The sequence below is a fragment of the Acidiphilium sp. PM genome, assembly GCF_000219295.1.
Taxonomy (GTDB): Bacteria; Pseudomonadota; Alphaproteobacteria; order Acetobacterales; family Acetobacteraceae; genus Acidiphilium; species Acidiphilium multivorum.
Map to the genome: position 1 here is coordinate 1 of NZ_AFPR01000075.1, position 55,604 is coordinate 55,604.

Consider the following 55,604-nt stretch of genomic DNA (forward strand, 5'->3'; position numbering starts at 1 on the left):
AATGCCTTCCGGGGGAATGGGCCGGGGTTGGGGGAAATTTGACATGACACTCTCCTTTGCCGTGGCGGCGAATTCACAGACGCTCAAGTCGCGCTGATGAGTGAATTATTTACGCTGCAACCGCGAATGTCATTGCCAAAAATGGCATTAAATGATGAAATGCGTCGCTGAATTGACCGTAAAATTTTACAATATGTAAAATCTGAAAAATCCACCTGCTCGACGAGGCTGCTCGCATGTCCAAGCCGTTAATCGGTCGTATCGTTCGCCGCCTGCGTCAGGAACACGGCCTGACGCAGCAGAAACTGGCGAGCCGGCTGGGCATCTCGACCTCGTATCTCAATCTGATCGAGCATGATCAGCGGGGCGTGACGGCTGCGCTGCTGATCAAGCTGACCGAGACGCTTAAGGTGGATCTTGCTGCGCTTTCCGGCTCCGACGAGCGGCAGGTGGAACAGGCGTTGCGGGAAGCGTTCGCCGACCCGCTGATCGGGACGGAGTCGGTGCCCGATTCCGAAGCGCAGATGATCGCCGCATCCGCCCCCGCGGCAGCCCAGGCGATGCTTGGTCTGTATCGCGCGTTCCAGGCGGTCAGGGAGGAGACCGGCGGGATCACGCTCCCGTCCGGCCGCAAGATCCTGTTGCCGAACGAGGAAGTGCGGGATGTCTTTCATGAGCATGCCAACCACTTTCCCGAGCTTGAGGAGGCCGCAGAGGCGCTCGGGGCGGAACTGCCGGCAGCGACGCTGGGGATGAATCACGCCTTGGCGGAGCGGCTGCGCCACAAGCATGGGCTTGTCGTTTCCGTGGCGCCCCTGCCGGGGGCACTGCGCGTGTTCGATCCCGCGCGGCGGCATCTTGTCCTGTCCGAGACCCTCCCGCGGGAGAGCCGCGGATTTCAGATGGCCTTCCAGCTTGGCCTGTTCGAGGCCCGTGATCTGATCGAACAGGTGGTCCGACGGGCGACCCTCACCACACGCGATGCGGGGGAGTTGCTGCGGATCGGACTGATTAATTATTTCGCCGGCGCCGTCCTGATGCCCTATGTGCCGTTCTTGGCTGCAGCCCAGGAATTGCGGCACGATGTTGAACATCTGGCGATGCGCTTCGGTGTCTCATTCGAGCAGGCCTGCCACCGCCTCTCCACGCTCCAGCGCCAGGGGGCGCGCGGCGTGCCGTTCTTTTTTCTGCGCGTTGACCCTGCGGGGAATGTCTCGAAGCGATTTTCCGCCGCAGGGTTTCCGTTCGCACGTTTTGGCGGCAACTGCCCGCGCTGGATCGTGCACTCGGCGTTTGCGACTCCCGGGACAGTCCGGGTGCAGGTGGCGCAACTGCCGGAGGGCGCAACATATCTATGTTTCGCGCGCACGATCATTGCCTCGCCCGCGCATTGGGGCGAACCGCCGGCCACGCGCGTTGTGGCGATGGGGTGCGACATCGGCCGTGCCGGCGAGGTCGTTTATGCTGACGGGCTCGATCTGGACCGCGCGGCGGTAGGGATTGGCCTGTCCTGCAGGCTTTGCGACCGGCCCGATTGCCGCTCCCGCGCCTTCCCGCCGCTGGCCCATCGCCTCGCGCTTGATGTTTCGACGACCAGTGCCAGCCCCTACCGGTTCAAGCCAGCAAGTGGAGGCGGTAGCCAATAGCGACCGGACCGGTTTCCATTTTGCCCGTGCCGCTGCCGGCACCATCTGTGACCAAACGCTCAGCGGAGAAAAAAAGGACCGCCGCCGCCCGGGAAGAGATACCGGCTTGCGAAAGTGGTTGCCTCTGCAGCAATCGGGACAGGCGGGAAATGTGCAAGGATTGAAAGGGTGCGCGGCGGAGGGAGGGTAAATTCCGCGCCTTTCGCGGCGGCAAGGGCTGCTGGCCGATTGCCATGACGCAAGGCGAGGCTGATCGTCACCATTGAATTGATGACGGTCTGCGATGGTGTGCCCGGCCTGATGCCGAGTATCGCCCGCACCGCGCGACGCGCCCGCAGCATCTGGAGCTTGGCAAGACTATTCATTGAGACCCAGCGGCCGCCGGTGGCAAATTGTCCGGCCATGGCGTCGAGCGAGGCGACGGCAAGCGCCATTTCGGCCGGTCGTCCCTGCATGGCTTTGGGGTGGGTGAATGACCAGCGCGCTTCGTTGGTTGCCGCGATCGCCGGATCTTCGCCGATGACCCGACCGTCGAAGGCATTTGCCGGGAGATAGCCGGTGGATGGAGGAGGCGTTTCGAGTGCGCAGCCGGAAAGGCCAAGACTGACCAGACCGATGAATAGACTGGAGCGGATCGCCTGGTGCATGGCATGTCTCCAATGCCGTGCCGATAAGATCAGGCCGGCTTGAGCCCGTTGCGGAAGCGCGCCGCAAGTTCGACGTAATGCGGTGCCGTCAGATCATATTGGGCACGTTCCTCATTCGTCATCACCCTGACCAGTCGGGCAGGTGATCCCATCCAGAGTTCGTTGCGGCCGATGCGCTTGCCTGGCGTCAGCAGGGAATGCGCAGCCAGCATTCCACCTTCCTCGATGACCGCTCCGTCGAGCACGACGGCACCCATGGCGACGAACGCGCGATTCTCCAGCGTGCATGCATGAATGATTGCGGCGTGACCAATGGTGACATCGGCGCCAATGCGTGCCGCGAACCGTTCGCCGGCGTTCACGTGGATAACCGTGCCATCCTGGACGTTGGTTCGTGGACCGATCTGGATCACGTTATTATCAGCACGTAACGTGCAATTGAACCAGACATTGGCTCCCGCCGCGACTTGAACGGCGCCAATCAAAACCGCGCCGGGTGCGACCCACGCATCCGGATCGATTTCCGGGCGGACGCCGTCCAGTTCGAACAGGGCAGGCGAGGTGTGATGCATCCCGCGATCCTCCGTGTCAGCCGTCGGCCGGTGGCACCCAGGGAATTTGAGCGAACTCGATTCCTTCTTCGGCAAGCGCTTCCGATTCGGCCTCGGTGGCTTCGCCGTAAATGCCGCGCGAGGGGGCATCGCCATTATGGATGCGCCGCGCTTCGGCCGCGAATTCTTGGCCGACATAGTCGCAATGCGTCTCGACCTCGCGCCGCAGCCCCGCCAGCAATGCCCGCAATTCGTCGGGCATGCGTCCGGCGACCGCGGCGGTTCTCGGCTTCCTGGCCGGAGGTTGTTGGCGCGGCTCTTCCGGATTGCCCTTGCCGATTCGAGGGGCCATCAAAGCGCGTGCCACGTCCGTGCCACCGCAGCGCGGGCAATTGAGAAGGCGGCGCTTCACCTGGCGTTCGAAGCTTGCACTATTGGCAAACCAGCCATCGAATTCATGAGTGCAGGCGCAGCGGAGTTGATAATGGATCATGCTGCAAGGAGTGGATCAAGCCGGCCGGTCCGTTCGAGTTCGAGCAACTCGTCGCAGCCGCCGATCGATTGGCCGTCGATGAAGATCTGCGGTACGGTCGTGCTGCCACCAGATCTTTCAATGGCCTCGCGGCGGGCTGCGGAGCCTCGGGGGGCATCAATTTCTGTGAACGGCACGCCCTTCTCGCGCATGAGGCGAACGGCGCGGCTGCAGTACGGGCAGAAAGCCTGGGTGTAAATTTCGACTGTCGGCATATGATCTCTCCAGCCCTTCACATACGCGAGCCGAAATTTATCGCAAGACTGTTGCGTAATTGTTAAATGTCTTCGGCCTCCGCGACACGTGCAATGGCCAGTACATCAACGGCAGCGGCCCCTGCGGCGTAGAGCGCATCAGCGCAGGCGGATGCCGTGGCGCCGGTTGTCAGGACATCGTCGACGAGCAGGATTGTGCGCCCTGCAATATGCGCTTCGCGGCCCTCGCGGATGCCGATTGCCCCTTTAAGGGCCAATTCTCGCCCTGTCTGGTCCAGTTCTGAAAGAGGCCGGGTTGCCCTCAGGCGGACGAGGGCATCGATCATGACCTTCTTGCCGGAAATGCGCCCCAGCGCACGGGCGAGCAGCCCGGCCTGGTTATACCCGCGATGAGCGAGGCGCGAGCGGTGTAGCGGCACGGGCACCAGGAGATCCGCGCGCGCCAGTAACTCCTTGCCAGGGCGGAGCAGCAGCCGTGCGAGGCCGATAGCGAGTTCCGGCCGATCGGCATACTTGAAAGGCAGGATCAGCCGCTTGGCGGCGGCATTGTATTGCAGTGCGGCGCGGGCGCTGCGGAATGTGGGGGGCGCCCAGTCACAACTCGTGCAGAGCGGGGCAGGCTCGGCAAGCGGAAGGCCGCATTGGCCGCAAACCGGGTCAGTGATGAAACTGGTCTCGACGAAACACGAGACGCAAAGCAGCCCGTCGGCCGGCACCTCCTCGCTGCAGGCCAGGCACTGGGGCGGGAGCAGGAGATCAAGCGCAGCACGGGCCAGCGACTTCAGCATGACAGGGGCTTTTCGCCAGCCGGCAGACGCGGCACAAGCACGCCGATGAGCCAGATGGAGATCTTCGATCGCAGGGCAGTCGCCGCCCATCGGACCCGGGCAGCACCACGGCTGGCCAAGGTTCGGCCAGTGCTCGACGAGCTCGCGTCTCGCGTGCTCGACCGGCTTGACGATACCGGACGGCGATTCCGTCTCGCGCTCGACATCGGCGGGCGGGGTGCGGTTGCACCGCTGTTGAACGCCCGCGGTATCGAGGTCGTCACCTGCGATATATCCCCCGCTCTCGCGCACGGAACGGCCAGCGTTGCAGGAGACCCCGAATTTCTGCCGTTCGGTCCGGCGCGGTTCGATCTCATCGTCGCCCATATGTCGCTGCACTGGGTGAACGACTTGCCCGGGGCCCTCATCCAGTTGCGCCAGGCGCTGACGCCAGAAGGGCTCTTCATCGGCAGCCTGCCGCTTCTCGGAACCTTGTCGGAACTGCGTTCCGCCCTCATCGAAGCGGAAGAGGTCCTGACCGGAGGAGCGGCGCCGCGTGTCTCGCCATTCCCCACGCTTGCGGACTGCGCCGGCCTGATGCAGCGCGCGGGATTTGCGCTGCCGATCGCCGAACGGGAGGAGGTTGACCTCGAATACGCGGAGCCGTTCGCCCTGCTGCGCGATCTTCGCGATGCGGGAGAGACCAACGCGCTTTCGGCCAGGTCGCGCCGGATTCCCCCGCGGGCTCTGTTTCCAATGGCGCTCGCCGCGATTGCCGGATCTGGGGGGCGCTTGCGTATCAACCTTCCCATCGCCGTTCTCAGTGGCTGGGGATCATAGCAGACCCAGCCGCTTGAGGCTGACCCACTTGCCATTACCGACGATCACGTGATCGTGCAGGACGATCGAAAGTGTTGATGCAGCCTGCTTGATCTCGCGCGTCATCGCCACGTCTTCCGGCGACGGGGTCGGGTCACCGCTGGGATGGTTATGGACCAGGATGATCGCGGTTGCATGGTGTTCGAGAGCGCGCCTGATCAACTCGCGCGGATATAGCGGGGTGTGGTTCACGGTTCCCACGGACTGGACCTCGTCGGCGATCAGCCGATTGCGCTGGTCGAGAAACAGCGCCCGCGCCTGCTCGACCCGTTCACGGGCCAGCACTGCCGTGAGGTATTCTATGAGCCTGTCCCAGTGGTTCAGCACGGGACGATAAGCGATTTCCGCCTTCGCGAGCCGGAGTGCAGCCGCCTGAACGATCTTCAAAGCGGCGGCGCCGGCTTCGCCCAGCCCTTCGACGCCCCGCAACTCGCCGATTGGCGCCGCAATGGCGCCCGCATAGGAGCCGAAACGCCGGACGAGCGCGCGTGCGATCGGCTTGGTGTCGCGCCGGGGAACGGCAAGAAACAACACCATCTCGAGGATTTCATGGTCGGCAAGCGCTTCAGGCCCAGCCTTGAGCAGGCGTGCACGCAAGCGCGCGCGATGCCCGGTTGCGCCATGGACATCGGAACCGTGCGGCTCATCGTCCGGCGATTGACCTTCCAGAAGAAGATCCGCCTGAATATTACTATCTTGGAGTGTGTTCCGGCCGCTCGTCACAGCCGGAGCTTGTCATAGCTGGCTGCGCTTGCAAAGTGCGCCGATCAGATCACTTCGCCGGCTGCCAGGGTAAAAACCTCGCAACCGGACTCCGTAATTCCGACCATGTGCTCGAATTGGGCCGACAGGCTGCGATCCCGCGTCACCGCTGTCCAGCCGTCGTCGAGCACCTTTACCTCCGGCCTTCCCGCGTTCACCATCGGTTCGATGGTGAAGAACATGCCTGGGCGTAGTTCGGGGCCATCTCCCTTGCGGCCGAAATGCAGCACGTTGGGCGCTTCGTGGAAGCGGCGGCCGATGCCATGGCCGCAGAAATCCCGCACGACGGAGAAACGCTGCGCCTCGACATAGGTTTGGATGGCGTGGCCGATATCACCGAAATGCGCACCCGGCCTGGCGGCGCGAATTCCTTCCAGCAGCGACTGATAGGTAACATCGATCAGTCGGCGAGCTTTGGTCGACGCTGTGCCCGCTATGTACATCCGGCTGGAATCGCCGTGCCAGCCATCGAGAATTACCGTGATGTCAATGTTCAGAATGTCGCCATCCATCAGCACGCGATCGCCTGGAATGCCATGGCAGACAACGTGGTTGATCGAGATGCAGGTCGATTTCGGGAACCCACGATAGTTGAGCGGCGCCGGAATTGCGCCGCGGGCGACGATATAGTCGTGGCAGATCCGGTCGATCTCTCCGGTCGAGATGCCTGGGCGGACATGCGCGCCGACCATGTCGAGCACCTCGGCCGCCAGTGCGCCCGCAGCTCGCATCGGCACGAAGTCTTCCGGCTTATGGATCGTAATCTGCCGCTGTTCGGCGCCGCCGTCCATCAGCCGCACTCCGCCAGTTTGACCGCTTCATGATTCATCTTCGCTACATGACCTCCGCGCGCCGGGATGGCAAGGTGGCCAGTCGCACTGCCAATGCAAGCCCGGCCAGCAACAGTAGCGCGATCATCGTCACCACGCCGCTCCAGCCCCACGAACTCCAGGCGAATCCGCCGAGCGAGCCCACAAGGCTCGACCCGAGATAATAGAGAAACAGGTAAAGTGCCGCAGCCTGTGCCCGCGCGCCGCGCGCGGCGGCCCCGACCCAGGCGCTTGCCGTCGTGTGGCTCGCGAAGAAGCCGAGCGTGACCAGCGCGATACCTGCGATGACAAGCCATAGAGTCCCCGAAAGGGTCAGAAGGGCGCCGGCAAGTTCCAAAGCGATTGCGATCGGCAGCATCCGCGCCCTTCCGATCCTGCCGGTGAGGTGGCCGCTCCAGGCCGAACTGCCGACGCCCACGAGATAGACCGTGAAAATCATGCCGACCGCAGCCTGCGACAGGCTGAATGGCGGGGCGATCAGGCGGAACGTGATATAATTATAAATAGTCACGAAGCCGCCCATGATCAGGAAACCCTCGGCATAGAGCAGTCGCAATGCCGGATCGGCGAGGTGAGCGGCATAGCTTCGCGCGAGATGCCTGATTGAAAGTGTCCGGCGGGTGAAGTTGCGCGATGCCGGCAGGCTGGAGGTGAAGATGATTCCGGAGGCGAGGCCGATCGCGCCAATGCCCGCAATCGCGATCCGCCACCCGGCAAGATCGGCCAGCACTCCCGTAATCAGTCGACCGCTCATGCCGCCGAAGCCGCTGCCGCCGACATAGAGTCCCATGGCGAGACTCATCGATTTGGGATCAATTTCCTCCGCGAGATAGGCCATGGCCACCGCGGGCAGGCCCGAAAGCACAAAGCCGATCAATGCCCGGACCGCGAGAAAGGCGCCCCAATGCGGAATCGCCGCCGAAGCAATGGTCAGGAAGGCGGCGCCGATGACCGAGCCCGCCATCATGTTCTTGCGGCCCCATGCTTCCGAGACCGCGCTGGCCACGAGCAGGGAACCGGCGAGGGTGAAAGTGGTGAGCGACAGAGCGAGGCTTGCCGACACCGGGCGCACGCGGAAATCGCTCGCAAACACCGGCAGCAGCGGCTGCACGCAATACATCAGCGCAAAAGTCGCGAAGCCGGCAGCGAACATTGCAAGTGTCGTGCGGCGGAATTCCGCGGAGCCGCGCTTTATATGGAACGAGGTCGCGGTTGTCGGTGTCGGATCGTTCATCCACCCTCAATGAGGGCAGGGAGGTGAGGTTTTCCAGACACGCATGCGCAGGGCTGCTTCCGCGCGCCGGTGGACCAACGCCTATTTCTGCACCCAGGGCAGACCATCATGCTTCCAGCCAGCCACATGGCCGCGATGGCCGCGCTGGTCGTGCGGGCCTTCGAATCCGTCCCTCACGTTGTAGACATGGGGAAAGCCATGCTCCTGCGCGATCCGTGCCGCAGCCATGCTGCGGCCGCCGCTACGGCAGATGAAATAGACGTGGTGATCCGCGTTTAGGCCCGCGCGCTTCATCTCGTCGAGAAAATGCGGATTGTGCTGCATGCTGGGGAAGACCTGCAACTCGATCGGGATGACCTGCTTTCCGGCCTGGGAGAGGTCAGGTAGCCCGACAAAGGTCCACTCGGCGCTGGTCCGCACATCGCAGAGCATGGCCTCGGGGTTGCTCATCAGCGCCTCCCACACCTGTTTCGGAGCCACATCGTCAACCATATCATCCTCCGGTTCATCGCCTTCCTGGCATCGAAGCATTGTTGTCCGACGCCAGGTTCTGATGCAAGACGGTTACACGGGAGAAAGAACAGCGTGACAGTGCAATCAGCGACCTCGATCGCCGGCGGATTCATCGGTGCGATCGGCCATACACCCTTGATCCGCCTGCGTCGTGCATCCGAGGCGACTGGCTGTGAAATCCTTGGCAAGGCCGAATTCATGAATCCGGGCGGCTCTGTGAAGGATCGTGCGGCGCTCGCGATTATCGAGGATGCCGAGGCGCGGGGCCTGCTCACGCCGGGCCGGTCAGGCACCATCGTCGAGGGAACGGCGGGCAACACCGGGATTGGCCTCACGCTGGTGGCCAATGCGCGCGGCTATCGCAGCATTATTGTGATGCCCGAGACGCAGAGCCAGGAAAAGAAGGATTTTCTCCGCATGATCGGCGCCGATCTGCGCCTCGTGCCGGCAAAACCCTATCGCGATCCCGGCAACTACGTTCACATTTCCCGTCGTATTGCCGAGGAATGCGGCGGCTACTGGGCGAACCAGTTCGACAACCTTGCCAACCGGGAGGGGCATCGCCGCACGACCGGGCCGGAGATATGGGCGCAGACGGGCGGCAAGATCGATGCCTTCACCTGCGCTTGCGGAACCGGCGGCACGCTCGCCGGCGTCGCCTTGGCGTTGAAGGAGCGCAATCCGGCCACCCGCATCGTGCTTGCCGACCCCGAAGGCAGCGCCTTGCATTCGTGGATCAAGACTGGTGAGATAACGTCCTCCGGATTATCGATTTCCGAGGGAATCGGCCAGGGACGGGTTACGGCCAATCTGGAAGGCGCGCCAATTGATGATGCGGTGCGCATTCCTGATACCGAAATGCTCGGGCAGGTCTACGACCTGATGATCCACGAGGGCCTCTCGGTCGGTGGTTCCGCGGGAATCAATGTCGCAGCGGCCATTCGCGTCGCACACGAAATGGGGCCGGGCCACACGATCGTGACGATCCTTTGCGATGGCGCGTCGCGTTACCAGTCGAAGCTGTTCAACCCGGAATTCCTGCGCGGCAAGGGGCTGCCGGTGCCGCCCTGGCTCGGGTAAGGGGGGAATCAGACGCGACGGTAGGTCAGGACCAGAACATCCCGGAAGGCGGGGCGCGCGGGGTCGATCGGGACCACCGGCGTAACGCCATGAAACACGCGCCGGTCATCCACAAGTGCCGAATCGCGAGGGCGGGTCAGCGTGAAGCTGCCGAGATCGTTTCCGGCAAGATCGTGGATCGTCGTCGTGCCTTGCTTGATGTTCTCTCGCCGCACCATCAGCACGAAGACAAAATCGACTCCATCACGATGCATGCCTTCCGGCGTTGGCAGGCCGGCGCCATCCGACGGCGCTTCGATCCGGAACTGATGGGCCTCGATATGCCAGGCGACGCTGCCGATCCGTTCCTCGAAAAGCGAGCGGGTAAAGCCGAGCAGGGCCTGGAAGGTGATGCCTGCCGCGACATCGTCACCGATCGGTTCGAACCAGCGCTCCACGCCACCGTTCAGCGCGTTGTAATCACGCGTCTGATAGTGAGCCTGATGCGGCGCGCGACGTATCGTCTGGTTGGATATCGCGCTGAACACGCCGAAGCGCCGACGCCGATAACGCCCTCCATCGGCCATGTATTCATCAAGCGGCATATTGTCCCAGCTCGCCGCGAAGCCGTCCCACGCCGCGGAGGCGACCGCTTCGGCGGGTAGCATGCAGTCGAACGCTTCACCGGAAAGGAAGGCAAATCCGTCTCCGGCGAGTTTAAGGCCAAGCTCGTTGCGGGCAGCGATGGGGTTCATGCGTCAGAAATAACACTTTCTCCGTCCGGGGAAACCGTGCGCCGTGTGAAACTCAGCCATTCTCCGGTGTGGTCTCGTGCGGCGGGCGTGCCTCACCTGAAGTGCCGGAGCCAAACGCGGCGCGGAATTCTTCCGGATCGATGGTCAGCCGCTGATAGGGGAAGGGTATCTCGATGCCCTCGGTGTCGAACCGGATTTTGAGGCGGCGGTTGAATTCGCGGCGTACCGCATGCTGCTGTCCGGCCGGGGTGCGCATGCGGCCCACGATATCGAGCGAGGAGGCACCGAACTGGTCGAGGCCCCAAAGTTCGATATCGCCGAGAATATTCGGCGCCCATTCCGGGTCCGCGCGCATTTTCGTGAACTCATCCCGGATCACGGCGAAGACGCGGTCGATATCCTCCTTGTAGGCAACGCCGACCGTGATCGGCGCAAATGAAAACTCCCGTGAGAAATTTGATACCGTGCTCACCGCGCTGAACGGGATCACGTTCAGCGAACCGTCGCCGGCGCGCAGCCGGATGGTGCGGATCGAGAGTTTCTCGACGCTGCCGGAAATTCCGGCGAGGGTTACCCAGTCTCCGACCTGCACGGCATCTTCCAGGAGCAGGAAAAGTCCGGTGATGATGTCCTGCACCAGCTTTTGCGAGCCGAAGCCGACGGCGAGCCCGAAGATCGACAGCCCGCCGAGCAGAAGCGTGATGTTGACGCCCACGGCGCCGAGCACCACCAGCGCGACCACAACCAGAATGGCTCCCATGAGGACCGATCGGAGCATCGGGAGAAGGGTGCGATAGCGGGCGGCGCGGCCGGGACGCCCCTGACGTATCAGACGCTCGGCGTGAGCTTCCAACGCGGCGTTTGCTGCCTCCCAGACGATGAGGGCGATGAGGATGGCTGCCGCAATGGTCACGACTGCCGAGGCGATCTGGCGCCCGAGCGTGGTTCCGGCGAACCAGGCAAACACGCTGACTCCCCAAAGCTGCAGCGTGACCAGAAGGCCGAGCGCGGCGATCACGCAGCCTGTCGAGAGTTTCAGGACCGGGAGATAGGTCCGCATCCGCGCGTGGAGGTCGGGATGCCGAGAACGTAGCGTGCCTCGCTCGTCGAACAGCGAATCGAGCCCCGACGCCAGGCTGGCCGCGACTCCGCGTCCGATAATGGCGACGAGGCCGAGGACCACGACGATCCGCAGCATGATGAAGAAGGCGTGCGGTACCCCGATCGCCCATGCGACCCATAGGGCGATCACGTAAAAGAGAGCGAGAATGTGCCAGGTATGCGCGAGTCCGACCCTGAGCGCGCCCGTGAAGCCGGCCGACGGCGTCTCCCCCCGGATGAACGCCGCCACCGGCCGCCGCGCCTGCAGGATCATGACCGCAAGCATCAGATGCACCGCCAGCGAAACGATCTTGACCAGCACGCGGCTGGCTGCCGGATAGAGGCCGAACAGGCCGCCCGTCGCAATTGCCGCGTATCCGAAGGCGACTGTGCCAACAATGGCTCGCAGCCAGGTGGTGAGCCAGCGTGCCCGGTCATCGCCAAGGCCTGCCAGCCGAATTTCCGGCGCCCTTGGGTTGAGCAGGAGACGGGCGCATTCCATCGCAAACCGCGAAACGACATAGGCTTCCAGCGCGGCGCCGATCACAAGACGTGAGACCCTGTCATCCGCGATGCCGCCCGATACCAAAGCGACACCTGCCAGTGCGAAGGCAATGACCGGCACGAGTTCGAGGGCGAAATGGCCCAGGGCCCACGGGACGCGGCGCAACCAGCGTCGCAGCGGCTGGCGGCGGCGTGAGCGCTCGGTCTCTCCTGCCTCGGCCGCCGCAATTCCCTCGGCCCCGTCGGCCTCTTGCCCCGGTCCATCTGCGGCTCGCCGTCGCGCCGCGTTTCGCAACAGGCTCGTACGAGGTCGACGCAATGCCCTGCGGACCACCCATTCGGCGCAGAGAGCCGCCGCCAGTACGACGGCCAGCCGCCAGGTCGCCTGCAATACCGTGTGCCGCAGCCACGCATCCGTCGCGACGAACTCAATCCAATGCCAGATCAGGGAAATGTCGGTCGCGTCGCTGAGGGCTCGCCCGATCCCCTGAAGCGTCTGTTCCGCCCATTCCTCGATCGTCTGCGCGATGCCGAGGCCAATACCTGGCGCGCCTTGTTGCGTCGTGGCCGCTGTCGCCCCTCCTTTCATGGCTTCGAGCGTGGCGATAAGGGTGGCGCGCTGCTTCGCGTCGCGCAGCGTCGCGATCGCAGTGTCGATCTGTGTGGCGGTGAGGGGCGGAGCGGCCTTTACGGCGGGCGATGTCGCGGCTGCGGTGGCCTTGGAGGCGGGCGCAGCCGCGCTCGCGGCCGGGATGGCTCCCAAGAGCAATGCCAGGATCGGCAGGGCGAGCGACAGGGCGCGGAACATCTCTCCTCTGAAAGGGGCATCGCGTTTCATGTCAACCGCCACCCCCTATCGACGGCCGGAGTCAGTCATTATATGGCAAGGTATGCGTGATATTCTTCTGATCCTCCTCGGCGTCGACATGGTTGCGGTGGTGGCCGTTCTGCTGGCCGGCGCCGTTGGCATGACGCAGGGCGCCGATCCGCGACGGCAGAACCGGTTGATGCGCTGGCGTGTGGGCCTTCAGGCGGTCGCGGTGGCGCTTGTGGTCATCCTGCTCGTGACCGCCTGACCGGCATGACGCAGCCCCGCGCCGTTCTGTTTGACGTGTTCGGCACGCTGGTGGACTGGCGTGGCAGCGTGATCGCCGGTCTGACGGCGTTTGGCTCGTCCCGCAGCCGTTCCGCCGACTGGGCCGAGGTTGCCGATGCCTGGCGCCGGACCTATCGGCCCTCGATGGACCGGGTGCGGCGCGGCCTGATACCTTGGACTCTTCTGGATGACCTGCATCGCGATGCGGTCGTCGAACTGGCCCGCCGGCACGGGTTCGGGCCGCTCAGCGATGCCGATTGCGATCACCTGGTGAAGCTGTGGCACCGCCTGGCACCTTGGCCGGACGTGGTTTCAGGCCTCGCGCGGCTTCGGCAGGCGGTCATCATCGGCCCGCTCTCGAACGGGCATCTTGCGTTGCAGGTTTCGCTCGCACGGCGCAATGGCTTCCCGTGGGACGTCACGTTCGGTTCGGATATTTTTCGGCACTACAAGCCGGATGCCGAGGTCTATCTCGGCGCCTGCGACTATCTCGGTCTTGCCCCGCACGAGGTCATGCTCGCTGCGGCGCATAACGACGATCTTGCCGCCGCTGCGAGTTTCGGCCTGCGCACTGCCTTCATCAGCCGTCCGCTCGAATTCGGCGCCGCGACCGGAGACCGCGCCAATCCTTCCGGACCGTGGGATGTGGTCGTCGATTCGGTCGAGGCACTGGCCGCCGAATTCGGCGTCTGAGTCTCGATTAGCGCTCGTCGCGCAAGGCCCGGCGTAGCAGCCGGTTCATGCTGGCCTCGAGCGTGATGCGGCCGGCGAGCAGATCGGTTACCGCCTCTGTGACCGGCATTTCACAACCAGTTGCCCGGGCGCGGGCAAGAAGCGCCGGCGCTGTGGCGATACCCTCGATCACGCCAGCTTCCGTGTCGGGTCTCTTGCCCTGGCCAAAGGCAAGGCCGGCGCGATAGTTCCGGCTCGCGCTGCCGGTCGCGGTCAGGATGAGATCGCCGAGCCCGGCAAGGCCGGAGATCGTCTCCGCCGCCCCGCCCAGCGCTTCGGTCAGGCGCGCGATTTCGGCAAGGCCGCGGGTGATCAGCGCCGCGCGCGCGTTCTCGCCGAGGCCGGCGCCGATCACCGCACCGGCGGCAATGGCGATCACGTTTTTCGCGGCCCCGCCCAGTGCGGCACCGATTGGATCCGCGCTGCCGTAAACGCGCAGGCGCGGTGTCGCAAGGTGTTGCACGAGGTCGCGCCGTGCCCCGTCATCGGTCATGGCCAGAACGGCGGCGGCCGGCAGGCCGATGGCGATCTCGTGGGCGAAATTGGGACCGGTGAGCACCGCGCATGGCCGCCGCGGCTCCATTTCCGCCGCGATTTCCGGTCCCAATGCGCCGCTTTCGCGTTCCACTCCCTTGGCACAGAGCACAAGCGTACCATTGCCTTGCGGCAGGCGACCGAGGGTCTCGCGCAGATGCTGGAACGGTACGGCGAGCAGCGTGACCGGCGCTTCGGGCGGACGCGCCGTCACGGCGAGGGAGTCAGGCAGGCGAAGCCCGGGCAGACGCGGCGTCGTGCGCGTGGTTGCCAGTGCCGCGGCTTTTGTAGAATCGCGGGCGACAAGCGCGACCCGCCGCCCCTGCGCCGCATAAAGAGAGGCGAGCGCGGTGCCCCAGGCCCCGGCGCCGATCACGGCGAATTCGGGATGTGCCGTCATACCCCATTCTCCCGGGCCAGCCGCGTGATTGCAACGCTGGCATCCGCCTCGCCCAGCACCGCACGAAGTGCTTCCAGCACCGGGGCCGCCGCGGCTTCGAAACCATAAGGCGGATTGATCACCAGCAGGCCGCATCCGTTCAGCCGCGCCGGGTCGAGTGCCGGGCGGAGCAGCATCTCGCAGACGATAATGTCGGGAATGCCTCTGGCCGTCATGTCGGCAGCGAAATCGCGAACCGGCGTCCGGTGCTTCACAGGATACCAGGCGGCAAAAATCCCCGAGGGGAATTTCCGCCGCCCGGCATCCAGCGATGTCGCCAACGCGGCGAACTCGTCGGGCCGTTCGAACGGTGGGTCGATCAGCACAAGGGCGCGGCGCTCGGGCGGCGGCAACAGCGCGGTCACGGCCTCGTAGCCGTCGCGGGCATGAACCTGCACCATCGGATCGCCGCGGAACCGGCGCTTCAGCACCGCCGCATCTTCGGGGTGAAGTTCGCAGAGCGCAAGGCGGTCGCCCGGCCGAAGCAGCGCGCGCGCGATGGCCGGCGATCCAGGATAGGCAAGGCCAGGCGGGATCAGCCCGAGATAATCTGCAAGAGCGGTGGGTGCGACCGTGCGGAGCTTGCCGATACCGCCTTCCCATTCGCGGGTGCGGCCCGCTTCCGGGCCGGCGAGATCGTAGATGCCGATTCCCGCATGGGTATCGAGCACGAACAGCGGCTTCTCCTTGCGTGTCAACGCGCGCAGCAGCACAACCAGCAGCGCGTGCTTCATGCAATCGACGGCATTGCCGGCGTGGTAGGCGTGGCGATAATTCATCTTGGATCGGCAGATAATCGCCTGCGGCGGGACGCGCCAGAGCCCGGCATTTGACGGGCGGCTTTTCCGGCCTATCTCTGGGACGTAAGGAGTGATTGATGACGTTGATTCGGCCACTGGCCCCGCCCGACGATCTGGCTGGCGTAACAGTACGGCCTGAATGCGACAGCGACGCCGCCTTCGCCCTGCCGTCCTGGAATCTCACCGATCTCTACCGTGGCACCGAGGATCCCGCGATCGCGACCGATATCGCAAGGCTCGGCGCCGATGCGCGCGCCTTTGCCGCCGCTTTTCGCGGACGGGTTGCCGGGTTGGACGGCTCTGGGCTCGCCGAGGCGATTGCCCGATACGAGGCGATCGAACAGGGGCTTGGGCGTTTGCACGCCTTCGCCCAGCTGAATTTCAGCGCCGACGCGACCGTTCCGACTGCGGGGCAGTTCTACCAGTCGATATCCGAACGGGCGACGGAAATCGGAGCGGACGTCGTTTTCTTCACGCTGGAGATCAACCAGATTGACGACGCCGCCTTCGAGGCGGCGCTCGCCGATCCGGCGCTGGCGCGCTTTGCGCCGTGGCTGGGCGACCTGCGCGCCTTGCGCCCGCATCAGCTTTCCGATGAGATCGAGCGGCTCCTGCACGAAAAGGAGGTGACAGGCCATGCCGCCTGGTCCCGCCTGTTCGACGAGACCATCGCTGCGCTACGGGTCCCGGTTGCAGGCGAGGAACTGACGCTCTCCGCGGCTCTCAACCGGCTTTCCGACCCGGATCGCGCGCAGCGCGAGGCAGCCGGCCATGCGATCGGTACGACCCTGCAGCGCAATGCACGGCTGTTCACCCAGATTCTGAACACGATCGCGAAGGACAAGGCGATCGAAGATGGCTGGCGGCGCTACGCGTCGCCCGAAGCAGCGCGCCACCTCGCCAACCGGGTGGAGCCCGCCGTGGTCGAGGCGCTAGTCTCTGCGGTGACCGATGCGTATCCCCGGCTTGCCCACCGGTATTACACGTTGAAGGCCGGTTGGCTTGGTCTTGACCGTCTGCAACACTGGGACCGGAACGCGCCGCTGCCCGGCGAGTCCGACCGGCGGATCGGCTGGCCGGAGGCGAGGGAGCGGGTACTCGCCGCCTATGGTGCCTTCAGCCCGGAGATGCGCGTGATCGCTGCCCGGTTCTTCGATGGCGGCTGGATCGATGCCGTGCCGCGCCCGGGCAAGTCCGGCGGCGCCTTCGCCCATCCCGCCGTTCCGGACGTGCATCCCTACATCCTCCTGAACTACCACGGGCGCGCGCGCGATGTGATGACGCTAGCCCACGAGCTGGGGCACGGCGTGCATCAGGTTCTCGCCGCACGCCAAGGGTATCTGATGGCCGCAACGCCGCTGACCCTGGCGGAGACCGCCAGCGTGTTCGGCGAGATGCTCACTTTCCGTGCCCTGCTCGACGCCGAAAGCGACCCGCAGCGTCGCCGGCTGATGCTGGCTCAGAAGGTGGAGGACATGCTGAACACGGTGGTGCGGCAGATCGCCTTTCACCAGTTCGAGCAGCGCCTGCACGCGGCGCGGCGGCGGGGCGAGTTGTTGCCTGACGAGATCAGCGCCATCTGGATTGGCGTGCAGCGGGAAAGTCTGGGCCCGGCGTTCGAATTTTCCGACGACTACCGCATGTTCTGGGCCTATGTGCCGCATTTCGTGCATTCGCCATTCTACGTCTATGCCTATGCCTTCGGTGATTGCCTGGTGAATGCGCTCTACGGCGTATATCGCGACCAGGCGGCGCGTGGCGCGGGGGCGGATTTCGTTGCGCGCTACCTCGATATGCTGGCCGCCGGCGGCACGAGGCGGCATCGCGAATTGCTGGCTCCGTTTGGCCTCGATGCGTCCGATCCGGCGTTCTGGCGCAGGGGGCTCGATGTGATTGCCGGCTTTATCGACGAACTGGAAAACTGAGGAAAATCGGGGATACATGGGCAACGAAGCGGATACCGGCGGCACGCTGTTCGGCGAAATCAGGCGCTTTGCCCGCACCTCGGGCGCGGTTTCCGGCATTGCGGCGCGGGTGGCGGGCGAGCGGGTTTTCGGTATCCGCACCGACCGCGGCCGCCATGCCGAAGACCTGAAGACCATTCTCGGTGGCCTCAAGGGGCCGATGATGAAGATCGCCCAGATCCTCAGCACCGTGCCCGACGCCCTGCCCGAGGAATATGCCCGGGAACTGGCGCAGTTGCAGTCGAACGCGCCACCGATGGGCTGGGCCTTTGTCCGCCGCCGGATGGCTGCCGAACTCGGCCCTGACTGGGAAGGGAAATTTCGCACCTTCGGGCGTGATGCCGCGGCTGCCGCCAGTCTGGGCCAGGTCCACAAGGCCGAACTGCCGGATGGCCGCATCGTCGCCTGCAAGCTGCAATATCCCGACATGCCGAGCACCGTGGAATCCGACCTCCGGCAACTCAAGCTCGCGATGGCCGTCTACAAGCGGATGGATAACGCGATCCACCAGGACGACATCTATGTCGAGCTCGCAACGCGGCTGCGCGAGGAACTCGATTATACGCGCGAGGCAGCGCAGGCCCGGCTCTATGCGATCATGCTCGAAGGGCAGCCCGATATCGTCATCCCCGAGCCGATCCCCGAATATTCCTCCCGTCGCCTGCTGACCATGACCTGGCTGGACGGCATCGGGATGCAGGCCTTTCTGGATACCGACCCCGATCAGGAAAGTCGCAATCGGGTGGCTCGCGCCCTGTTCCGGGCCTGGTATGTGCCGTTCTACCGATACGGCGTCATCCATGGCGATCCGCATCTCGGCAATTATCAGGTGAACAAGGCTGGTGGCATCAATCTGCTCGATTTCGGCGCCATTCGCGTGTTCGGCTCGCGCTTCGTCGCCGGTGTGATCGACCTTTTCCGCGCGATCCGTGACAATGACGATGCGCTCGCCCATCACGCCTATTCCTCATGGGGTTTTACCGATATCACCAAGGAAAAGCTCGACGTGCTGAACGAATGGGCCCGGTTCCTGTACGAGCCGCTGATGCAGGACCGGGTGCGGCCCATACAGGAGACCAACGACGTAACCTTCGGTCGCAGTGTTGCGGAGAAGGTTCATGAAGGGCTGAAGCGCACTGGCGGTGTTCGTCCGCCGCGCGAGTTCGTGCTGATGGACCGCTCCGCCATCGGGCTTGGCAGCGTGTTTCTCCGGTTGCGCGCGGAACTCAACTGGCACCAGCTTTTCCAGGAGACGGTCGCGGAATTCGATGCCGCCTCGCTCGATGCTCGTCAGGATGCCGCCTTGGCCAGTGCCGGCGTGCCGAAGCCGCTCTGACCATGGCGATTCTTCAGCGCGGGCTGCGCGGCGGGTTGCTGGCACGGGCCTACAGGAAAATCCTGCATTCGTGGTATCTCAATGATCTGGCGTTCGATATCCGCCTCGCCGCCAAGCGGGAGGCGGTGGACTACGTCATCGAGCATATGCAGGCAGCGATGATGCTGCGCGACCGGTTCGATTTGCTGCGTTTCGCCCTGTCGCGCGCGCCGGAACAGGGGCTCGTTCTTGAATTCGGGGTGGAGAAGGGGCTTTCGCTCAACTGCCTGGCGCGAGCGACCGCTCGCACGGTGCATGGATTCGACTCCTTCCAGGGTTTGCCGGAGGACTGGTCGGGCACCGCCTCGGCCCGCGGCGCGTTCGACCGGCATGGTGCCCTGCCAAAAGTGCCTGGAAATGTGCGTCTTCATGTCGGCTGGTTTGATGCAACCCTGCCCGCATTCCTCGCTGAAACCGCGGAGCCGGTCGCGCTGCTGCACATCGACTGCGACATCTATTCCTCGACGAGGACGGTGTTCGACATGCTGGGAGATCGAATCCGGCCCGGCACGATCATCGTGTTCGACGAGTATTTCAACTACCCGGGCTGGCGGCAGCACGAATACAAGGCGTTCCAGGAATTCTGTGCCGAGGGGGGGCGCAGATACCGCTATCTCGGCTATGCCGGCGAGAAGGGGCACGTCGCGGTGATCATGGCCTGACCGTGGTCAGGCCGTATGGCGCCAGATGACGAGTCGCGCCGCGCCATGTGCCCGCTCGGCGAGCGGAGACACACCGTCTGGCGTTGGGTCTGCCTTGCCGAATTCCGCAGCGATCAGTGCTCCCGGCGCCAGCCATCCGGCGGTGGCGAATGCCGACACCGCCCGGCCCACGAGTCCCTTGCCGTAGGGCGGATCCAGCAGGACCAGATCGTGCGGCGTGCCGCGGGAAGGGGCGAGTGCATCGGCCGCGACGATGCGGCTGCGATCCTCCGCCCGGCAGGCGGCCACGTTCCGGCGAAGAGCCGCCAGTGCCGCGCGGTCCTGTTCGATGAAGGTCGCTCCCGCCGCGCCGCGCGACAGCGCTTCCAACCCCAGTGCGCCGGAGCCAGCGAATGCGTCCAGCACCATGCGACCGCCAACAGCGCCCTCCGCCCAGGATGTGTGGAGGAGGATGTCGAACAACGCTTGCCGTACTCGTCCGGCGGTCGGCCGCGTGAGGGGGCCATCCGGCACGGCGAGGATCCGCCCTCGCCAGGCACCGGCGATAATTCGTGGCCCGGTCATCGGCCAACTTTCGGCAATTGTTCGCGGAGTACCTTGGGATTGACTTCCGCGACCGCCCCTCGCGGCAGGTTGCCGAGCTGGAACGGGCCATAGGCGATACGAATGAGTCGGGTTGTCTCAAGCCCGAGCGCGGCCATGACCTTTCGGATCTCGCGGTTCTTGCCCTCGTTAAGCCCGACTGCCAGCCAGGAATTCGATCCCTTCGTGGAATCGATTTCAGCCGAGATCGGACCATATCGAACACCGTCCACCACGATGCCGCCCTTCAGCGCCGCCAGGCGGGCGGGGTCGACCGTACCGTGCACCCGTACACGGTAGCGGCGCAGCCAGCCGGTTGTCGGCAGTTCCAGTTGCCGGGCGAGGGCGCCGTCATTGGTGAGCAGCAGCAGCCCCTCGCTGTTGAGATCGAGCCGGCCAACGCTGACAACACGGGGCAATTCGGGCGGCATCCGCTCGAAGATCGTGGGCCGGCCCTCGGGGTCGCGATGCGTGGTCAGCAGTCCAGCCCGCTTGTGGTAGCGCCAGAGCCGGGTACGCGATGGCTCACCGACCGGACTACCGTCGATAAGGATGATGTCGCCAGCGGCGACGAAGGTCGCCGGGTGCAGAACCTTCGTCCCGTTGAGAGCGACCCGTCCGGACTCGATCATGCGCTCGGCGTCCCGCCGGCTCGCCACGCCAGCCCGGGCCAGGTATTTCGCAATCCGCTCTCCGCGTTCGCCGCTTTCCGGGTTGGTCATCGCGCAGCCTCGACGAAGGCTTCGAGCAGGCGCCGGTCTCCCGGGTCGATCAGGAATTCCGGGTGCCACTGCACGCCAAGGCAGAACCGGTGCGCTGGTGATTCGATGCCCTCAATCACACCGTCAGGCGCCACCGCATTCACCACGAGGCGAGGTCCCGGGGCGCGTACGGCCTGGTGGTGTGCCGAATTGACCCGCATCGTGGCGGCGCCGACGATTGCGGCAAGGCGGGTGCCGGGCGTGAGGGTGATCTCGTGTCCCGGTTCATTACGCGGGTTCGGCTGCTCATGGGGCAGCGCATCGGGCACCGTGTCCGGGATATGCTGGATGAGGGTACCGCCAAGCGCGACCGCCAGCAACTGCTCACCACCGCAAATGCCGAGAATCGGCATGCCGCGCGCAAGCGCGCCGCCGATCAGCGCCGTCTCGGCCGCCGTCCTCCCCTCCTTCAACATGACGGTTTCGTGCCGTCCGACCTCACCGTAAAGCTTGGGGTCAACATCGAACGCGCCGCCGGTGACAACCAGGGCGTCGACGGCATCAAGCAGGTCGGTAGCCAGTTCCGCCCGGTGCGGTAGCGCGACAGGCACGCCGCAACAGTCGGCGATTGCATCCATATAATTGCAGCGGAGGGCATACCAGGGGAACTTCGAGTAGCCGCCGGGCTGCTCCGCATCCAGTGTCAGTCCGATCAGGGGCCGGTTTTTCATGGCGCGAGCTAGACCTCATCCGGCCGTCAAGGCAAGAGAGCAAGCGTGACCCCGATGCAGCAAGCCCTTGCGGAAGCCGAAGCCGCCGCGCGCCGTGGCGAGGTGCCGGTTGGCGCCGTTGTCGTCGATGCTGGCGGGACCGTGCTTGCCGCGGCCGGCAACGAGGTTGAGGCTCGCGCCGATCCGACCGCGCATGCCGAAATTCTCGCGTTGCGCGCGGCGGCGCAGCGGAGGGGTGGGAAATTTCTGCAGGGCTGCCGGCTGTTTGTAACCCTTGAACCCTGTCCTCTCTGTGCGGCAGCAATTTCCTTGTTCCGCATCGACCGTCTGGTGTTCGGCGCCTACGATCCGAAATCGGGCGGAGTCGAGCACGGGCCTAGGGTTTTCTCTCATCCGACGTGCCACTACCGGCCCGAGGTGGTCGGCGGGGTGGATCAGACGGCGGCGGCAGAGCTGCTTAGGCACTTTTTTTCTCAAAAACGCGACTCGGCAAATTCTGCCGGGCGTTAACCGAACGGTTACCCATATAGGCGATTCTTGTCCTGCGACAAAAGGTCGCAATCGCAGGATGGATTCATGCAGTTCTCCACACGGCTGCGTTGGGACTCAAAATTGGGGTCCCTCGGCTGATGAAGCAGTTGATCGCGAACCTGCGGGCGCTCGGCCCGGTGAAGCTTGGCGCAATGGGCGCCGTGGCTGTTGCCGTGCTCGGGCTGATGGCGGCACTGGTGTTGACGGGCGGTCCATCCCCGTCCGCCACGCTCTATTCCGGCCTTGGTCTCAAGGACGCCAGCCACATTACCGAGACGCTGAAAGCGGCACATATTCGTTATGCGATCGGCAACGGCGGTCATAGCGTTCTCGTCACCCCTGCCCAACTCGACGAGGCGCGGCTGTTGCTGGCCCAGCACAATCTTCCAGCCGGCTCGTCCAACGGCTTCGCGATATTCGATCACAAGAATCCCCTATTAGGATCCAGTTTTCTCAACCGGATCGATGAGACGCGCGCACTCGATTCCGAGCTTGAGCGGACGATTAATCTTATCCACGGGGTCGAAGCGTCGCGCGTTCAGGTTGTGCTGCCGCGACGCGACGAATTCAGTTTGAGTACTGCCCCGGCCCAGGCGAGCGTCATGTTGTCGCTCGCTGGCGTCGGCCCTCTCGACCACGAAAGCGTTGAGGCCATCCTCAACTTGGTCGCATCCGCAGTGCCGGGGCTCAAGCCGAACAACATTTCGATTGTCGACAATCGCGGCGATCTCCTTGCTCAGGCCGGTCGGACCGACAATTCTCTTCTCAGTTCACGTGATGCGGCGCTGAAGCAATCAACGGAGCGGCAACTGTCGGAAGCGGTGCGCTCCATGCTTGCTGCCGTGGTCGGTCCGAACCAGGTCAGGGTTGTTACGGCCGTTTCCATGGACTTCGACCGGAGCGAACAAACCTCGACAACCTATAACCCGAACGGACAGGTTGTACGTAGTCAGCAGCAGACAAGGTCCAAAAGTTCACGCAGCAGCGGGACGAACAAGACCGTATCCGTATCAAACAACCTCCCAGGTGCGACGTCCAGCAAAGCAGGGCCGAAACGGCTCGATACTCAGAGCAAGTCCACTCAGACGACCAATTACGAGATCAGCCAGGACGTCAAGCACATTGTTCATGCGACGCCACAGATCACGCGTATCAGCGTCGCGGTGATGCTGGACGACGTGAAGACGACAAACCCGAAAGGCAAGGTCATCTGGACGCCGCGCTCCCCGGCGCAGGTCGCGCAAATTCGTAAGCTGGTTGAAACGGCCATCGGGTATGACAAATCCCGCGGCGACGTCGTCGACGTTCAGTCACTCCAGTTCGCACCCAACGAACTACCGGTTAGCGCCAAGCGGTCTCTGATCGGACGCTTCCTGTCGAGTGGTCTGCTGATGCCGTTGCTACGCCTCCTCGTCACCGCAGCCATCGGGATTGCCGCGCTGCTTGTGGTCTTCCGGCCGATGGTTCGTCGTATCATTACGCCACCCGAAAATACGACCGCAGAACCTGCGCTCCTGGCCGAACAGAACGGTGCCATCGCCGGCCCGGCAACGACGGAGGAGACCAATCCTGTCAAAGTGATCGCTGATCTGATCGACCGTCATCCTGAAGCCAGCGTCGCGATCCTGCGCGACTGGCTAGGCCAAGAAGGCGCCCGATGAGCGATACGTCAGATCGCAATCTCAACGGGGCCTCGCGCGCGGCTGCCTTGCTCCTTGCTCTTGGTGAAGAGGCTGGGGGCAAACTGATGGCGATGCTCAACGATGACGAGTTGCGTGAGATTTCACGCGCCATGGTGGCGTTGCGCGCTGTTCCGTCAGAAACGGTTGAGGCCCTTTGCTTTGAATTCGCGGGGCGGATGGGAAAGGCCTCTGGCGTGTCCGGCTCTGCAGAGGTCGCGGAGAAATTGCTCCGAAAGATGATTCCTCCAGGCCGAGTCGAACAGATCCTCGAAGACATCCAAGGGCCAGCGGGAAAAAACATCTGGGATAAACTTGGCAAGGTCAACGAGTCCGTGCTCGCAGATTATCTCTGCCATGAACATCCTCAGACCGCAGCCATGGTGCTCTCCCGCGTCACTGCCGAGCACGCCGCCCGTGTCATCGCACTACTGCCCGAGCCTCTCTCGATCGATGTGATCGAGCGCATGCTGACGATTGAGAGTCTGCAACGAGAGGCCATAGATGACGTGGAACGCACGCTCAAGGTCGATTTCATGGTGAACCTGGCGTCGAGCGTGCAGCGAGATCCGCATGAGAAACTGGCGGAGATCTTCAACTCTTTCGATCGAGCCGTCGAGAGTCGGATGTTTGCCGCGCTGGAGAGCCGCAACCAGGAGGCGGCGAGTCGGATTCGGTCACTGATGTTCACTTTCGAGGATCTCATCCGCCTTGCGCCGCGAGACATCCAGACAGTTCTGCGTTCGGTCGACAGCGATGTGATGCCGCTCGCGCTCAAGGGAGCATCGGATAAGATCCGCGACCTCTTCATGAGCAACATGACGGAGCGTGCCGCAAAGATGCTCCGCGAGGATATCGAGGCGCTGGGCCCGGTGCGTTTGCGCGATGTTGATGCCGCGCAGCTAGCGATCGTGACCACAGCAAAGGAACTCGCCGCTCAGGGCGAAATCGAGATTGGAACCGGAAAGGAAGACGACCTTGTCATCTGAAATCACGACGCCAACCGGAGAGCCGAATGGCAATGGCCAGGTGTTGTCGGACCTGCCGCTTGCGCCGGTTTCCCGCCGCACGGCGGGAGATGGGCCTGAGACCCAGCGCCCTAGCCGGGATCTTGAGGCTGTCTACGATGTGCCCGTGCTTGTCAGTGCCGTGCTGGGTCGCTCGACCATGCAGGTCAGCCAGTTGCTTAAGCTTGGTCGAGGCGCCGTCGTCGAACTCGATCGCAAAGCCGGAGACCCGATTGATATCTTTGTCAACAATCGCCTGATTGCACGTGGCGAAGTGGTGATGCTCGACGAAACGAAGCTCGGCATTACCATGACCGAAATCGTCAAGTCTGACCGCAACGGTTGACCGAATATGCGGGTTCTCATCATCGGTTCACTGTCGGGAGAACTTGGTGTCGCAGCTCGTATTGCTGCGGCTCGGGGTGCAACGCTCGCACAGGCTGAGACCGTTGATGCGGCCCTGGAATGTCTACGTGCCGATGCGAGGACCGACCTCATCATTTGCGACGTCACGCACGATTTCGGTGCCCTGATGAGGCGACTGGCCGCGGAGCGTTTCACAACGGCTGTCGTTGCCGCGGGAGCCGAAAATGATGAGAAGGCCGCCGTTGACGCAATTCGTGCTGGCGCACGTGAATATCTCCCTTTGCCTCCGGATTCCGATCTCATCGCAGCCATTCTGTCGGCTGTTTCTACAGAGCAGAAGGGCGAGTTCATCGCGCGTGACCCCGCTATGCGGGCAGTACTGTCACAGGCTGACCAGGTAGCGCCATCCACTGCGTCAATCCTGATCACAGGAGAAAGTGGCACAGGGAAGGAGGTTCTTGCACGGTATATTCACGAGCGCTCAAGGCGCCGCAAAGGGCCATTCGTCGCTCTCAACTGCGCAGCAATACCAGACACACTGCTCGAGTCCGAGTTATTCGGACACGAGAAGGGGGCATTTTCCGGTGCAATCGCGCGCCGTACCGGGAAGTTTGAGGCTGCTGACCGAGGCACTCTATTGCTTGATGAAATCGGAGAGATGGACGCGCGCTTGCAGGCAAAGCTGCTGCGCACGCTTCAGGAGCGCACTGTGGATCGGATTGGCGGTGATCGGCCCGTGCCAGTTGATGTGCGCATCCTTGCTGCCACGAACGTTGATCTGCGGTCGGCCATTGCGGATGGCAGATTTCGGGAAGATCTGTTCTTTCGTCTGAATGTCATGACGTTGCGAATTCCGCCGTTGCGTCAGCGTCCTGGGGATATTGCGCCCCTCGCGCACCATTTCGTGGCTCATTATGCCAGGCTGAATGAAGTTGGCACCAAGCATCTTACAAGCCGAGCTGTTGAGCGTCTGCTTGCCTATTCCTGGCGTGGAAATGTTCGAGAACTCGAAAATACCATGCATAGGGCTGTGCTGTTGTCGTCAGGGCCGATGATCGACGTTGAGCATATCGGCATACCCACGGAAGCAGAGGCACCGTCACACCTGCTCTCGCCCCACGCACATGCTACTGCCGGCGACACGATTGGCTCGCTGGTTGGCCAACGTGTCGAAGACGTCGAGCAGGCACTGATTTTGGAGACGCTGAATCACTGTCTTGGCAACAGGACACATGCCGCCACGATCCTCGGAATTTCCATACGGGCACTGCGTAACAAGTTGCGTGAATATGCCGCTCGTGGTGCAGACGTGCCGGCGCCACACAACGGTGTGGCCGCCTGATGGCTGCAACAGACCTCGCGGCCCTTCGCGGGCGACTGCAAGAATTCCGGATCGGTACCGATATCGGTCTGGCGATCGGCGTGGTGTGCATCATCACGATTCTGATCGTGCCGTTGCCACCATTTCTTCTGGATACAGGGCTTTCGCTCTCATTCACTGCCAGCATTCTGGTGTTGATGGTTTCGCTGTTCATACGGCGCCCGATCGATTTCACGAGTTTTCCGACGGTGCTGTTGCTCACCACGCTGTTGCGTCTCTCACTCGACATTGCCGCAACGCGTGAGATTCTATCTCATGGTAGCGAAGGGCCGGATGCGGCGGGCCACGTCATTGCGGCATTTGGCGGGTTTCTGATGGGTGGCGATCTGCTGATCGGGCTGATCGTGTTTGCGATCCTGATCGTGGTCAACTTTATCGTTATTACAAAAGGCTCCACACGAGTCGCCGAAGTTGCCGCGCGTTTTACCCTTGATGGTATTCCCGGCAAGCAGATGGCGATCGATGCCGAGTTGAACTCAGGTGCGATCAGTGAAGTTGTCGCGCGCCGTAAGCGTGCCGAGCTCGAGCAGGAGAGCGGGTTCTATGGTGCGATGGATGGTGCCGCGAAATTCGTCCGTGGCGACGCGATTGCAGCTCTTATCATAACATCAATCAACATTGTGGGCGGCTTTGCGATCGGCGTTGTCCAGCGCGGAATGTCAGTGCATGACGCCGCGTCGGCCTTTACCACTTTGTCGATCGGCGAGGGGCTCGTATCCCAGATACCGGCACTTCTGGTGTCTGTGGCAGCAGGCATCGTGGTAACCAAGGGGAGTGCAGAGGGCACTGCAGATGCGGCTCTGGTTGCGCAACTAAGCCGTTCGCATAAGCCCCTGGCGATTGCATCGGCAGGTGCGTTTGTGCTTGCCATCCTGCCTGGCTTGCCATTCATTCCGTTCGTGACGCTTTCCGGCCTGGCTGGATGGGGTTCCTACTATCGCTGGAGAAACCCACCTCGGCCGGAGCAAGAGGAAGCGGCGCCTGCCCCGGTTGAGTCGGCGGAGCCGCCGATCACCGAGGCGCTCAAGATCGACCAGATCCGACTTGAACTAGGCTATGCATTGCTGGTGCTTGCGGGTGGAGATACGCCGCGGCTCACAGAGCAGATCAAGGCGCTTCGCCGTGCGATCGCAGCTGAAATGGGCTTCATCCTTCCGCCCGTACGCATTCAGGACAATATGCAACTGGCTGCAACGACGTACTCCCTGCGCATCAAGGAGATCGAGGCTGCGTCTGGCGAGTTGCAGCCAACCCGCCTTTTGGCCATGAGCCCATCCGGAGCCTTGCCTGACGTGCCGGGAGATCCGACGATAGAGCCTGCATTCGGTATGCCGGCAGTCTGGATCGACCAGGCGGATCGCGAACAGGCGTTGGCGCGTGGCTGCACGGTGGTCGATCCCGCAAGTGTTCTCACAACCCACCTGACCGAGGTGGTCAAGGAAAACATGGCCGAACTTCTGTCTTTTGCCGAGACCCAGAAGCTACTCGATGATCTTCCGCGCGAACAGCAACGTCTGGTGACCGACCTGATCCCAACCCATTTTACGGTTGGAGGCGTTCAGCGCGTCCTGCAAGCGCTGCTCGCAGAGCGGGTGTCGATCCGCGATTTGCCGACGATCCTCGAAGGAATCCACGAAGCGTGTTCGATGCAGTTGCGGGCCGTTCCTGCCATTGCGGCCCACGTGAGGACTCGCCTTGCCCGGCAATTGACCGACGCTCATACCGGCTCGCGGGGGTATGTTCCATTGGTCGTCATCGGCCCTGAATGGGAAACGGAACTCAACGAGGCCCTCGTGGGCCCAGCCGAGGCACGGCAACTGTCTCTGCCGTCAAATCGCCTTTCGGAACTTACTCGTCGTATCAATCAGGTCTTTGAATCCGCAAGTGTCGACGGAGAAGCTCCCGTACTGCTGACTAGCGCGCATTTGCGCGCCCATGTGCGGGCTATTCTTGAGCGGATCCGGCCATCCACTCCAGTGCTCGCGCAGACGGAAATTTTCCCGCGTGCCCGCATCAGAACCGTTGGAGCGATTTGAATGAAAGTCAAAGTGATCAGAGCGGCATCAATGCGCGAGGCATTCGCGGAGGCTCATCGTATCCTCGGTCCCGATGCGCTGATCCTCGATAGCCGCCGTCGAGGACGCGAGTTCGAGATCACGGTCGCACTGGACCCTGAGCTGCCGCCTGATCCGGCCAACCCCTGGCGCCAGGCTTTGTCTTTCCATGGCATTCCGGCGCACATCGCGTCTGCCTGGGCAGACCAGCCGCCCGACGCCGCCGTTGCTGGCAGCCTGTCGTTTGGGAAGCTTGATTTCGACCGACCGTTGGTCATTGCGGGACCGCCAGGCGCCGGCAAGACGATGACGACAGTTAAACTGGCGACACGATTTGTTCTTGCTGGTGTCCGTCCAACAGTAATTAACGCCGACCAGAACCGGGCCGGTGCATCAGCGCAGTTGGCCGCACTGTGTCGCATCCTGCGCGCCGAGTTCATCGACACGGCTTCGAAAAAGGGTGGAATGCGGCGTCGTCCGGCAAGCCGCCGTCCGACGCTGATCGATTTGCCTGGGATGGATCCGTTCGACAAATCTGAAATGGATAATTTGCGATCGATGGTTGAGGAAGTCTCTGGCGTTGCCGCGCTGGTAATGCCCGCGGGACTTGATGCGGCCGACAGCGTGGAAATTGCTTCTCGCTTTCATGAGGCGGGTGCGACGGCTCTGATTCCGACGCGCCTTGATGTGTCGCGCCGCCTTGGTGGCCTTGTTGCCGCGGCAGGCTCCGTGCCGCTCCAGCTAACCGAGGCCGGCACGTCTGGTCGTGTCAGCGATGCGCTCGAAACGGTCACGCCAGCCTTTCTGGTCCGGCGCCTGCTTGATGCCGGTCGTGTTCAGGAGCCGGTCGCCAATGCAGCCTGAGACCTCCCTCGTCGGCCGAGGGAGACCTCTGCATGTCAATGCGCGGGAACAGCGAGCCCGTGAGACGTCGAATGCCCGGCAGCGGCCACGCGTGATCGCGATCGCGTCCGGAAAAGGTGGGGTCGGCAAGACGTGGCTGACGTTGTCGCTGGCTCAGGCCATGAGTGCGAGGCGCGCGCGCATCTTGGTATTGGATGCCGATTTCGGTCTCGCAAACGCCGATATTCAACTCGGCCATCTCGCTGCGACCGATATTGGCGCAATCCTGCGTAATGAGGCGTCCCTCGCAGAAAGCATCGTGCCGGTGGAGCGGGGCGGGTTCGACCTTTTGGCTGGGGAGGCCGGTTCAGGTGCGTTTTCCGGCCTCGATCCGGTCATCGTCGAGCGGCTTGTCTGCAGGTTGGTCGATTGTGATGCTAACTACGACGTCTTGTTGTGCGATCTTGGCACTGGCGTCGAGCCCGCGGCGCGCCATCTGGCGGCGTTGGCTGATACGCTTGTTCTGATTTCCACAGGCGATCCGACGAGCCTGACCGATGGCTACGCCGTCCTCAAACTGCTCCAGCGTGACCGGAATGATCGCGGCGAGCCGGTCGATGCTAGGATTGTGATCAATCAGGTCGACACCGATCGCGCTGGCCGGCGCGCTCATGCGGCACTCGCCCGCGCGGCGCGGGGGTTCCTGCGCCTCGATCCGCCGCTGCTTGGCATCATCCAGCGCGACGAGAATGTCAGCGAGGCGATTCGCGGCCAGCGACTGTTTCTTTCGGAATTTCCGAAATCCTCTACAGCGGCAACCGTTCAATCGATTGCCCGTCGGTTGCTCGCGAAATAGGCTGGCCGGTACCCGTGGCGGCAATCTTAGGCTGGCGTCTTTCGCCGGCCCGGCGGAGTAGCCAGCGGGTGGTGCTCCTCCACCAGCTTTTGCAGCCGTTCCGCGAGAACGTGGGTGTAGATCTGGGTCGTCGAGATATCGGCGTGGCCGAGCAGGGTCTGCAGGCTGCGCAGATCAGCGCCGCGCGCCAGGAGGTGGGTCGCAAAGGCATGGCGCAGGCTGTGGGGTGAGAGGCGGGCAGGGTGGATCCCCGCCATGACCGCGACCCTCTTGAGCTGCCGTGCGAAGGCTTGGCGCGTCATCGGAAATCCCATGCGGCGTCCCGGGAACAGGTGCCGGCTGGGGCGTTTCCGGTTCATTTCACGTAATCTGGCCGCAGCATCTCGAGCGGCGGCGGAGAGCGGCACGATGCGCTCCCGCCCCCCTTTACCCTTGATCAGCAAGGCAGAGGCATCGGTGGACAGAGCATTTGCGGGCAGCACGAGAAGCTCGGAAATTCGCATGCCGGTGGCGTAAAGTATTTCCAGTCCCGCCTCGGCGACCCGTCCGGCTTGACCGGGCATTGCCGCCGCGGCGGTGAGCAGTGCGTCGACCTCCGCCTCGCTGATCGTCTTTGGCAGTGTGCGCGCAAGTTTCGGTGACGAAGTCAGGGCCGTCGGATCATCGGCACGTTGCCCGTCACGCAGCAGGAAGCGCTGGAACTGCCTCAGGGATGACAGGCGGCGCGCCTGAGTGCGCGCGGAAAGTCCAGCCGTGGCGAGGCCGCCGAGATAGTCGGCCACGCTTGCCGCGTCGGCTTCGGCTGGTCCATGCCCACGAGAGGCGCAGAACGCCGCAAAGTCTGCGAGATCGGCTTGATACGCAAGAATAGTATTCCGCGCCGCGCCGCGCTCTGCGACCATTGATTCAAGGAAGGCCTCGATATGCCGCTCTAGTGCCATCGTGTTTTTGTGGTAAGCCGCAGCACAATGTTCGACAAGAGTTTTCATTCACCCGGCCTTCCTGTCGCCTTGCCGATGCGCAGCATCGTGCTGATCGGACTGATGGGGGCTGGCAAGTCGGCGGTCGGCCGCCGGCTCGCGGCCCAACTGGCCCTGCCGTTTCACGATTCCGATGCCGAGATTGAGGCGGCCGCGGGCAAGACGGTTGCGGATATTTTCGCTTCAGAAGGCGAAGCCGCCTTCCGGGCGCGCGAAAGGGCCATGATTGCCGAGCTTTTGGCCGGTCCGCCGATCGTTCTGGCGACCGGCGGCGGCGCCTTCATGGACCCCGAGACCCGCGCAGTGATTCGCGCGCGGGCCATTTCCGTCTGGCTGCGGGCGACGCTCGACGTGCTTCTGGCCCGGGTGCGCGGCCGCACCCATCGGCCACTGCTTAATCAGGGCGACCCTGCCGAAATCCTGTCCCGGCTTTCCGCGCTGCGTGCGCCGGTCTATGCCGAAGCGGACATCATCGTTGACAGTACCGAGGCCCCGCCTGACATGACCACCGAGACCGTTGCCGCTGCCATCGCTCGCCACGCGCCCGAGCAGACCATTCGGATCGAGCTTCCCGATGCCGGCTATGACGTGGTGATCGGCCGCGGATTGCTCGATGGCGCGGGTGCCCGTCTCGCCGCAGCCCTGCCGTCGCGTCGCGCCGTGGTGGTGACCGACGCGAACGTGGCGCAGACACATCTGCCGCGACTCGAGCGCGCGCTTGACGATGCGGGCTTCATCCACAACCGGATCGTGGTTCCGCCGGGCGAAGGATCAAAAAGCCTCTCCCGTTTTGCCGCACTGGTTGAGGACATTCTTGCCCTGAAGCCGGAGCGGCAGACCGCGATCATCGCGCTTGGCGGCGGCGTCATCGGCGATCTGGCCGGGTTCGCTGCTTCCAGCGTACTGCGCGGGCTGCCCTTCGCGCAGGTTCCGACCTCGCTGCTCGCGCAGGTTGATTCCAGCGTCGGTGGCAAGACCGGCGTCAATTCGCGCCACGGCAAGAACCTGATCGGCGCGTTTCATCAGCCGCGTCTTGTCGTCATCGACAGCGATACGTTGGCCACCCTGTCGCGGCGCCAGGCCGCCGCAGGCTATGCTGAAATCGTCAAGGCGGGGCTCATCGCCGATCCCGCGCTCTATGAATGGTGCGAAGCCCATGGCGCCGCGCTGCTTGGTGGCGACCAGGGCTTGCAGGAAGAAGCGATTGCCCGCGCTGTTGCCTTCAAGGCGCAGGTGGTGATGGCCGATCCGCGCGAGCAGGCCAAGCGGGATGGCCGCGCGCTGCTCAATCTCGGCCACACTTTCGCTCACGCCTTCGAGGCCGAGACCGGTTATGGCGAGGCGCTGCTGCACGGCGAGGCGGTGGCGATCGGCATGGTTTGCGCTTTCGACCTCTCGGCCCGTCTTGGTTATTGCGATGCGGGAATCGTTCCGCGCATTGCCGCGCATCTGGACGAGGTCGGCCTTCCGCACCGGATCGGCGGCTGGAACGCGGAGGCGCTGCTCGGCCACATGCAGAGCGATAAGAAGATGCGGGACGGCAGGCTAGCCTTCGTTTTGGCCCGTGGGATCGGCAGTGCGTTCACTAGCCGCGAGGTGCCGCAGGAAGCCGTTCGGGCAACGCTTGCAGCCTGTGGCGCGGGCTGACCGACGCCAATGTATACTCCGCCGGCTTTCGCCGAGGATGATCCCGCAATCATCGCGGCGATCATGCGCGCCTGCCGCTTGCCCGTTCTCGTCAGTGCCGGGGAGGCAGGGCTGGAGGCGACGCATCTGCCGCTGCTCCATTTTCCCGACCCGGCACCGCACGGTACGCTCGTCGGGCATCTCGCGCGCGCCAACCGCCAATGGCACGTGCTGCGCGACGGCGCGCCGGCCATGGCGATCTTCCAGGCGCATGATTTTTACGTCTCGCCCGGCTGGTATGCGACCAAGCGCGAGACTGGCCGCGTCGTTCCGACCTGGAATTACGAGGCTGTGCATCTGCAGGGCGCGGTCGAAATCATCGAGGATCCGATCCGGCTACGCGACATTGTCACTGCCTTGACCGACCGCGAAGAGGCGCCCCAGCCCAATCCATGGCATGTGGATGACGCACCAGAAGACTTCATTGCCGCCCAGCTCAAGGGCATTGTCGGTGTGGTGATGACGGTGCGTTCGGTCATCGCCAAGCGCAAGCTCAGCCAGAACCGCCCCCCGGCCGACCGCGCCGGCGTCATCGCCGCGCTCGCGGCGTCAGGCCGCGCCGAGGAAGCCGCCCTCATGCACGAACGGGAGGCTGCGGCGGATCGACCTGGCCCAGAACCCAGCCCTCGGTCGCGCGGATAACGGGTTCATCGCCGGGCAACCCGGCTTCTGTGCCATCCGGCGCGCCGTCGATCACCCGGATCAGCCCAAGCACGCCGAGCAGCGAGTCGAACGCGTCTTCTCCCTCTGGCCGAGCGCCAAAACCATCTTCGATCAATGCGACGAGATCCCGTGCGGGGGTGTGGCGGCAAGCCGCGAAATGCGCGCGGAGGGCCGGGGAAAGTGCCGAGCGGTCCTGCCGACGCCGCTTGCTGCCCACGAGTTTCAGTCCGGTCTGGACCATGGCTTCAGCCGGATAGGTTTCGGCGATGGCGACGCAGTCGGGAGCCAGAAGATCTGGCAGCGTGCCGGCGAAGGGCCAGAGCCGCAGCGGAACGTTCCGGGTAAAGGCTGGCAGCAGGCAGTCCCGCCAACCGGATAGCGCTGCCTTGCCGCACTGGTTGGCGCCCATCGTCCAGAATAGCGGCGCGCCCGCCGGCCGCCGCGCGGTCCGGCAATCGACCGCGCGGCGCAATGCGGCGGCGTCATTCAGGCCGAGAGCGGCAGCGAGGCGTGCCATCTGCCCGGCACCGGCCATGCTCTTCAGCGGGTAGAACGGACGGGCCAGGCTGACCTCATCGAGGGTCGCACACGGGCGGAAGACACCATCTGCCGGATCGAGTCCGGCGAGCCAGACGGTGAAATCAGCGATGCCCGCAATATTCGAATAGGCGCGGGGCAGGCCGAGCGGGAAATCCACGCCGAGAACCACGGCAGCACCGGCGGCGCGGTCGAGCAGCCGCGCGGCAAGGGTTGTGGCATCGCCTACTTTCTCGGGCATGCCGATCTTCCAGAGACCGTCATCTCGCCGGGCGACGCTCATCCAGCGCTTGTCCGCGTTGACGCTCCAGTCGGCGTGAGCCGCGACAACAGGGCTTAACAAACTGTACGATTGACGCAATGAGGCTGCCATTGCCACGCCATTTTCCTGTGATCAGAGAATTGGAACATCATTCGAGGTCAATTCATGGACGACCGTTATCGCCCATCCATCCAGTTCCTGCATTGGTTGATCGCCCTGACCGTCATAGGGCTCGTCATTGCCGGGCTGCTTCTGCATTACGACCTGATTCCAAGATCCGTTCACAAGCCGCTCGCCTTCCTGCACATGAGTTTCGGTCTTGCCATTCTGGCGCTGATGCTGGTCCGCCTTTTCATCCGGCGGCGCACCGGCGCGCCGGAGTTGCCCGAGGAAATCGGCCGGCCGTTCCGGATCGCTGCGCATACGACCCAGATTCTGTTCTACGCGCTCCTGCTGGCGATGCCGGTGTTCGGCATCCTTTTCGTCGAGGCACATGGTCGCACGGTGCCCTTCTTTGGCCTGTTCACCCTGCCTGCCTTCGTCGGCAAGAATCATGGCGTGCAGGAGGTTTTCGCATTCCTCCATTTCTGGGGCGGCATCGCGGTAATCCTGCTGCTGATCGCCCATGTTGGCGGCGCGGTAAGGCACGAGTTGCGCGGCGAGCGCATGATCCGGCGGATGCTGCCCGGCCGCCGTTCAACGTGATGGCATGGCGGGCGCGAGCCGGCCGCCGAGGCGCACCGGCTCGACTGCCAGCGCTCGCCCGTCGGAGGCGACGCGGATCAGCGCGCCGCACACCGTCGCCTCCCCTTCGGTCGGGTGCAGGCGCTCGCCGGGCATCTTGCGGATGAACCGGCCGATCGCCGCGTCCTTGGTCATGCCGATCACGCTGTCATAATCGCCGCACATGCCGACATCCGCCATGAAGCCGGTGCCCCCGGCCATGACATGGTGATCCGCGGTCGGGATATGGGTGTGGGTGCCGAGCACGGCCGTCACCGCGCCGTCGAACCGGTGGGCAAAAGCCATCTTTTCGCTCGTCGCCTCGCCGTGAAAATCGACGAGGATTGCCGCATGGGTCACGCCGAGCCGTGCCCGCGACAGAACGCCTTCCAACGCGCGGAACGGACAGTCCATCGGGTCCATGAACAGCCGTCCCATGACCTGGGCGATAAGCACCCGCCGGCCATCCGGCAGAGTGATGTCGACGATGCCATCCCCCGGCGTGCCGGGGGGAAAGTTGAGCGGCCTGATGACCCGCTTCTGCTGCGCGATATAGGGGATGATCTCCTTGCGGTCCCAGGCATGGTTGCCGAGTGTGATGGCATCCGCTCCGGCGGCGAACAGAGCATCGGCCATGTCCGGCGCGAGGCCGAATCCGTGCGAGGCGTTCTCACCGTTGACCACCGCCACATCGATGCCGAGCTCGTGCCTGAGGCGGGGCAGGGTCGATATTACCGCTTCCCGTCCGGACCGGCCCACTACGTCACCCAGATAGAGGAGTTTCATCGCTGTCGTCTGCATGGCGACATGCGGTATTCGCTCCGCGCCGGTTGGGCAAGTCGGCTTGGGCGGCCGGCTTCTGTTCCGGCACATGACTTTGCCGGGAAATGACGATAGCCTGCCGCCATGGAAACGCAGAGCACGATCGACGCCGCCCGCGCCATTTTCGGCGACCGGCTCAGCCTGAACGCCAATATCCGCGAAACCCATGCCCATGGCGAGGCCAATGCAGCCACCAGCCTCCCGGATGCCGTGGTCTTTCCCGAATCGACCGAAGAAGTATCGCGGTTATTGCGACTTTGCCACGCGACGGACGTACCGGTGACGCCGTTCGGCGCCGGCACTTCTCTCGAGGGCCATGTGACGCCGGTGCGCGGCGGCATCAGCCTCGACCTCACGCGGATGAACCGCGTACTCGAGGTGAACGACGCCGATCTCGACGGACGGGTCGAGGCCGGGGTGACCAGGCGGCAGCTGAATACCTTTTTGCGCGACCATGGCCTGTTTTTCCCGGTCGACCCTGGGGCGGATGCAACGATCGGCGGGATGTGCGCGACACGTGCCTCCGGCACGACCACGGTGCGCTACGGCACGATCCGCGACAATGTGCTCGGCCTTCGCGCCGTGCTGGCCGATGGCACGGTGATCGACACGGGCGGGCGGGTCCGCAAATCGTCCACCGGCTACGACCTCACTCGTTTGCTCATCGGCTCGGAGGGCACGCTCGGCATTATCACCGAGGTGCAACTGAAGCTGTATGGCATTCCAGAGGCGATCGGCGCTGCGGTGTGCGGCTTTGCTGACGAGCATGCGGCGGTCGCGGCGGTGATCGAGATCATGCAGACCGGCATCCCTGTCGCCCGCATCGAATTCGCCGACACGGCGCAGATGGAAGCCTCGATTGCCTATTCGAAGCTTGATCACCTGACTGCCGGCCCGACGCTGATGTTCGAGTTCCACGGCAGCGCGCAAGGCGTCGCCGAGCAGGGAGCGATGGCCGAGGAGATCGCGAGGGCGCATGGCGGCAGCGGCTTCGCCTTCGCGACCGAGACCGAGGCGCGCAACCGCCTCTGGCGGGCCCGGCACGATGCCTACTGGGCCGCCCGCGCGGCGTATCCCGGCATGGGCGCGTTTGCTACCGACACGATCGTGCCGATCTCGCGGCTTGCGGAGGCGGTCTCGCTGGCACGCGAGGCGGTCACCCGTTCCGGCCTTGAAGCCTGCATCGTCGGCCATGTCGGCGACGGCAATTTTCACGTGTTGATCCTCTACCCCGAAGGAGAGGAAGGGCGGGCAAAGGCATGGGAACTCGACCGCGAGATTGTTGCCCAGGCACTTGCGCTCGGTGGGGCAGCGAGCGGCGAGCATGGGGTCGGGCTCGGCAAGAGGGAGTTTCTGCCCCGCGAGCATGGGGCCGCAGCACTCGGCGTCATGCGCGCGATCAAGCAAGCCCTTGATCCGCGCGGTATTCTTAATCCTGGAAAGATGTTTCTCGACTGAAAGACGGCCTGGCCAAACGGGCCCGGCCGTCTTTCACGCGCCACTCAGTTGGCGTTGGCAGGTGAAGCCGGCGCCGCTGCGGCTCCAGCGGGCGACGAACCGCTGGCGGCCGCGACGGGTTGGGCGGCGATGCCAATATCGGTGACGCCCGCCTTCCGTGCGGCATCCATCACCGTGACGAAATGCTGGAAGGCAACCTTCTTCGACGCGGCGATGGTCACCTCGGTCTTGGCCGGATCGCCATCGCCCCGGAACAGGGCGGTGAGTTGAGCCGGAGTCAGCACCTGCGTCTTCACCTTGATGCTGCCGTCGTCGAGAATGTTGACGGTGAATTTCGGGTGCTTGAGGTGCTGGGTCTGTGTCGAGTTCGGCAGCTGCATCGGGATTCCGGCATCGGGGATCATCTGCAGCGTGACGATGATGAAGAATACCAGCAGGAAGAGCATCACGTCGATCATCGGAATGATCTCGACGCGCGCCTTCCGGGCCTCGAAATAGCGCATGTTCATTGCGTCAGGCCGCCACCACTGCGCGGACCGCGAGTTCGCCGCCGACATGGGGCACGACTGGCGCGCCGTCGGTACGATTCAGCACCATGGTGCGGATCGTCTCAAGCTGGTGAATGATCAGCCGGACCTGGTTCTGCAGCATGTTGAAGGTCGCGAGGCCGATCATGGCGATAAAGATGCCGCACGCCGTTGCAACCAGTGCATCGGCGACGCCGCCGGTCACCTCTGCCGGCGCGTGGCCGGGCGTGGCGAGGATCGAGAAGGCGTGGAACATCCCGATGATCGTGCCGAACAGGCCGAGCAGCGGGGCGAGGGTGACGATCGTATCCAGCACCCACATCCGGCGGTCGAGCCGGGGCGCAACCAGCATGATCGCCTCATCCATGCGGCTGTTCATGCCGGCGTGGTCGGCGTCATTCATATGATTCAGGGCGGTGTCGAGCAGCAGCCCTTCGGGCATGCGGCCGGCAAAATCGCGCAGCGCTGCAAGATCCTGCTCGTTCACCCGGCCCATGGCCGCCATCCGCCTGACGATCGAACCGCCCCGCAGGATCGCCCGGCGGAGATACCACATCCGGTCGATGATCACCGCTACTGCGATGACGAAAAGACCAGCGAGCACATAAAGCACACCGTCCGAATAATTTGCGAGATGAATGATGTAGCCAATGGTCATGCCCAATCTCCGAGGTTACGCCCAAGACAGGACCCGGCCAGTTCCGGCTCAGGAGCCGTACTGGTCGGATCGGCTTGCCCGACAAACGACGCACATGGCGGTTCCGCCGCGCGGATGCCACACTGCCGCTCAGCCTTTAACCGAGCTGGCTGCTGCGTAGTGTGAAGCCTACGTGACAGTCATCGGTCCGTGCCTTGATGGCGCGCCCTTGTGCCGGCCCATGCACGGCACGACATCTGGCGTTCCGAAAACAGGGAGCACTTCCGATGGACTACCGTCAGCTCGGCCGATCCGGCCTGAAGATTTCAACGCTGACGCTCGGCACCATGACGATGGGCGGGCGCGGCGTGTTCGAGAAGGTTGGCAATGTCGGGCGTGCCGAGGCGCGGCGGCAGATCGACATGTGCGTCGATGCCGGCGTGAACCTTCTTGATACGGCCGACATCTATTCCACGGGCGGTTCCGAGGAGATCATCGGCGAGGCTCTGGGCGGTCAGCGGCCTCAGGGACTGCTGATCGCGACCAAGGTAAGGTTTCCGATGGGGAAGGGGCCGAACGACCGCGGTCTGTCGCGCCATCACATCATCACCGCCTGCGAGGCCAGCCTGAAGCGGTTGCGCACTGACGTGATCGACCTGTACCAGGTGCACGAATGGGACGGGATCACACCGCTCGACGAGACGATGCAGGCGCTCGACACACTGATTCGTGACGGCAAGGTGCGCTACATCGGCTGCTCCAACTACTCGGCATGGCATGTGATGAAGGCGCTGGCCATCGCCGAGTCGGCGCATCGCGAACGCTTCGTGTGCCAGCAGATCCATTACACGCTGGAGGCGCGGGAGGCAGAGAACGAGCTGATCCCGCTCGCCATCGATCAGGGGCTCGGCGTGCTCGTCTGGAGTCCGCTCGCCGGCGGCCTGCTCTCCGGCAAGCACCGTCGCAACCAGGAAACGCCGGCAGGTACCCGCCAGCTCGCCGGTTGGAGTGAGCCGCCGATCCATGACGAGAGCCGCCTCTGGAACATCGTCGAGGCTCTCATTGAAGTGGCAGGCGCGCACGGCGTTTCTGCGGCGCAGGTCGCCCTTGCCTGGCTGCTCGGTCGGCCCGCGGTCACCTCGCTGGTGATCGGCGCGCGCAACGAGCAACAATTGGCGGACAATCTCCGCGCCGCAACGCTCGTGCTGACCAAGGAGGAGCGATCGATGCTCGATGCGGTCAGCCAGCGTCCGTTGCAATATCCCTACTGGCATCAGGCGCAGACCGCGAGGGATCGTCTCGGCCCGGCCGATCTCGCCTTGCTGGGACCGCATCTCTGAGCGACGTGTGAGCCGCCCGCCAGCCGTAGAAACCTCAATTCCTGCCCGGCTCGACCGGCTGGCCTGGGGGCGGTTTCACTGGCTGGTGGTTGTGGCCCTTGGCGTCGCCTGGATACTCGACGGGCTGGAAGTCACGCTGGTGGGCTCGCTATCCGGCGCAATCGCGAAATCGCCGGACATGCAATTGTCCAGCGCCGCTGTCGGTGGCCTGGGCAGCTCTTATGTCGCCGGTGCGGTGCTCGGTGCCCTGCTGTTTGGCTGGTTGACGGACCGGTTGGGGCGCAAGCGTCTCTTCACGGTGACACTGATCGTCTATCTCGCCGGCACGATCGCTTCCGGCCTTGCCTGGAACTATACCGCGCTGCTTGCCTTCCGCTTCGTGACCGGGATGGGCATCGGCGGCGAATACGCGGCGATCAACGCCACCATCCAGGAACTGGTGCCGGCCCGGTTTCGCGGCTTCACCGATCTCGTGATCAATGGCAGTTACTGGATTGGTGCGGCGTTGGGGGCCGCGGGCGCGCTCGCCGCGCTCGACCCGCAACTGGTGCCACCGGCCTATGGCTGGCGTCTTGCCTTCATTCTCGGAGGCTTCCTGGCTGCGACCGCACTGGCCCTGCGACGCCATATTCCTGAAAGTCCGCGCTGGCTGATGACCCATGGGCGCCCCTCGGAGGCGGAACAGATCGTCGCTGGCATCGAGTTCCGGTGCGGCCCGGTCATGCCGACGGAGTCCCTGCCGACCATCCGCCTGCGTACCGATGTCAGCAGCTGGTTCGGCATCGGGCTGCGAGCCCTGCTCGGGCGCTATCGTCGACGCGCCGTGCTCGGTGTGTGCCTGATGACTGCGCAGGCTTTCTGCTACAACGCGATCTTCTTCACATATGCCATTGTTCTTACGAAATTCTATGGCGTGCCGGGTGATCGGGTGGGGATGTTCATCCTGCCCTTCGCACTGGGCAATTTCGCGGGGCCGCTGATACTCGGCCGCCTCTTCGATACGGTCGGTCGCCGCACGATGATCACCGCGACCTATGCCACCGCCGGGCTGCTGATGATCGCCACCGGGCTGCTTTTCGTTGGTGCCGATCTTTCCGCGACGGGGCAGACCGCGGCCTGGACGATGATCTTCTTCTTTGCCTCGGCCGCAGCGAGTTCGGCCTATCTGACCGTGAGCGAATGTTTCCCGCTGGAAATCCGGGCGGTCGCCATCGCGCTGTTCTACGCGTTTGGCACCGCTCTGGGCGGTATTGCAGGTCCTCTCCTGTTCGGGATGCTGATAGGCAGTGGCGAGCGGATCAACCTGTTCTACGGGGATCTTCTGGGCGGCCTCCTGATGCTGGGGGCCGCCGCAGTGGAGGCGGCGATCGGCGTCGAGGCAGCGCGCCGCCCGCTCGAGTCGGTGGCGCGTCCGCTGTCGGAAGTCGATTAACTCAAGCCTGGGCGGGTGCGATCGGGCGCGGACGACCTTCGCTGTCGATCGCGACAAAGGTGAACACCGCCTTCGTCACCCGCCGCTCGCTCGCCGAATCGCGCGCCCGGCGCCAGGCCTCGACATTCACCTGGATCGAAGTCCGGCCAACCTTCAGAAGCTCGGCATAGACACTGACCTCGTCGCCAATCTTGACCGGACGGATGAAACTCATCGCATCCACCGCCACGGTCGCGATTCGCCCATGGGCGATCCGGCCCGCCAGATTCGACCCGCCAAGGTCCATCTGCGACATCAGCCAGCCGCCGAAAATGTCGCCATTCGCATTGGCGTCGGCCGGCATGGCGATAGCGCGCATCATTGGCGGCGTCGCTGGTGGCGACTCCGGATCGTCCGCCACGGCCATCAGATGTTCTTGTCCAGCCAGGCTTTGAGCACGCTCTTCGGCGCGGCGCCGACATGCTGCGCCGCCGGCTTGCCGTCCTTGAACAGGATCAGTGTCGGGATGCCGCGGACGCCGTACTGCGTCGGTGTCATCGGGTTTTCGTCGATATTCACCTTGGCGATCGTGACGCGCCCGGCATATTCGCTACCGAGTTCCTCGAGCGAGGGGCCGATAATCTTGCAGGGGCCACACCATTCCGCCCAGAAATCGACCAGCACCGGCTCCTTCGAGTCGAGAACTGAAGCTGAAAACTCCGCGTCAGATACGGCTTTTGTTGCTGCACCCATGATCCTGCTCCTTAAACGAGATGTTGATGGGGAGAATGGCGTCTCGCCCGGCGACGATCAAGCGGATGGCTGGTCCGGCTTGGGCGCATGTCGCGCGAGCCTTGCCGCGGGCACCGGCATGACATGGCCCCGCGCGGTCCAGACCAGCACCGCGTCGATCCGGCGACCTGGATAGATCTCGGCAAGCACGGCGGCATAGGCCGCAAGCTGCGCCGCATAGGCCTCGGGAATTTCGGCCGGATCTGCTGGCGGCTGGCGATCGGTCTTGTAGTCGGCAATGAGCACCCGGTCGGGTAAAACCGCGAGCCGGTCGATCAATCCGCCGATCTCAACACCGCCGACGATGCCGGCGATCGGTGCCTCCGCGCGTGAGGCGGGGCCGAATAGCGCTGTCAGGTCCGGGTGATCGAGCACGCCAAAGACCGTGTCGATCACATCCGTCTGCTCCACATCGCCAAGCCGGTGACCGGGTTGCGCCAGATAACGGCGCGCGGCCTCCCGCCGGTCGTCCGGCGGGAGCTCCGGCAGGTGCTGCAGCAGCGCGTGGATCAGCCGCCCGCGCGCCATGGCGGCTTCCCGGCCCGTGCCACGGCCAGCGAGCGGCGAGGCGGCGGCCAGACCGGTGCTTTCCCCCTCGGCGCTCCTGCTGGGTACCAGCCGGTCGATGCGCTGTTTTGGTTCGGGCGGCGGTGCTGCGCGCCAGCCGGTTTCCGGACCGATCCATCCGGGCAGCGGCGCCGCAGTCGCCGTGCTGATTGCCGCAAGCCGGTCCGGCGGTGCGGATTGCGGTGCGGCATAATACAGAATCGTGCCGTCGAGCGGCGGTTCGGCCTCGATTTCGGCAACTCCATCGAGCCGTTCGAAACCGGCGCGCACGCTTTCATACCAGCAGGTCTCGGGGAGGCGGGATTTCGTCGCAGCACCGCAAACGATCAGATGGTCTTCCGCCCGGGTCAGCGCAACATAGAGAAGCCGATTGTATTCCTCGAAGCCGCGGTCGGATGCACTGGCGAGAGCCTGGCGCACGGCGGCGCTGCGCATGTCGGCTCGCGGGCAAAAAATGGGAACCTCGCCGCCGCCTTGCGGTGCGTCGATCCAGTAAAGGAGATCGCGCGCTTCCTTCCCCCGCTGACCGGTGGTGTCAGGCAGGATCACCAGCGGCGCCTGCAATCCCTTCGCGCCATGCACGGTCATCAGCCGCACGGAATCGCCCGCGGCTTCCGCCTCCCGTTTCACCTCGGCTGCGGCGGCGTCGAGCGCGGCGAGGAAACCCTGCAGGCTCGGCGCTTCGTGCGTGCCATAGTCGAGGGCGGTGGCGAGCAACTCATCGAGAGGTTCCGCCGCCTCGGGACCAAGCCGGGCGAGCAGCCGCGCCCGCCCGCCCATCGGCCCCAGCACCTCGGCAAAGAAGCGGTAGGGGGTGACGAAATCCGCCCGCGCCTGCGCTTCGGCAATCAGGTCGCGAGCCGCCGCAAAGGCCACGTGTTCGTCGGCGCGGGTGAATAACGCGTCGCGCAGCGTGCCTTTGCGGTCGAGGGCGAGATTCATCAATTCCTCGTCGGAAAGCCCGCCGAGGGGACTGGCCAGCACGGTGGCGAGTTCGACGTCGTCTTCCGGCAGCAGCACCGCGCGGGCGAGGGCGATCAGGTCGGCCACGGCGCGGGTTTCGGTCAGCACCATGCGGTCGAGCCCCGCGACCTTGACCCCCGCCTCCTTCAGCGCGCGGGTGAGCGCGACGCCGAATTCGTTCCGCTGCCTGACCAGGATCAGGATATCGCCGGGAGCGAGCATCCGGCCGCGAGACTCGAGACGCATCGTGCCGACATTTGCGGCAATCCAGCCCGCGACCGACCTGGCCAGTCGTCGCCTGGCCGAGGCCTGTTCGGCGTAGGTCTCGGCCGGTGCCCAGGCAGCGAGTTCGGGGTCGGGATCCGCCGGCACCAGCGGCCAGAGCGTGACCGAGCCGGCTTGTCCGGCGCGGCTCGCGCCATGCGCCAGCTCCTCGTCCGGCATGACCACACCGCTGCGTGCCGGCCCGCGTTCGAATACCTTGTCCACCAGAGAGAGAATGGGCGCCGTAGAGCGGAATGATGTCGCAAGGCTGCCTTCGTGCCAGCGCGCGCCGGCGGCCGAGACGCGCGCTCCGATCCCCGCCCGCCAGGCGTCGAAACTCGCGAGATCGGCGCCCTGAAAGGAATAGATCGACTGCTTCCGGTCACCCACCGCGAAGACGGTGCGTGCGGTGCCGTCCCGCGCACCGGTGCCGGCGAAGAATTCCGCGACGATCGCGTCGATCACTTCCCATTGCGCCGGTGCGATGTCCTGCACCTCGTCAAGCAGAATGTGGTCGATTCCGCCGTCGAGCTTGTAGAGCACCCAGGCGGCACCGGGGTCGACAAGCAGTTGCGCGGCGCGGGCGATCAGGTCTGCATAGTCGAACCGCGCACTACCCTGCTTCGCGCTCTGCTCGGCGGCTTGGATCGGCAACACGAGCTGGGCGAGCGCCGCCGAAAGATCGGCAAGACGGCGCGCCGCGAGCCGGTCTTTCGCGCGCAACAATCGCCCCTGTTCCGCCTCGATCGTGGCCTTGAGTGTGGGCTCCTCGGCGTCGAGCCCCTTGCTCACCAGCGAAGACATCGCGCGTGGGTCGCCCTTGCCGGTGAAGAAGCCGCTGATCCAGATGTCCTGGCAGGCGAGGCGCGCCTCTGTTTCGAGCTTCAGCCAGCTGAGCAGTTCGCCCGCCTTTTCACACGCCTTCGTCGAGCTCCGATCCTTGATGATGGAAAGAGCGCCACGGATCTCGCGATCGTCGAATTCGACGATCGCGCGGCGGATCGTTTCCTCGTCGTCATCCGGAGCATCGAGGGCCGCTGCCTGCATCGCCGCGATGATGCCGGCATCTGGGTGGCGGCTCACGAGTCGGGCAAGGCGGGCCTGCGCATCGGTCAGCATCCGGTCGGTCAGTCCGGCGAAATCGGTTTCCGAAATCTGCCCCGCGAGCAGACGCAGCGCGGCTTCGGCGGCGCGGCTGTCATCGCCGAGCACGGCCTCGCGCGCGCCGCGGCGGCGGACTGCGGCTTCGGCCTCATCGGCGACGGCGAAATGTGGCGAGATCTGCGCTTCCAGTGGAAAGCGGCGCAGCAGCGACTGGCAGAAGGCGTGAACCGTGTCGATCCGCAGGCCGCCCGGCAGGTCGAGCACCTGGCCGAACAGCATCCTTGCTCGATGCCTCGTCCCGGTATCCGCCGGCATGTCCAGCGCCGCGAGATCGGCATCGAGAGTTTCGTCCGTGGCGATCGCCCAGTCACCGAGCCGCCGGCGGAGGCGGATCGCCATCTCGGCGGCGGCGGCGCGGGTGAAGGTGAGGCAGAGAATGCGGCTCGGCGTGGCACCGGAGAGCATCAGCCGCAGCAGCCGGTCGGTCAGCAGTTTGGTCTTGCCCGAGCCGGCCGAAGCGCCGACGAAGGCCGAGACGGAAGGGTCGGAGGCCGCGCGTTGCGCCGCCTCGGCTGCTGCGATCGCGCCGCTCATGCGTCCTCCTGCCATTCGGCGCGCCGGGAAATGCCGGCGAAGGGCTGGTCATAGGGTTTGCGGCCCGGATGCGGCGCGTCGAGAAACGGTGTCGCCGGGTCAGCATAATAGGCGAGCAGGGCAGGGATCTGCGTACGCGCCGCGTCGATCACCGCCCGGAGTGGCCCGGCATTGCCGCCGAACAGCGCGCGCGTTTCACCTTCCGTGGCGCCGCCCGACAGTTTCCAGTAGGCGAGTTCCGTTACTTTGCCGGTGAAGCCGGGAAAGCCACCGGCCTCCGCGATGACCGCCTCGATCGGCAATTGTGGCGCGCTGCCTGCCTCCACCGCCTTGTCAGCGGGTGGACTGCCGGTCTTGTAATCGATGATCGCGAGGGTCTCGCCCCGGCGTTCGATCCGGTCGGCACGCCCCTTCACCGTGAAATGGCCGAACCGCCATTCGCCGGGTAGTTCCACCTTGATGCCATCCGCCTTGCCCAGGTCGGCAAGCCTGCCGCGCTCGATCTCGACGATCCATTCGGCGATCCGTTCGAGCCGCACGAGCCAGAACGCCTCCAGCGCACGGCGCAGGCGCTTGCCGCGCAGTTCCGAGGTAAATGCGTGGGCGAGTCGTGCCGCCGCATCCGGCGCGGACGCCCAGTCCGGCGTGCGGGTCACCGCTTTCAGCGCATCATGGGTGATAGTGCCGAACAGTGCCGCATCGGTTTCCGCCTGCAGCGGGTTGAGCGTGTGCAGATCCAAGACCTCGCCGGCATAGATCGCATAGGGGTCGCTCAGCAGCGTCGTGACTTTCGAGATCGAATAGGAGATGGGCCTTGCACGGGCCGGCGGGCGCGGTTCCGGCCGGGGCCGGGCAATCCGCAGTGTCGGCTGGTCGAGCCTGGTCGACCAGTGGCTGGCGGGATGTTGCTTCAGTGCGCTGCCGGCCCCGCGCAACGCAAGGTCGATCCGCGCCAGAAAGCGCGAAGGTACCGCCGGCGCGCGGCCCCGCCGGCGCGGCGCCGACAGGATCACCTCGTCGCATGAGGCGATCAGGATGCCGAGATCGTGCGCGGCCTCGCCGATCCGCTCGGCATCGTCCGGCAACCGCGCGGCGCGCCGCATTGGGCGCGAAAGCCAGGGGCCTGGCTCTGGTTCGGCCGGAAACACGCCCTCGACCAGCCCGCCGAGAACGAGCGTGTCGACCCGTTGCAATCGCGCCTCCATCATGCCCCAGATCGCGACGCGCGGATTGGCGTCGCGCGCTCTGGGGCGGCGCAGCCGGGCGTTGCCGAGCACCGCGTCGAGCAACGGCACGAGTTCCGTCGCCTCGATATCCGGCAGGGCATCGAGCGCTGCGATCTGAACGGCGAGATGTTCTGACAGCGCCGCCCCGGCCTCGCCGGTCCAGAGTTCGTCGGCGATCGCCTCCGCTGCCTCCACCAACCCGGCGAGAAGGCTGGCCGGCGACGTCTTCGCCGGGCCGAGCGACAGCGGGCGAAGGCTGACCTGCAGGTCGGCGAGAAAGGTCGAAAGCGCCTCGTCCGGTTTGGTTGAGTGATCGGCGGCATGGCGCATGGCCGAAAAGCCGGGGCCGGGCAGGGCGGCGCGGAGCAGCAGGTCTAGCCGACGGGCGAGGGCGCGGCATCGTCCCGCCGGCAGGCCGGCATTGACCAGGGGGTGTTTCAGCAGCGCCAGAAGCGGCACGGCATCGTAGTCGCTCGCGGCGGCGGCGGCGAGCAGGCGCAGCAGCACCGCGGGCGGTGTGTCCGCAAGTCGCTCCCCTGCGCTGTCGTCGGCGCGAATACCGAGCCGTTCGAGTTCGGCGGCGACACGCTGGGCCAGGCCGCGATCCGGCGTAACCAGCGCGGCGTGACGCCCTGGCGTTTCGAGCGCGTGGCGCAGGGTCAGCGCGATGGCACGCGCCTCGTCCTGCTCGTCCGCTGCATCGAGTCGCCAGAGTCCGTCGGCCGATGCGGCGGCAATATCCGCCGCCGGCGCCGTGGGCAAAAAGGCGCGGCGCAGGAGTGCAACCCGTGTCTCGCGGCCGGTTGCACCGCCTTCTCGCAGAGGTGCAACCTCTTCGCGTCGCACGCCGATCGCTTCGGCAAGGCGGTTCAGTCCGGCCTGGGGGTGGGTCGGCGTGTGATCGAGCATCGACCAGGCATTATCGGGCAGATCGGGATCGAACCCCGGCAGCACCACGCAACCGTGCGGCAGGCCCGCGACGACTCTCGCGAGGCGCCCGAGGGCCGGGGGGGCCGCGGCAAGCCCGGCGAGCCAGACCGGATGCGCCGGCGGCGTGAGGCGCCAGCGTTCGGCTTGCGCGTCGATCAGCATGCGCTGGCGGACCGCCGGATCGACAGCACCGCGTTCGGCGAGAATGGCAGGCCATGTCCTTGTCACGATCGAGAGGAAATCCAGCGTGCGCTGCCAGTGTTCCGCAAGGTCCGGCGCCACGATTCCGGGCAGCGTCTCCGCAAGGTCGATCTCAGCCTGGGCGGCGGTGTCGAGCAGCAAGGCGAGATCGTCCGCGAGCAGGAGCGCGGCGGCGAGGGTGGTCGGCGCGCCGTCGCGCCCGCCCATGCCGAGGATGAGCCTGGCGAGGATCGCCCGGCGTTCCTCGGCCGTGATCGCCGGCGGCAGGTCGAGCCCGGCGAGGATGCCGAGTGCGGCTTCATCCGCCGCCCCGATGGCGGCGATGCGGGGCATGATCAGTGGTCCGCCCTTGGCGTCGAGAAAGGCGGCGGCGGCGGCGCGGGCGGCGCGGCGGGTGGGCAGGAACAACACGCCATCGGCCGGATCGCGCCCGTCACGCGTCGCCTCATCGAGCCACGCGCGGGCGAGTTCGGGCAGGAACGGACGGTCAGCGCTGATGAAACGCACATGGGGCGTCATCGCATGAGCCTTTCGAGCAGCGCATCCGGCCCGGACGCGGTAGCCGTGCGGGTATTGCCCTCGCCCCAGCCCAGCGCGAGCGTGATCGCCTCGCGCGGGGCAAGCGGGCCGAGCCGGTCTGGCCACTCGATGAGGGCAATGCCGGCCAAGGCGGCATCCAGCCCGAGTTCGGCGACGTCGTCCGGTCCGGTGAGACGCCAGAGGTCGAAATGCGTCACCGGCGGGTCAAGTTCGTAGGTCTGTACCAGGGTGAAACTCGGGCTCGGCACATCGAGCGAGGCATCGCCCGCGCGGGCGCGGATGAAGGCGCGGGCAAAGGTCGATTTTCCCGCGCCCAGATTTCCCGAGAGCAGAAGCGCATCGCCCGCCCGTGCCCGCGCGGCCATCGCCTGCGCGAGAGCGACGGTCTCGGCCTCGCTGCCAAGCGTCATCTTCCGAATCGCCATGGCGCGATCCTGCCCGATCAGATCGTCTTTGCAAGTTGACCCGGGCGCGGTTTCGGCTAGGCATGGGGCATGGCAGAGACGATCACCACCGATGTGGCCATTATCGGCGCGGGCCCAGCCGGCCTGTTCGCCGTTTTCGAGTGCGGGATGCTGAAGCTCGGCACCGTGCTGATCGACGCGTTGGGCGAGGTGGGCGGCCAGTGTGCGGCGCTCTATCCGGAAAAGCCGATCTACGACATTCCCGCCCTGCCGGCGATCGAGGCGGCAGGGTTGATCGAGAATCTGGAGCGGCAGATCGCGCCCTTCGCCGCGCCGCGCCTGCTCGGCCGGCTCGTGACGGCGATTTCCGGCAGTTCGGGCGATTTCACGATCGGCACCGACCTGGGCGACATCGTCCGCGCGAAGGCCATCATCATCGCAGCCGGTGCGGGGGCATTCGGCCCGAACCGTCCGCCGCTGGAGGGACTCGCCGCCTACGAGGCGAGCGGTGCGGTGCAGTATTACGTGAAGCGGCGCGAGGCGTTGCGCGGCAAGCGGGTGGTGATCGCCGGCGGTGGCGACTCGGCGGTGGACTGGGCGCTGGCGCTGTGCGGGATTGCATCGAGCATCGCCGTGGTCCACCGGCGGCCGAAATTTCGTGCCGCGCCCGAAAGTGCCGCGCAATTGGCCGAAGCGGCGGCGCGGGGCGACATCGACCTCGTCATTCCCTATCAGTTGCACGCACTGCATGGCGCCGATGGTGCGCTGCGCACGGTCGAGGTCGCCGATCTCGACGGCGCAACCCGGCATCTCGAGGCCGATGTGCTGTTGCCGTTCTTCGGTCTCGCCACCGATCTCGGGCCGGTTGCGACCTGGGGGCTTGAGCTTTCGCTTCATCACGTTCTTGTGACCCCCTCGACCTGCGAGACCAGCACGCGCGGCATTTTCGCGATTGGCGACGTTGCGCAGTATCCGGGCAAACTCAAGCTGATCCTGCAGGGCTTCTCAGAAGCGGCGATGGCGGCTCACGCAATCCATCCGATCGTGCATCCGGACGAGGCGCTGCATTTCGAGTATTCGACATCGAAAGGTGTGCCGGGCACTGCCTGAGGCCAACCAGTTCACGTCAAAGCGTCCTGACAAACTGCGACCTGCTTCCCGATCCCGGGCATTGGGAGGATTCGCCGATGCGTATCCGCGCTGGACTGGGGCGCTGTTGACAACCGGGGAGTCGGAGACCGCTGCCGGCGACCTGCGCCTCGATGATATCGCGGGTGACGTCCGGCAATAGACCGCAAGCGCCTGTCGCCCCCATCCCAGGATTCTGTCCCGTTGCCTGCGCGATCGGGGGATATAGCAGGAAGTTCATTATAAATCAGATAATTGTCCGCAGCACTTCGATGGCAACATCAAATGGGTGCGTGCGCCCGACCTAGCCCAAGTTCCTTCACCCGGGCCGGCGCTCGCAGTTCACCGGGTTGCGGCTTGCGTGCGATCTCCGAAACGGGGCAGGTCTTGCGGCCTCGGCGGAAGGCAACCCTGCCGTGGTGCTCGGCCGTCCTGACCCCGCTCTGCAAGACGCTGGCAGCAATCGCAGCAAAGGCGGCAGGGGGCGGTTGGTAGAAAGCTGGACGGCCTCTCCGACCGGCTGTTCTCCGTCCAGTTCCCTGTCTGAGCCGTGCGGGAGCTATGAAAAGTCCGGCTTGCGCTTCTCGATGAAGGCCGCCATGCCTTCGCGCTGGTGGGGTGTGCCGAACAGCGGAAGGAAGCTCGCCCGCTCGTATCTCACACCCTCGGCCAGCATGGTCTCGAAGGCGGCGTTGATGCTGCGTTTGGCCTGGAGGAGGGCGACGGGAGACATGCCGGCGATGCGCCTGGCTAGCTTCATCGCCTCCGGCATCAGGTCCGCGGCCGGCACCACGCGGGCGACGAGGTTGGCGCGTTCGGCTTCTTCGGCATCCATCATCCGGCCGGTCAGGATCATCTCCATCGCCTTGGATTTCCCGATGGCGCGGGTCAGGCGCTGGGTGCCGCCGGCACCGGGGATCACGCCGATGGCGATTTCCGGCTGGCCGAACTTCGCCGTGTCGGCCGCGATGATGATGTCGCACATCATCGCCAACTCGCATCCGCCGCCGAGCGCATAGCCCGATACCGCCGCGATCACCGGCTTGAGCGTCGTGGTAACGACTTCCCATGATTTTCCGATGAAATCGTCGAGGCCGGTTTCGGGCCAGCTACGGTTCTGCATTTCCTTGATGTCGGCGCCGGCGGCGAACGCTCTGTCCGATCCGGTGAGCACGATGCAGCGGATTGACTTGTCGGAATCGAAGCCGCGCAAGGCGTCGGCGAGTTCGCTCATCAACTGGTCGCACAGCGCGTTCAGCGACTCCGGGCGGTTCAGCCGGATGACGGCCACGGCGCCGTCGGTTTCGGTCACAATCATCTCGTAGGGCATGGAATCCTCCGCTCTGCTGGCGTCAGGATGGCTGATTTGACCCCGGATGCAAGCCGCAAGGTCGGTCCGGGTGCGCATCAGCCATTGACGCGACCACGGCGCGTTCGTCAGGTATAGGGGGGAGAGACAGACCGAGGCCCAAATTGCCCTTGACCGCCGTTCGCGAATTGCCGCTCGATCAGCTTCTGCTTGGCGATGCCGTCGAGATGATGCGCATGCTGCCGGATGCGTCGATCGACTGCGTCTTCGCCGATCCGCCCTACAACCTGCAACTCCGTGGCGAATTGCGCCGGCCGGATGACAGTGTGGTCGACGGTGTTGACGACGACTGGGACAAGTTCACCGATTTCGCGGCCTATGACGAATTCTCGCGCGCCTGGCTCTCTGAGGCGCGGCGGCTGATGCACAAGGACGCGACGATCTGGGTGATCGGCTCCTATCACAACATTTTCCGCCTCGGCGCGATCATGCAGGATCTCGGGTTCTGGATTCTCAACGACGTGATCTGGCGCAAGACCAACCCGATGCCGAATTTCCGCGGCCGGCGCTTCACGAATGCGCACGAAACGCTGATCTGGGCGGCGCGGGAGCCGAAATCGCGTTACCGGTTCAACTATCAGGCGATGAAATCGCTCAACGACGATACCCAGATGCGCAGCGACTGGACGATTCCGCTCTGCACCGGCGGCGAGCGGCTGCGCAACCAGCACGGCCTCAAGCTGCACCCGACCCAGAAGCCGGAGGCCCTGCTGCACCGCGTAATCCTGGCCGCGACCAACCCGGACGACGTGGTGCTGGACCCGTTTTCTGGTACCGCGACGACGGCGACGGTGGCCAAGCGGCTCAACCGGCATTTCATCGGCATCGAGCGTCATCCCGCCTACGTCGAGGCCGGCTGGGCGCGGCTGCGGGAAATGCGGGCGGCGCCGGCGCATCTGACCAGGCCGATGCCGAGCCGCAGAGAGGCGCCGCGTATCGCCTTCGGCGTGCTGGTCGAGCGCGGCTTGGTCCCGCCAGGCACATTGCTGCATGACAGGCTGCGGCGGGTGAGCGCCACGGTCGCGGCGGATGCCAGCATCATCGCCGGCGCGCATCGCGGCTCGATCCATCAGGTCGGTGCCGCGGTTCAGAACGCCGCAAGCTGCAATGGCTGGACGTTCTGGCATATCGAGCGCGAGGGGAGGCTTGTCGCACTTGATCATGTGCGCGAAACGTTGCGTCCATGACCTCCACCCTTGCCTCGATGACCGGCTTTGCCCGCCACGCGGGCAGCCACGACAATGCCAGTTTCGTCTGGGAAATCCGCAGCGTGAACGGTCGCGGGCTCGATCTTCGGTTGCGCCTGCCCGCGGGGCTGGATGGGCTCGAGCCGGCGCTGCGCGAGGTGGCCGGCAAGCGGTTGAAGCGCGGTAATGTGTCCGCCACGCTGACGTTGAAGCGCGAGTCCCAGGCGGCGATGATGGTGGACGAGGCGGCGCTGGAAGGGCTCCTGTGCCATGCGCTTGCATTGTCGGAGCGGATTCCGGGTGCGATGGTGCCGCGCGCCGAGGCGCTGTTGGCCTTGCCTGGCGTCATCCGTCCCGCTCCCGCCGAGGATGTCGCGGAAGATGCGGAGGCCGCCCGGCAAGAGGCTCTTGCCGCCACTCTGGCCGCCGGCTTCGATGTTGCCATTGAAGCGCTCGATTGTGCGCGGCGTGACGAGGGCGGTCGGCTTGCCGTAATCGCCGCGGACCTGCTCGGCGCGATCCGCCGCCTGGTCGCCGCGGCGCGTGCTCATGCACCGGAACAGGCGGCTCAGCACCGCGCCCGGCTGCAGGGCGCGCTGGCCGATCTGCTCGGCGATTCCGACCCGGTGCCGCAGGAGCGGCTGGCCCAGGAAGTCGCGCTGCTCGCCACGAAATCTGACGTGCGCGAGGAACTTGACCGGCTGGATGCGCATGTCGAGGCGGCGCATGCGTTACTCGCCGAGTCGGCGCCGGTCGGCCGCCGACTCGATTTCCTGATGCAGGAATTCAACCGCGAGGCGAACACGCTGTGCAGCAAGTCGGCGTCGCTGCAACTGACCGCCATCGGGCTCGACCTCAAGGCAACGATCGAGCAGCTGCGCGAACAGGTTCAGAACATTGAATAGGCGCGGCCTCTGCCTCGTGCTTGCAGCGCCTTCTGGCGCCGGCAAGACGTCGCTCTCTCGGGCGTTGCTTGCCGGTGATTCACGGCTGTCGCTGTCGATCAGCGCCACCACCCGCGCGCCGCGCGATGGCGAGCAGGAGGGGGTGCATTATTTCTTCCGCACCCCGGAACAGTTTGCGGGCATGGTCGCGGCAGGCGAATTCCTTGAGTATGCGACGGTGTTCGGCCGGTCCTACGGCACGCCGCGCGCGCATGTCGGGGAGATGCTGGCGGCGGGCCGGGACATCCTGTTCGATATCGACTGGCAGGGCTTTCGCCAGCTCAGGGCCGCGCTGCCGCGCGATGTGGTTGGCGTATTCATCCGCACGAGCAGCCTTGAGGAACTTCATCGCCGCCTTGTGGCGCGTGGCGATGATCCCGCCGCGATCGCGATGCGGATGGAGGAGGCCGAGGACGAACTCGCGCATCAGGGCGAATTCGATTTCATCATCGAAAACAACGATTTCGATACGGCTCTTGGCGATCTTTCGGCGATCCTGCGGGCGGCGCGGCTGATGGCGTCTCGTATGGCATGAATGCTTGCCTGTCAGAGGCAAGTGCGCCTAAAGAGCGATGACGTTTTTCATAAAAACGAACATCACTTTATGCGGAGAGATGTCGTGGCCGAGGAAAATTCAGAGCGCAAGCCGCGCTCAACGCCTTGGCGGCTCCTGTTGCTTGTGCCTTTCGTGGCAACGCTCTGGGTGCCGTTCTTCAATCATGCCAAGCCCGCCGTGCTAGGCTTTCCCTTTTTCTATTGGTACCAGCTCGCCTGGGTGGTGATCTCGTCGGTCATCATCTGGATCGTCTGGCGCGCCGAAAGCTAAGGAACGTCGCCATGCTCATAGCCGGTATCGTCTTCGCCGTCCTCGTGGTCGGCGTTCTCATCCTGGGGTTCTTCGCTGCACGCTGGCGCGGCGGTGACCTCGACCAGCTTCACGAATGGGGGCTTGGCGGCCGCCAGTTCGGCACGCTGATTTCCTGGTTCCTGATCGGCGGCGATCTTTATACGGCCTATACATTCATTGCCGTGCCCGCGCTGATGTTCGGCGCAGGCGCCATCGCCTTCTTCGCGGTGCCATACACCATCGTCGCCTATCCGATCCTGTATGTTGTGTTTCCGAAAATGTGGCGGGTTGCCGCCAAATACGGTTTTGTCACCGGTCCAGAGTTTGTCAGAGGCCGCTATGGCAACCGCTGGCTTGCGCTTGCGGTGGGTATCACCGGCATCATCGCGACCATGCCCTATATCGCGTTGCAGCTTGTCGGCATGCAGGTGGTCATCGGCGCGTTCAACCTCGGTACCGGGTTCGGCAGTCATCTCCCGCTGATCCTGGCCTTCCTCGTGCTTGCCGCCTTCACCTACACGTCGGGCCTTCGCGCGCCGGCGATGATCGCTGTGGTCAAGGACACGCTGATCTACCTCACCATCATCGTGGCGATCTTCGCGATCCCGGCCTCGCTGGGCGGGTTCGGACATATTTTCGCGAAGATCGCCTCCACCAAGCTGCTGCTGCCGAAGCCAGGCCCGCATACCACCGGGCTTTATTCTGGCTATGCGACGCTGGCACTCGGCTCGGCGATGGCGCTGTTCCTGTATCCCCACGCGTTGACCGGCATCCTGTCGTCGCGCTCGAGCGAGACGGTGCGAAAAAACGCGGTGATCCTGCCGGCCTATTCGCTGATGCTCGGCCTGATCACCCTGCTCGGCGCCATGGCGGTGGCAGCCGGCGTTTCCGCGCTGCCCCAGTTCGCCGCGGGCTTCAAAGCCTATGGGCCGAGTTTCGCCGTGCCGGCGCTGCTGATCCATACCTTGCCGGGCTGGTTTGTCGGCATTGCCTTTGCCGCCATCGCGATCGGCGCCCTGGTGCCTGCCGCGATCATGGCGATTGCCTCGGCGAACATCTTCACGCGCGACATCTGGAAGGAATTCGTCTCCCCCGGCGTATCGGCGGCGGCGGAATCGCAGATCGCCAAGCTGTTCTCGATCGTGATGATTATCGGAGCGCTGCTGTTCA

At 64.7% G+C, this 55,604-nt stretch carries 55 protein-coding genes (1 of these 55 running past the window's edge); 28 read left to right on the plus strand and 27 right to left on the minus strand.

The genetic code is table 11. The annotated features are described in order from the left end of the window. Nucleotides 1–236 precede the first annotated feature (236 nt). On the plus strand, nt 237–1,646 hold the full coding sequence (locus tag APM_RS02805) for a short-chain fatty acyl-CoA regulator family protein (RefSeq protein ID WP_007421843.1): 1,410 nt from the start codon (nt 237–239) through the stop codon (nt 1,644–1,646). Between the two features lie 59 nt (nt 1,647–1,705). Here the strand turns inward: APM_RS02805 and APM_RS02810 are convergent, their stop codons facing one another. The 5 genes from APM_RS02810 to APM_RS02830 form a co-directional block, all read right to left on the minus strand. Continuing rightward, nucleotides 1,706–2,293: a hypothetical protein gene (locus APM_RS02810; RefSeq protein WP_007421844.1), complete on the minus strand. Its 588-nt coding sequence runs from the start codon at nt 2,291–2,293 to the stop codon at nt 1,706–1,708. A 29-nt stretch (nt 2,294–2,322) separates the two neighbouring features. Beyond that, on the minus strand, nt 2,323–2,865 hold the full coding sequence (locus APM_RS02815) for a gamma carbonic anhydrase family protein (protein ID WP_007421845.1): 543 nt from the start codon (nt 2,863–2,865) through the stop codon (nt 2,323–2,325). Nucleotides 2,866–2,881: 16 nt separating this feature from the next. Beyond that, the gene (locus APM_RS02820; protein ID WP_007421846.1) at nt 2,882–3,337 is read right to left on the minus strand and encodes a DUF1178 family protein; all 456 of its coding nucleotides are present in this window, start codon (nt 3,335–3,337) and stop codon (nt 2,882–2,884) included. After that, the gene (grxC, locus tag APM_RS02825; RefSeq protein WP_011942287.1) at nt 3,334–3,591 is read right to left on the minus strand and encodes a glutaredoxin 3; all 258 of its coding nucleotides are present in this window, start codon (nt 3,589–3,591) and stop codon (nt 3,334–3,336) included. The genes APM_RS02820 and grxC overlap by 4 nt, the downstream gene beginning before the upstream one ends. Nucleotides 3,592–3,653: 62 nt before the next feature. Beyond that, nucleotides 3,654–4,379, minus strand: a complete 726-nt coding sequence (locus APM_RS02830; protein ID WP_007421848.1) for a ComF family protein — start codon at nt 4,377–4,379, stop codon at nt 3,654–3,656. A gap of 54 nt (nt 4,380–4,433) precedes the next feature. Here APM_RS02830 and APM_RS02835 point away from each other — a divergent pair, with 54 nt between their 5' ends. Next, entirely contained in the window at nt 4,434–5,198 is a 765-nt protein-coding gene (locus APM_RS02835; RefSeq protein WP_241763096.1) for a methyltransferase domain-containing protein, read from the plus strand. On the opposite strand, the gene radC is transcribed toward APM_RS02835, so the two are convergent. From radC to APM_RS02855, 4 genes are all read right to left on the minus strand, one after another. Next, nucleotides 5,193–5,960 (minus strand): DNA repair protein RadC, encoded by a 768-nt coding sequence (radC, locus tag APM_RS02840; RefSeq protein WP_007421850.1) that lies wholly within the window; start codon nt 5,958–5,960, stop codon nt 5,193–5,195. The two genes, APM_RS02835 and radC, sit on opposite strands and share 6 nt — an antisense overlap. A gap of 44 nt (nt 5,961–6,004) precedes the next feature. Continuing rightward, nucleotides 6,005–6,790, minus strand: coding sequence for a type I methionyl aminopeptidase (map, locus tag APM_RS02845; protein ID WP_007421851.1), 786 nt, complete (start codon nt 6,788–6,790; stop codon nt 6,005–6,007). A gap of 43 nt (nt 6,791–6,833) precedes the next feature. After that, nucleotides 6,834–8,063 (minus strand): MFS transporter, encoded by a 1,230-nt coding sequence (locus APM_RS02850; RefSeq protein ID WP_007421852.1) that lies wholly within the window; start codon nt 8,061–8,063, stop codon nt 6,834–6,836. A gap of 81 nt (nt 8,064–8,144) precedes the next feature. Continuing rightward, nucleotides 8,145–8,555, minus strand: coding sequence for a rhodanese-like domain-containing protein (locus APM_RS02855; RefSeq protein ID WP_011942282.1), 411 nt, complete (start codon nt 8,553–8,555; stop codon nt 8,145–8,147). A 93-nt stretch (nt 8,556–8,648) separates the two neighbouring features. On the opposite strand from APM_RS02855, the gene APM_RS02860 reads away from it, so the two are divergent. Then, complete coding sequence (locus APM_RS02860) at nt 8,649–9,656, plus strand: cysteine synthase A (protein ID WP_007421854.1); 1,008 nt, start codon at nt 8,649–8,651, stop codon at nt 9,654–9,656. Nucleotides 9,657–9,664: 8 nt separating this feature from the next. Here APM_RS02860 and APM_RS02865 read toward each other — a convergent pair whose 3' ends face one another. Together APM_RS02865 and APM_RS02870 are read right to left on the minus strand one after the other, a co-directional pair. Next, entirely contained in the window at nt 9,665–10,390 is a 726-nt protein-coding gene (locus tag APM_RS02865) for a 2OG-Fe dioxygenase family protein (RefSeq protein WP_007421855.1), read from the minus strand. 52 nt (nt 10,391–10,442) lie between these two features. Beyond that, nucleotides 10,443–12,833, minus strand: coding sequence for a mechanosensitive ion channel domain-containing protein (locus APM_RS02870; RefSeq protein ID WP_039887621.1), 2,391 nt, complete (start codon nt 12,831–12,833; stop codon nt 10,443–10,445). On the opposite strand from APM_RS02870, the gene APM_RS02875 reads away from it, so the two are divergent. Further along, nucleotides 12,832–13,071, plus strand: coding sequence for a twin transmembrane helix small protein (locus APM_RS02875; protein ID WP_231295398.1), 240 nt, complete (start codon nt 12,832–12,834; stop codon nt 13,069–13,071). The two genes, APM_RS02870 and APM_RS02875, sit on opposite strands and share 2 nt — an antisense overlap. A 5-nt stretch (nt 13,072–13,076) precedes the next feature. Further along, a complete protein-coding gene (locus APM_RS02880) occupies nt 13,077–13,784 on the plus strand; it encodes a haloacid dehalogenase type II (RefSeq protein ID WP_007421857.1) in 708 nt (235 codons plus the stop codon). 7 nt (nt 13,785–13,791) lie between these two features. On the opposite strand, the gene APM_RS02885 is transcribed toward APM_RS02880, so the two are convergent. Both APM_RS02885 and APM_RS02890 read right to left on the minus strand, forming a co-directional pair. After that, a complete protein-coding gene (locus tag APM_RS02885) occupies nt 13,792–14,757 on the minus strand; it encodes an NAD(P)H-dependent glycerol-3-phosphate dehydrogenase (protein WP_007421859.1) in 966 nt (321 codons plus the stop codon). Then, nucleotides 14,754–15,575: a 23S rRNA (adenine(2030)-N(6))-methyltransferase RlmJ gene (locus APM_RS02890; protein WP_007421858.1), complete on the minus strand. Its 822-nt coding sequence runs from the start codon at nt 15,573–15,575 to the stop codon at nt 14,754–14,756. Before APM_RS02890 ends, APM_RS02885 begins: the two co-directional genes overlap by 4 nt. 98 nt (nt 15,576–15,673) lie before the next feature. On the opposite strand from APM_RS02890, the gene APM_RS02895 reads away from it, so the two are divergent. The 3 genes from APM_RS02895 to APM_RS02905 are packed head-to-tail and all read left to right on the plus strand — an operon-like array spanning nt 15,674 to nt 19,597. Further along, a complete protein-coding gene (locus APM_RS02895) occupies nt 15,674–17,521 on the plus strand; it encodes a M3 family oligoendopeptidase (protein WP_007421860.1) in 1,848 nt (615 codons plus the stop codon). Between the two features lie 16 nt (nt 17,522–17,537). Beyond that, the gene (locus APM_RS02900; protein WP_007421861.1) at nt 17,538–18,896 is read left to right on the plus strand and encodes an AarF/ABC1/UbiB kinase family protein; all 1,359 of its coding nucleotides are present in this window, start codon (nt 17,538–17,540) and stop codon (nt 18,894–18,896) included. Nucleotides 18,897–18,898: 2 nt separating this feature from the next. Next, nucleotides 18,899–19,597: a class I SAM-dependent methyltransferase gene (locus APM_RS02905; RefSeq protein WP_007421862.1), complete on the plus strand. Its 699-nt coding sequence runs from the start codon at nt 18,899–18,901 to the stop codon at nt 19,595–19,597. 6 nt (nt 19,598–19,603) lie between these two features. Here the strand turns inward: APM_RS02905 and rsmD are convergent, their stop codons facing one another. Genes rsmD through APM_RS02920 form a run of 3 tightly spaced genes read right to left on the minus strand, consistent with a single transcriptional unit; the run spans nt 19,604 to nt 21,611 of the window. Then, nucleotides 19,604–20,161: a 16S rRNA (guanine(966)-N(2))-methyltransferase RsmD gene (gene rsmD, locus APM_RS02910; protein ID WP_082468532.1), complete on the minus strand. Its 558-nt coding sequence runs from the start codon at nt 20,159–20,161 to the stop codon at nt 19,604–19,606. Next, entirely contained in the window at nt 20,158–20,901 is a 744-nt protein-coding gene (locus APM_RS02915) for a pseudouridine synthase (protein WP_007421864.1), read from the minus strand. The genes rsmD and APM_RS02915 overlap by 4 nt, the downstream gene beginning before the upstream one ends. Beyond that, nucleotides 20,898–21,611, minus strand: coding sequence for a gamma-glutamyl-gamma-aminobutyrate hydrolase family protein (locus APM_RS02920; protein ID WP_039887622.1), 714 nt, complete (start codon nt 21,609–21,611; stop codon nt 20,898–20,900). The genes APM_RS02915 and APM_RS02920 overlap by 4 nt, the downstream gene beginning before the upstream one ends. 54 nt (nt 21,612–21,665) lie before the next feature. Between APM_RS02920 and APM_RS20190 the strand changes: the two genes are divergently transcribed. The 8 genes from APM_RS20190 to APM_RS02960 all read left to right on the plus strand — a co-directional run bounded on the left by APM_RS20190 (nt 21,666) and on the right by APM_RS02960 (nt 30,328). Beyond that, nucleotides 21,666–22,121 (plus strand): nucleoside deaminase, encoded by a 456-nt coding sequence (locus APM_RS20190; protein WP_007421866.1) that lies wholly within the window; start codon nt 21,666–21,668, stop codon nt 22,119–22,121. A gap of 119 nt (nt 22,122–22,240) precedes the next feature. Beyond that, nucleotides 22,241–23,803: a flagellar basal-body MS-ring/collar protein FliF gene (gene fliF, locus APM_RS02930; RefSeq protein WP_035185850.1), complete on the plus strand. Its 1,563-nt coding sequence runs from the start codon at nt 22,241–22,243 to the stop codon at nt 23,801–23,803. Next, nucleotides 23,800–24,810 (plus strand): flagellar motor switch protein FliG, encoded by a 1,011-nt coding sequence (gene fliG / locus APM_RS02935; protein ID WP_007421868.1) that lies wholly within the window; start codon nt 23,800–23,802, stop codon nt 24,808–24,810. Before fliF ends, fliG begins: the two co-directional genes overlap by 4 nt. Further along, nucleotides 24,800–25,174: a flagellar motor switch protein FliN gene (gene fliN / locus APM_RS02940; RefSeq protein WP_007421869.1), complete on the plus strand. Its 375-nt coding sequence runs from the start codon at nt 24,800–24,802 to the stop codon at nt 25,172–25,174. Before fliG ends, fliN begins: the two co-directional genes overlap by 11 nt. Nucleotides 25,175–25,180: 6 nt before the next feature. After that, nucleotides 25,181–26,536, plus strand: a complete 1,356-nt coding sequence (locus APM_RS20195; protein ID WP_083818654.1) for a sigma-54 dependent transcriptional regulator — start codon at nt 25,181–25,183, stop codon at nt 26,534–26,536. Next, nucleotides 26,536–28,611: a flagellar biosynthesis protein FlhA gene (gene flhA / locus APM_RS02950; protein ID WP_007421871.1), complete on the plus strand. Its 2,076-nt coding sequence runs from the start codon at nt 26,536–26,538 to the stop codon at nt 28,609–28,611. The genes APM_RS20195 and flhA overlap by 1 nt, the downstream gene beginning before the upstream one ends. Further along, nucleotides 28,612–29,493: a GTP-binding protein gene (locus APM_RS02955; protein ID WP_011942267.1), complete on the plus strand. Its 882-nt coding sequence runs from the start codon at nt 28,612–28,614 to the stop codon at nt 29,491–29,493. It abuts the gene before it with no gap. A 91-nt stretch (nt 29,494–29,584) separates the two neighbouring features. After that, nucleotides 29,585–30,328, plus strand: a complete 744-nt coding sequence (locus APM_RS02960) for a P-loop NTPase (RefSeq protein ID WP_007421873.1) — start codon at nt 29,585–29,587, stop codon at nt 30,326–30,328. Nucleotides 30,329–30,354: 26 nt separating this feature from the next. Here APM_RS02960 and APM_RS02965 read toward each other — a convergent pair whose 3' ends face one another. Continuing rightward, a complete protein-coding gene (locus tag APM_RS02965) occupies nt 30,355–31,317 on the minus strand; it encodes a site-specific tyrosine recombinase XerD (protein WP_007421874.1) in 963 nt (320 codons plus the stop codon). Nucleotides 31,318–31,344: 27 nt separating this feature from the next. Between APM_RS02965 and aroB the strand changes: the two genes are divergently transcribed. Beyond that, nucleotides 31,345–32,955, plus strand: a complete 1,611-nt coding sequence (aroB, locus tag APM_RS02970; protein WP_007421875.1) for a 3-dehydroquinate synthase — start codon at nt 31,345–31,347, stop codon at nt 32,953–32,955. A gap of 9 nt (nt 32,956–32,964) precedes the next feature. Continuing rightward, nucleotides 32,965–33,636 (plus strand): FMN-binding negative transcriptional regulator, encoded by a 672-nt coding sequence (locus tag APM_RS02975; RefSeq protein WP_011942263.1) that lies wholly within the window; start codon nt 32,965–32,967, stop codon nt 33,634–33,636. Here APM_RS02975 and APM_RS02980 read toward each other — a convergent pair. After that, nucleotides 33,569–34,477: a hypothetical protein gene (locus APM_RS02980; RefSeq protein WP_241763097.1), complete on the minus strand. Its 909-nt coding sequence runs from the start codon at nt 34,475–34,477 to the stop codon at nt 33,569–33,571. The genes APM_RS02975 and APM_RS02980 overlap by 68 nt on opposite strands. A 144-nt stretch (nt 34,478–34,621) precedes the next feature. Between APM_RS02980 and APM_RS02985 the strand changes: the two genes are divergently transcribed. Then, on the plus strand, nt 34,622–35,161 hold the full coding sequence (locus APM_RS02985) for a cytochrome b (RefSeq protein ID WP_007421877.1): 540 nt from the start codon (nt 34,622–34,624) through the stop codon (nt 35,159–35,161). Here APM_RS02985 and APM_RS02990 read toward each other — a convergent pair. Further along, nucleotides 35,153–35,965 carry a TIGR00282 family metallophosphoesterase gene (locus tag APM_RS02990; RefSeq protein WP_011942260.1) on the minus strand — a complete coding sequence of 271 codons (813 nt, stop codon included), beginning with the start codon at nt 35,963–35,965 and terminating at the stop codon, nt 35,153–35,155. The genes APM_RS02985 and APM_RS02990 overlap by 9 nt on opposite strands. A gap of 120 nt (nt 35,966–36,085) precedes the next feature. On the opposite strand from APM_RS02990, the gene APM_RS02995 reads away from it, so the two are divergent. Next, nucleotides 36,086–37,459: an FAD-binding oxidoreductase gene (locus APM_RS02995; protein WP_007421879.1), complete on the plus strand. Its 1,374-nt coding sequence runs from the start codon at nt 36,086–36,088 to the stop codon at nt 37,457–37,459. Nucleotides 37,460–37,503: 44 nt separating this feature from the next. Here the strand turns inward: APM_RS02995 and APM_RS03000 are convergent, their stop codons facing one another. Both APM_RS03000 and APM_RS03005 read right to left on the minus strand, forming a co-directional pair. After that, the gene (locus APM_RS03000) at nt 37,504–37,968 is read right to left on the minus strand and encodes a biopolymer transporter ExbD (protein WP_007421880.1); all 465 of its coding nucleotides are present in this window, start codon (nt 37,966–37,968) and stop codon (nt 37,504–37,506) included. 4 nt (nt 37,969–37,972) lie between these two features. Further along, nucleotides 37,973–38,644 (minus strand): MotA/TolQ/ExbB proton channel family protein, encoded by a 672-nt coding sequence (locus APM_RS03005; protein WP_007421881.1) that lies wholly within the window; start codon nt 38,642–38,644, stop codon nt 37,973–37,975. Between the two features lie 266 nt (nt 38,645–38,910). On the opposite strand from APM_RS03005, the gene APM_RS03010 reads away from it, so the two are divergent. Both APM_RS03010 and APM_RS03015 read left to right on the plus strand, forming a co-directional pair. Then, nucleotides 38,911–39,963 (plus strand): aldo/keto reductase, encoded by a 1,053-nt coding sequence (locus APM_RS03010; protein WP_007421882.1) that lies wholly within the window; start codon nt 38,911–38,913, stop codon nt 39,961–39,963. Between the two features lie 7 nt (nt 39,964–39,970). Then, the gene (locus APM_RS03015; RefSeq protein ID WP_007421883.1) at nt 39,971–41,395 is read left to right on the plus strand and encodes an MFS transporter; all 1,425 of its coding nucleotides are present in this window, start codon (nt 39,971–39,973) and stop codon (nt 41,393–41,395) included. A 1-nt stretch (nt 41,396) separates the two neighbouring features. Here the strand turns inward: APM_RS03015 and APM_RS03020 are convergent, their stop codons facing one another. From APM_RS03020 to tsaE, 5 genes are read right to left on the minus strand one after another with little or no spacing between them, the layout of a single operon-like run. After that, on the minus strand, nt 41,397–41,801 hold the full coding sequence (locus tag APM_RS03020) for an acyl-CoA thioesterase (protein ID WP_013640022.1): 405 nt from the start codon (nt 41,799–41,801) through the stop codon (nt 41,397–41,399). After that, nucleotides 41,801–42,127 carry a thioredoxin gene (trxA, locus tag APM_RS03025; RefSeq protein ID WP_007421885.1) on the minus strand — a complete coding sequence of 109 codons (327 nt, stop codon included), beginning with the start codon at nt 42,125–42,127 and terminating at the stop codon, nt 41,801–41,803. The genes APM_RS03020 and trxA overlap by 1 nt, the downstream gene beginning before the upstream one ends. A gap of 57 nt (nt 42,128–42,184) precedes the next feature. Beyond that, the gene (gene addA, locus APM_RS03030) at nt 42,185–45,658 is read right to left on the minus strand and encodes a double-strand break repair helicase AddA (RefSeq protein WP_007421886.1); all 3,474 of its coding nucleotides are present in this window, start codon (nt 45,656–45,658) and stop codon (nt 42,185–42,187) included. After that, the gene (gene addB / locus APM_RS03035) at nt 45,655–48,534 is read right to left on the minus strand and encodes a double-strand break repair protein AddB (RefSeq protein WP_039887627.1); all 2,880 of its coding nucleotides are present in this window, start codon (nt 48,532–48,534) and stop codon (nt 45,655–45,657) included. Before addB ends, addA begins: the two co-directional genes overlap by 4 nt. Continuing rightward, nucleotides 48,531–48,980, minus strand: a complete 450-nt coding sequence (tsaE, locus tag APM_RS03040; protein WP_007421888.1) for a tRNA (adenosine(37)-N6)-threonylcarbamoyltransferase complex ATPase subunit type 1 TsaE — start codon at nt 48,978–48,980, stop codon at nt 48,531–48,533. The genes addB and tsaE overlap by 4 nt, the downstream gene beginning before the upstream one ends. Before the next feature lie 69 nt (nt 48,981–49,049). On the opposite strand from tsaE, the gene APM_RS03045 reads away from it, so the two are divergent. Then, entirely contained in the window at nt 49,050–50,069 is a 1,020-nt protein-coding gene (locus APM_RS03045) for an NAD(P)/FAD-dependent oxidoreductase (RefSeq protein ID WP_007421889.1), read from the plus strand. A 577-nt stretch (nt 50,070–50,646) separates the two neighbouring features. Here APM_RS03045 and APM_RS03050 read toward each other — a convergent pair. Beyond that, nucleotides 50,647–51,417, minus strand: coding sequence for an enoyl-CoA hydratase-related protein (locus APM_RS03050; RefSeq protein WP_007421890.1), 771 nt, complete (start codon nt 51,415–51,417; stop codon nt 50,647–50,649). Nucleotides 51,418–51,623: 206 nt separating this feature from the next. On the opposite strand from APM_RS03050, the gene APM_RS03055 reads away from it, so the two are divergent. From APM_RS03055 to mctP, 5 genes are all read left to right on the plus strand, one after another. Continuing rightward, nucleotides 51,624–52,643, plus strand: coding sequence for a site-specific DNA-methyltransferase (locus tag APM_RS03055; RefSeq protein WP_172637347.1), 1,020 nt, complete (start codon nt 51,624–51,626; stop codon nt 52,641–52,643). Then, nucleotides 52,640–53,548 carry a YicC/YloC family endoribonuclease gene (locus tag APM_RS03060; RefSeq protein ID WP_007421892.1) on the plus strand — a complete coding sequence of 303 codons (909 nt, stop codon included), beginning with the start codon at nt 52,640–52,642 and terminating at the stop codon, nt 53,546–53,548. Before APM_RS03055 ends, APM_RS03060 begins: the two co-directional genes overlap by 4 nt. Beyond that, nucleotides 53,541–54,122, plus strand: coding sequence for a guanylate kinase (gmk, locus tag APM_RS03065; protein WP_011942249.1), 582 nt, complete (start codon nt 53,541–53,543; stop codon nt 54,120–54,122). The genes APM_RS03060 and gmk overlap by 8 nt, the downstream gene beginning before the upstream one ends. Before the next feature lie 84 nt (nt 54,123–54,206). After that, nucleotides 54,207–54,413, plus strand: a complete 207-nt coding sequence (locus APM_RS03070; RefSeq protein WP_007421894.1) for a DUF3311 domain-containing protein — start codon at nt 54,207–54,209, stop codon at nt 54,411–54,413. A gap of 11 nt (nt 54,414–54,424) precedes the next feature. Then, a protein-coding gene (mctP, locus tag APM_RS03075) for a monocarboxylate uptake permease MctP (RefSeq protein WP_007421895.1) crosses the window boundary here: on the plus strand, nt 54,425–55,604 show its 5' portion. It continues 350 nt past the right edge of the window; only the first 1,180 of its 1,530 coding nucleotides appear in the window; it begins with the start codon at nt 54,425–54,427; its stop codon lies off the right edge, out of view.

Bases quoted from the DNA above. Each gene is read 5' to 3' on its own strand.
- rsmD (WP_082468532.1), bottom strand. From the start codon at position 20,161: ATGACCGGGCCACGAATTATCGCCGGTGCCTGGCGAGGGCGGATCCTC.
- APM_RS02890 (WP_007421858.1), bottom strand. From the start codon at position 15,575: ATGAATTATCGCCACGCCTACCACGCCGGCAATGCCGTCGATTGCATG.
- APM_RS02880 (WP_007421857.1), top strand. From the start codon at position 13,077: ATGACGCAGCCCCGCGCCGTTCTGTTTGACGTGTTCGGCACGCTGGTG.
- APM_RS02820 (WP_007421846.1), bottom strand. From the start codon at position 3,337: ATGATCCATTATCAACTCCGCTGCGCCTGCACTCATGAATTCGATGGC.
- APM_RS03050 (WP_007421890.1), bottom strand. From the start codon at position 51,417: ATGCCCTACGAGATGATTGTGACCGAAACCGACGGCGCCGTGGCCGTC.
- addA (WP_007421886.1), bottom strand. From the start codon at position 45,658: ATGAGCGGCGCGATCGCAGCAGCCGAGGCGGCGCAACGCGCGGCCTCC.
- addB (WP_039887627.1), bottom strand. From the start codon at position 48,534: ATGACGCCCCATGTGCGTTTCATCAGCGCTGACCGTCCGTTCCTGCCC.
- APM_RS02810 (WP_007421844.1), bottom strand. From the start codon at position 2,293: ATGCACCAGGCGATCCGCTCCAGTCTATTCATCGGTCTGGTCAGTCTT.
- APM_RS02895 (WP_007421860.1), top strand. From the start codon at position 15,674: ATGACGTTGATTCGGCCACTGGCCCCGCCCGACGATCTGGCTGGCGTA.
- APM_RS02915 (WP_007421864.1), bottom strand. From the start codon at position 20,901: ATGACCAACCCGGAAAGCGGCGAACGCGGAGAGCGGATTGCGAAATAC.
- APM_RS03060 (WP_007421892.1), top strand. From the start codon at position 52,640: ATGACCTCCACCCTTGCCTCGATGACCGGCTTTGCCCGCCACGCGGGC.
- APM_RS02965 (WP_007421874.1), bottom strand. From the start codon at position 31,317: ATGAAAACTCTTGTCGAACATTGTGCTGCGGCTTACCACAAAAACACG.
- fliF (WP_035185850.1), top strand. From the start codon at position 22,241: ATGAAGCAGTTGATCGCGAACCTGCGGGCGCTCGGCCCGGTGAAGCTT.
- APM_RS02850 (WP_007421852.1), bottom strand. From the start codon at position 8,063: ATGAACGATCCGACACCGACAACCGCGACCTCGTTCCATATAAAGCGC.
- APM_RS02920 (WP_039887622.1), bottom strand. From the start codon at position 21,611: ATGAAAAACCGGCCCCTGATCGGACTGACACTGGATGCGGAGCAGCCC.
- trxA (WP_007421885.1), bottom strand. From the start codon at position 42,127: ATGGGTGCAGCAACAAAAGCCGTATCTGACGCGGAGTTTTCAGCTTCA.
- APM_RS03010 (WP_007421882.1), top strand. From the start codon at position 38,911: ATGGACTACCGTCAGCTCGGCCGATCCGGCCTGAAGATTTCAACGCTG.
- APM_RS03045 (WP_007421889.1), top strand. From the start codon at position 49,050: ATGGCAGAGACGATCACCACCGATGTGGCCATTATCGGCGCGGGCCCA.
- APM_RS03000 (WP_007421880.1), bottom strand. From the start codon at position 37,968: ATGAACATGCGCTATTTCGAGGCCCGGAAGGCGCGCGTCGAGATCATT.
- APM_RS02830 (WP_007421848.1), bottom strand. From the start codon at position 4,379: ATGCTGAAGTCGCTGGCCCGTGCTGCGCTTGATCTCCTGCTCCCGCCC.
- grxC (WP_011942287.1), bottom strand. From the start codon at position 3,591: ATGCCGACAGTCGAAATTTACACCCAGGCTTTCTGCCCGTACTGCAGC.
- APM_RS02905 (WP_007421862.1), top strand. From the start codon at position 18,899: ATGGCGATTCTTCAGCGCGGGCTGCGCGGCGGGTTGCTGGCACGGGCC.
- APM_RS02975 (WP_011942263.1), top strand. From the start codon at position 32,965: ATGTATACTCCGCCGGCTTTCGCCGAGGATGATCCCGCAATCATCGCG.
- tsaE (WP_007421888.1), bottom strand. From the start codon at position 48,980: ATGGCGATTCGGAAGATGACGCTTGGCAGCGAGGCCGAGACCGTCGCT.
- flhA (WP_007421871.1), top strand. From the start codon at position 26,536: ATGGCTGCAACAGACCTCGCGGCCCTTCGCGGGCGACTGCAAGAATTC.
- APM_RS02815 (WP_007421845.1), bottom strand. From the start codon at position 2,865: ATGCATCACACCTCGCCTGCCCTGTTCGAACTGGACGGCGTCCGCCCG.
- aroB (WP_007421875.1), top strand. From the start codon at position 31,345: ATGCGCAGCATCGTGCTGATCGGACTGATGGGGGCTGGCAAGTCGGCG.
- APM_RS02900 (WP_007421861.1), top strand. From the start codon at position 17,538: ATGGGCAACGAAGCGGATACCGGCGGCACGCTGTTCGGCGAAATCAGG.
- APM_RS02995 (WP_007421879.1), top strand. From the start codon at position 36,086: ATGGAAACGCAGAGCACGATCGACGCCGCCCGCGCCATTTTCGGCGAC.
- APM_RS02875 (WP_231295398.1), top strand. From the start codon at position 12,832: ATGTCAACCGCCACCCCCTATCGACGGCCGGAGTCAGTCATTATATGG.
- APM_RS02835 (WP_241763096.1), top strand. From the start codon at position 4,434: ATGGAGATCTTCGATCGCAGGGCAGTCGCCGCCCATCGGACCCGGGCA.
- APM_RS02855 (WP_011942282.1), bottom strand. From the start codon at position 8,555: ATGGTTGACGATGTGGCTCCGAAACAGGTGTGGGAGGCGCTGATGAGC.
- map (WP_007421851.1), bottom strand. From the start codon at position 6,790: ATGGACGGCGGCGCCGAACAGCGGCAGATTACGATCCATAAGCCGGAA.
- APM_RS02990 (WP_011942260.1), bottom strand. From the start codon at position 35,965: ATGAAACTCCTCTATCTGGGTGACGTAGTGGGCCGGTCCGGACGGGAA.
- APM_RS02805 (WP_007421843.1), top strand. From the start codon at position 237: ATGTCCAAGCCGTTAATCGGTCGTATCGTTCGCCGCCTGCGTCAGGAA.
- APM_RS20190 (WP_007421866.1), top strand. From the start codon at position 21,666: ATGCAGCAAGCCCTTGCGGAAGCCGAAGCCGCCGCGCGCCGTGGCGAG.
- APM_RS02870 (WP_039887621.1), bottom strand. From the start codon at position 12,833: ATGAAACGCGATGCCCCTTTCAGAGGAGAGATGTTCCGCGCCCTGTCG.
- APM_RS02980 (WP_241763097.1), bottom strand. From the start codon at position 34,477: ATGAGCGTCGCCCGGCGAGATGACGGTCTCTGGAAGATCGGCATGCCC.
- APM_RS03005 (WP_007421881.1), bottom strand. From the start codon at position 38,644: ATGACCATTGGCTACATCATTCATCTCGCAAATTATTCGGACGGTGTG.
- fliG (WP_007421868.1), top strand. From the start codon at position 23,800: ATGAGCGATACGTCAGATCGCAATCTCAACGGGGCCTCGCGCGCGGCT.
- APM_RS02865 (WP_007421855.1), bottom strand. From the start codon at position 10,390: ATGAACCCCATCGCTGCCCGCAACGAGCTTGGCCTTAAACTCGCCGGA.
- APM_RS03055 (WP_172637347.1), top strand. From the start codon at position 51,624: ATGATGCGCATGCTGCCGGATGCGTCGATCGACTGCGTCTTCGCCGAT.
- APM_RS02885 (WP_007421859.1), bottom strand. From the start codon at position 14,757: ATGACGGCACATCCCGAATTCGCCGTGATCGGCGCCGGGGCCTGGGGC.
- APM_RS03020 (WP_013640022.1), bottom strand. From the start codon at position 41,801: ATGGCCGTGGCGGACGATCCGGAGTCGCCACCAGCGACGCCGCCAATG.
- APM_RS02955 (WP_011942267.1), top strand. From the start codon at position 28,612: ATGAAAGTCAAAGTGATCAGAGCGGCATCAATGCGCGAGGCATTCGCG.
- APM_RS02985 (WP_007421877.1), top strand. From the start codon at position 34,622: ATGGACGACCGTTATCGCCCATCCATCCAGTTCCTGCATTGGTTGATC.
- APM_RS20195 (WP_083818654.1), top strand. From the start codon at position 25,181: ATGCGGGTTCTCATCATCGGTTCACTGTCGGGAGAACTTGGTGTCGCA.